This window comes from Citrobacter sp. CK180, assembly GCF_030333655.1.
GTDB classification, from domain to species: Bacteria; Pseudomonadota; Gammaproteobacteria; order Enterobacterales; family Enterobacteriaceae; genus Citrobacter_B; species Citrobacter_B koseri.
In genome coordinates this window covers 57350-115020 of the sequence record NZ_JAOWFM010000054.1, presented here as the reverse complement: position 1 = coordinate 115020, position 57671 = coordinate 57350, and the positions used below count along the sequence as shown (strand labels likewise).

Genomic DNA, 57671 nt, shown 5'->3' with positions numbered 1-57671 from the left:
GGTGCTGCGTCGCCTGAGAGACGCGCTGCTATCAGGCGATCCGATTATCTCGGTGATCCTCTCCAGCGCGGTCAACAACGACGGCAACAGAAAGGTCGGCTATACCGCCCCTTCCGTCGCAGGGCAACAGGCGGTCATCGAAGAGGCGTTAATGCTGGCGGCCATCGACGACAGGCAGGTAGGTTACATTGAAACCCACGGCACCGGCACACCGCTGGGCGACGCGATTGAAATTGAAGCGTTACGCAACGTCTATGCGCCTCGCCCGCAGGATCAGCGCTGTGCGCTCGGTTCCGTGAAAAGTAATATGGGGCATCTGGATACCGCGGCGGGCATTGCCGGACTGCTGAAAACCGTTCTGGCAGTCAGTCGCGGGCAAATTCCACCCTTACTGAATTTTCACACCCCCAACCCGGCGCTGAAACTTGAAGAGAGCCCCTTTACCATACCGGTGTCGGCACAGGCATGGCAGGACGAAATGCGCTATGCGGGCGTCTCCTCCTTTGGTATTGGCGGCACCAACTGCCATATGATCGTCGCCTCGCTGCCCGACGCGCTCAACGCGCGCCTCCCCAATACGGATAGCGGCAGAAAAAGTACCGCGCTGTTGCTCAGCGCCGCCAGCGACAGCGCGTTGCGGCGGCTGGCGACGGATTATGCCGGGGCGCTGAGAGAGAATGCGGATGCCAGCTCTCTGGCCTTCACAGCCCTGCACGCGCGCCGTCTCGATCTTCCCTTCCGCCTGGCGGCGCCATTAAACCGTGAAACCGCCGCTGCGCTCAGCGCCTGGGCCGGTGAGAAATCGGGGGCGCTGGTTTACAGCGGCCACGGCGCCAGCGGCAAGCAGGTATGGCTGTTTACCGGCCAGGGCTCGCACTGGCGCACTATGGGTCAGACAATGTACCAGCACTCAACGGCGTTTGCCGACACGCTGGATCGCTGTTTTTCCGCCTGTAGCGAAATGCTTACGCCGTCACTGCGCGAAGCGATGTTTAACCCCGATTCGGCGCAGCTGGACAATATGGCCTGGGCGCAGCCAGCGATTGTCGCGTTTGAAATCGCGATGGCGGCGCACTGGCGCGCTGAAGGACTGAAGCCAGACTTCGCCATTGGGCATTCCGTCGGTGAATTTGCCGCTGCCGTTGTCTGCGGACACTATACGATTGAACAGGTCATGCCACTGGTTTGTCGACGCGGCGCGCTAATGCAGCAGTGCGCAAGCGGCGCGATGGTAGCGGTATTTGCAGACGAAGACACGCTGATGCCGCTGGCTCGCCAGTTTGAGCTGGATCTCGCCGCCAACAACGGTACGCAACATACGGTATTTTCCGGGCCGGAAGCCCGTCTCGCGGTATTTTGCGCCACGCTCTCGCAGCATGACATTAACTATCGTCGCCTGAGCGTAACCGGTGCGGCGCACTCCGCTTTACTGGAGCCGATACTCGATCGGTTCCAGGACGCCTGCGCGGGGCTGCACGCAGAGCCGGGGCAAATACCGATTATTTCCACGCTCACCGCCGACGTCATTGATGAGTCAACGCTCAACCAGGCGGATTACTGGCGCCGACACATGCGCCAGCCGGTGCGTTTTATCCAGAGTATTCAGATAGCGCATCAGCTCGGCGCCCGCGTTTTTCTGGAGATGGGGCCCGATGCCCAGTTGGTTGCTTCCGGGCAGCGCGAATACCGCGATAACGCATACTGGATAGCCAGCGCCCGGCGTAACAAAGAGGCGGGCGATGTCCTCAATCAGGCCCTGCTCCAGCTTTACGCTGCCGGCGTCGCCCTACCGTGGGCCGACCTGCTGGCGGGCGATGGACAACGTATCGCTGCGCCATGTTATCCGTTTGATACTGAGCGTTACTGGAAAGAGCGCGTCTCCCCGGCCTGCGAGCCTGCCGACGCAGCGCTGTCTGCCGGGCTGGAGGTGGCGAGTCGCGCTGCGACAGCGCTCGATCTCCCCCGCCTGGAAGCGCTTAAACAGTGCGCCACGCGCCTGCACGCCATCTACGTCGATCAACTGGTACAACGCTGTACCGGCGATGCCATTGAAAACGGCGTGGACGCCATGACCATCATGCGCCGTGGACGTCTGCTGCCCCGCTACCAGCAGCTACTCCAGCGCCTGCTGAATAACTGCGTGGTCGACGGCGATTACCGCTGCACCGACGGGCGATACGCTCGCGCCCGCCCCATTGAACATCAACAGCGGGAATCGCTGCTGACGGAACTTGCCGGTTATTGTGAAGGTTTTCAGGCTATTCCCGACACCATCGCCCGTGCCGGCGATCGGTTATATGACATGATGAGCGGCGCGGAAGAACCAGTGGCGATTATCTTCCCGCAAAGCGCCTCCGACGGCGTGGAGGTGCTGTATCAGGAATTCAGCTTTGGCCGCTATTTCAACCAAATCGCCGCCGGGGTATTACGCGGCATTGTCCAGACGCGTCAGCCCCGCCAGTCGTTGCGTATTCTTGAAGTTGGCGGCGGAACCGGCGGCACCACCGCGTGGCTGCTGCCGGAACTCAACGGCGTTCCGGCACTGGAGTACCATTTCACCGATATCTCGGCGCTGTTCACCCGCCGCGCCCAGCAGAAATTCGCCGACTATGATTTTGTGAAGTATAGCGAGCTGGATCTCGAAAAAGAGGCGCAGTCTCAGGGTTTCCAGGCACAGTCTTACGATCTTATCGTGGCGGCGAACGTGATTCACGCCACCCGCCATATTGGCCGCACGCTCGATAATCTGCGCCCCCTGCTCAAGCCGGGCGGGCGCCTGCTGATGCGCGAAATCACCCAGCCAATGCGTCTGTTTGACTTCGTTTTCGGCCCGCTGGTTCTTCCGCTACAGGATCTCGACGCCCGCGAAGGTGAGTTATTCCTCACCACCGCTCAGTGGCAGCAACAGTGCCGCCACGCCGGATTCAGCAAAGTGGCGTGGCTACCGCAGGATGGCAGCCCGACCGCCGGGATGAGCGAACATATCATTCTCGCCACGCTGCCCGGTCAGGCGGTTAGCGCCGTAACATTCACCGCGCCATCAGAACCCGTGTTGGGGCAGGCGCTGACGGATAACGGTGATTATCTCGCCGACTGGTCTGATTGCGCAGGTCAGCCCGAACGGTTTAACGCCCGCTGGCAGGAGGCCTGGCGTCTGCTCTCACAGCGTCATGGCGACGCTCTGCCTGTGGAACCGCCCCCCGTCGCCGCCCCGGAGTGGCTGGAGGAGGTTCGCTTAAGCTGGCAAAACGAAGCCTTTTCCCGCGGTCAGATGCGCGTTGAAGCCCGTCATCCTGATGGCGAGTGGCTGCCGCTATCGCCCGCCGCGCCTCTTCCTGCGCCGCAGACGCATTATCAATGGCGCTGGACGCCCCTCAGCATCGCCAGCGTTGACCATCCGCTTACCTTCAGCTTCAGCGCCGGTACGCTTGCGCGCAGCGACGAGCTGGCGCAATACGGCATCATTCACGATCCGCACGCCTCTTCGCGACTGATGATTGTTGAGGAGAGCGAGGATACGCTGGCCTTAGCGGAGAAAGTGATAGCAGCGCTCACCGCCAGCGCAGCCGGATTGATTGTGGTTACTCGCCGCGCGTGGCGAGTCGAGGAAAATGAGGCACTCTCTGCGTCCCATCACGCGCTATGGGCCTTGCTTCGCGTCGCGGCCAACGAACAGCCGGAACGGTTGCTTGCCGCCATCGATCTCGCCGAAAACACCCCGTGGGAAACGCTGCATCAAGGGTTAAGCGCAGTCTCACAATCACAGCGCTGGCTTGCCGCGCGGGGTAACACCCTCTGGCTCCCTTCACTGGCGCCCAATACGGGATGCGCCGCCGAATTACCGGCAAACGTGTTTACCGGCGATAACCGCTGGCATCTGGTGACCGGAGCGTTTGGCGGATTAGGCCGCCTTGCCGTGAACTGGCTCAGAGAAAAAGGGGCGCGACGCATCGCCCTGCTGGCGCCGCGCGTGGATGAGTCATGGCTACGCGATGCGGAGGGCGGGCAGACGCGCGTCTGCCGTTGTGATGTGGGCGATGCCGGGCAACTGGCCACGGTTCTTGACGATCTGGCGGCCAACGGCGGCATTGCCGGAGCGATTCATGCCGCTGGCGTATTGGCTGACGCGCCCTTGCTGGAGCTTGACGACCACCAGCTGGCCACCGTTTTCGCGGTAAAAGCGCAGGCGGCAAGCCAGCTGTTGCAAACCCTGCGCAACCACGACGGACGCTATCTTATTCTCTACTCTTCCGCTGCCGCCACCCTCGGCGCGCCGGGTCAGAGCGCCCATGCGCTGGCCTGCGGCTACCTGGACGGGCTGGCCCAGCAGTTTTCCACCCTTGATGCGCCGAAAACGCTCTCTGTCGCCTGGGGCGCATGGGGAGAAAGCGGTCGGGCGGCCACGCCGGAAATGCTGGCGACGCTCGCCAGCCGTGGTATGGGCGCGTTAAGCGATGCCGAAGGCTGCTGGCACCTGGAACAGGCGGTGATGCGCGGCGCCCCGTGGCGACTGGCGATGCGCGTTTTTACCGACAAAATGCCCCCGTTACAACAGGCTCTGTTTAACATCAGCGCCACAGAAAAAGCCGCAACGCCTGTCATTCCTCCTGCTGATGACAACGCCTTTAACGGCAGCCTGAGCGATGAAACGGCGGTGATGGCATGGCTGAAAAAGCGGATTGCGGTTCAGCTAAGGCTGAGCGATCCGGCGTCACTGCGTCCAAACCAGGATCTGTTGCAACTCGGCATGGACTCGCTGCTCTTCCTTGAACTCAGTAGCGATATTCAGCACTACCTGGGCGTACGCATCAATGCGGAACGGGCGTGGCAGGATCTGTCTCCTCATGGACTCACGCAGCTTATCTGTTCTAAGCCAGAGACGACGCCTGCCGCTTCGCAGCCGGAAGTGTTGCAGCACGACGCCGACGAGCGTTATGCGCCCTTCCCTTTGACGCCCATTCAGCACGCCTACTGGCTGGGGCGAACCCACCTCATTGGCTATGGCGGCGTCGCCTGTCACGTTCTGTTTGAGTGGGATAAACGCCACGATGAGTTCGATCTCGCCATACTGGAGAACGCATGGAACCAGCTTATCGCACGCCACGACATGTTGCGCATGGTGGTTGATGCCGACGGGCAGCAGCGAGTCCTGGCGACAACGCCGGAGTATCACATCCAGCGCGACGATCTGCGCGCGCTTTCCCCGGAAGAACAGCGCATCGCGCTGGAAAAACGGCGGCATGAACTGAGCTATCGCGTTTTGCCTGCCGACCAGTGGCCTCTTTTTGAGCTGGTGGTCAGCGAAATCGACGATTGCCATTACCGCCTGCACATGAACCTCGACCTTTTGCAGTTCGATGTGCAGAGTTTTAAAGTCATGATGGACGATCTGGCGCAGGTCTGGCGCGGTGAAACGCTGGCGCCGCTCGCTATCACCTTCCGTGATTATGTAATGGCTGAACAGGCGCGCCGACAGACATCGGCATGGCACGATGCCTGGGATTACTGGCAGGAAAAACTGCCGCAATTGCCTTTAGCGCCAGAGCTGCCGGTGGTTGAAACACCCCCGGAAACGCCACACTTCACCACCTTCAAATCGACGATCGGCAAGACAGAATGGCAGGCCGTGAAACAGCGCTGGCAGCAGCAAGGCGTCACACCGTCTGCCGCGCTGCTCACGCTGTTTGCCGCCACCCTTGAGCGCTGGAGCCGCACCACGGCATTTACGCTGAACCTGACGTTCTTCAATCGCCAGCCGATCCATCCGCAAATCAACCAGTTGATTGGTGATTTTACCTCCGTCACGCTGGTTGATTTTAACTTCTCAGCGCCGGTGACGTTGCAAGAGCAGATGCAACAGACCCAACAGCGCCTCTGGCAAAACATGGCGCACAGTGAAATGAACGGTGTTGAGGTGATCCGTGAGCTGGGCCGCCTGCGCGGGTCACAACGTCAACCGCTAATGCCGGTGGTGTTTACCAGTATGCTGGGGATGACGCTGGAAGGCATGACTATCGATCAGGCGATGAGCCATCTGTTCGGCGAACCCTGCTATGTGTTCACGCAAACGCCGCAGGTCTGGCTGGATCATCAGGTCATGGAGAGCGACGGCGAGTTGATGTTTAGCTGGTACTGCATGGACAACGTGCTGGAACCCGGCGCTGCCGAGGCGATGTTTAATGACTATTGCGCCATCCTGCAAGCCGTCATCGCCGCCCCTGAAAGCCTGAAGACTCTCGCCAGCGGCATCGCCGGGCACATTCCCCGTCGACGCTGGCCGCTGAACGCGCAGGCGGACTACGACCTGCGGGATATTGAGCAGGCGACGCTCGAATACCCCGGCATCCGGCAGGCCAGAGCGGAAATAACCGAACAGGGCGCGTTGACGCTGGATATCGTAATGGCCGACGATCCGTCGCCATCAGCGGCGACGCCTGATGAGCACGAACTCACCCAACTGGCGCTGCCGTTGCCTGAGCAGGCGCAGCTTGATGAGCTGGAGGCGACCTGGCGCTGGCTGGAGGCGCGTGCGCTACAGGGGATCGCGGCTACGCTAAATCGTCACGGCCTGTTTACCACGCCGGAGATCGCCCATCGCTTTAGCGCAATAGTACAGGCGCTGTCCGCGCAAGCGTCTCACCAGCGTCTGCTGCGCCAGTGGCTACAGTGTCTGACGGAAAGAGAGTGGTTAATCCGCGAGGGTGAAAGCTGGCGCTGCCGCGTTCCGCTCAGCGAGATTCCTGAGCCTCAGGAAGCGTGCCCGCCAAGCCAATGGAGCCAGGCGCTGGCGCAGTATCTGGAAACCTGCATCGCCCGGCACGACGCCCTCTTCTCCGGGCAGTGTTCTCCGCTGGAATTGCTGTTCAACGAGCAGCATCGCGTGACTGACGCGCTGTATCGCGACAACCCCGCCAGCGCCTGTCTGAATCGCTATACCGCGCAGATTGCCGCCTTGTGCGGCGCAGAACGGATTCTGGAGGTTGGCGCCGGAACCGCAGCCACTACCGCGCCGGTGCTGAAGGCCACGCGGAACACGCGACAGTCGTACCACTTCACGGACGTCTCCGCGCAGTTCCTCAATGACGCCAGAGCCCGTTTCCATGATGAATCGCGGGTGTCTTATGCCTTGTTCGACATCAACCAGCCGCTGGATTTCACCGCCCACCCGGAGGCGGGTTACGACCTGATCGTTGCCGTCAATGTGCTCCACGACGCCAGCCATGTCGTCCAGACATTGCGCAGATTAAAACTGTTGCTGAAAGCCGGCGGACGTTTGCTGATCGTTGAAGCGACGGAGCGAAACAGCGTATTCCAACTGGCGAGCGTGGGCTTTATTGAGGGATTAAGCGGATACCGCGATTTCCGCCGCCGAGATGAGAAACCGATGCTCACCCGCTCCGCATGGCAGGAAATTCTCGTTCAGGCCGGGTTTGCAAACGAGCTGGCGTGGCCCGCGCAGGAATCGTCGCCGCTGCGCCAGCATCTGCTGGTGGCGCGTTCGCCTGGCGTAAATCGCCCGGATAAAGAAGCCGTGAGCCGCTATTTACAGCAGCGCTTTGGCACCGGTCTGCCCGTTTTACAGATCCGGCAAAGAGAAGCGTTATTTACGCCGCTGCATGCCCCGTCTGATGCGCTGATTGAGCCAGCCAAACCCACGCCAGTTGCCGGGGGGAATCCGGCGCTGGAAAAACAGGTGGCTGAACTCTGGCAATCGCTGCTGTCTCGCCCCGTGGCAAGGCATCACGACTTTTTCGAACTGGGCGGCGACAGCCTGATGGCGACAAGGATGGTCGCGCAGCTAAACCGGAGAGGGATTGCCAGGGCTAACCTTCAGGATCTGTTCAGCCATTCGACGCTGAGCGACTTCTGCGCCCATCTACAGGCGGCTACGTCAGGAGAGGACAACCCGATACCCCTTTGCCAGGGCGACGGCGACGAAACCCTGTTTGTCTTCCACGCTTCGGACGGCGATATCAGCGCCTGGCTGCCGCTCGCCAGCGCGCTGAACAGGCGTGTTTTCGGCCTGCAAGCAAAATCGCCGCAGCGCTTTGCCACGCTTGACCAGATGATCGATGAGTATGTCGGGTGCATCCGTCGCCAGCAGTCTCACGGCCCTTATGTGCTGGCGGGTTGGTCGTATGGCGCGTTTCTCGCTGCGGGCGCCGCACAGCGCCTGTACGCCAAAGGCGAGCAGGTTCGGATCGCGTTAATCGATCCCGTGTGCCGACAGGATTTCTGTTGCGAAAAACGGGCGGCCCTGCTGCGCCTGTTAGCCGAAGGACAAACGCCTCTGGCGCTGCCCGAACATTTCGACCAGCAGACGCCCGACAGCCAGCTTGCCGACTTTATCAGCCTCGCTAAAACGGCCGGTATGGTGTCGCAAAACCTGACGCTGCAAGCGGCAGAAACGTGGCTCGACAACATCGCGCATCTGCTGCGTTTACTGACTGAGCATACGCCGGGCGAAAGCGTTCCGGTCCCCTGTCTCATGGTGTATGCCGCCGGGAGACCCGCGCGCTGGACGCCAGCAGAAACCGAGTGGCAGGGCTGGATAAACAACGCCGACGACGCTGTGATTGAAGCCAGCCACTGGCAAATCATGATGGAAGCCCCCCACGTTCAGGCTTGTGCGCAACACATTACGCGCTGGCTTTGCACAACCTCAACGCAACCGGAGAACACGTTATGATGCCGTCCGCCTCCCCAAAACAACGCGTACTGATTGTGGGCGCCAAATTTGGCGAAATGTACCTGAATGCTTTTATGCAGCCCCCGGAGGGGCTGGAACTGGTCGGCCTGCTGGCGCAGGGAAGCGCCCGCTCAAGAGAGCTGGCCCATGCGTTTGGCATTCCGCTGTATACCTCGCCGGAACAGATAACCAGGATGCCGGATATCGCCTGTATTGTCGTGCGTTCGACCGTCGCCGGAGGAACCGGTACGCAGCTTGCCAGACACTTTCTGACGCACGGCGTACACGTCATTCAGGAGCATCCCCTCCACCCGGATGACATCAGTTCCTTACAAACGCTGGCGCAGGAACAGGGCTGCTGCTATTGGGTAAACACGTTTTATCCGCATACGCGCGCGGGACGCGCATGGCTTCGCGATACGCAGCAGCTGCGTCGCTGCCTGGCTAAGACGCCGCCGGTAGTCCACGCCACCACCAGCCGACAGTTGCTCTACTCCACGCTGGATTTGTTGTTGCTGGCTCTGGGCGTTGATGCCGCCGCCGTGGAGTGCGACGTGGTTGGCAGCTTTAGCGATTTTCACTGTCTGAGACTCTTCTGGCCGGAGGGAGAAGCCTGTCTGCTGCTTCAGCGCTATCTCGATCCTGACGATCCAGATATGCATAGCCTTATCATGCACCGCCTGCTGCTGGGCTGGCCGGAAGGTCATCTTTCGCTGGAGGCGAGCTACGGCCCCGTCATCTGGTCATCCAGCCTGTTTGTCGCAGACCATCAGGAGAACGCCCACAGTCTCTACCGCAGACCGGAGATCCTGCGCGATCCGCCGGGTCTGACGCGCAGCGCGGCGCCTCTGAGCTGGCGCGACTGCTGCGAAACCGTCGGGCCGGAGGGCGTCAGCTGGTTGCTACACCAGTTGCGCAGCCATCTGGCGGGCGAACATCCACCAGCGGCCTGCCAAAGCGTACATCAGATCGCGTTATCACGTTTATGGCAGCAGATTTTACGTAAGACCGGCAATGCGGAGATCAGACGCCTGACGCCGCCGCACCACGACCGGTTAGCCGGTTTCTACAACGATGATGATAAGGAGGCGCTGTGACGCAATCTGCAATGTGCATCCCGCTGTGGCCCGCCCGGAACGGCAATACTGCGCATCTGGTCATGTGCCCTTTCGCTGGCGGCAGCAGTAGCGCGTTTCGCCACTGGCAAGCTGAGCAACTGGCTGATTGCGCGCTTTCTCTGGTGACCTGGCCGGGGCGCGATCGCCTTCGCCATCTGGAACCGCTCAGAAGCATTACGCAACTGGCGGCACTGCTGGCGAACGAACTGGAAGCGTCCGTATCGCCTGACACGCCGCTTTTACTCGCCGGGCACAGCATGGGAGCGCAGGTGGCGTTTGAAACCTGCCGACTTCTGGAGCAACGGGGGCATGCGCCGCAAGGACTGATTATTTCCGGGTGCCATGCCCCGCATCTGCATTCTGAACGCCAGCTCAGCCATCGCGATGATGCCGACTTTATCGCTGAACTGATAGACATTGGCGGATGTTCTCCTGAACTGCGGGAAAACCAGGAATTAATGTCGCTGTTTCTTCCTCTTCTGCGCGCTGATTTTTACGCCACCGAGAGCTATCACTACGACTCGTCCGACGTCTGTCCGCCGCTGCGCACGCCTGCGCTGTTATTGTGCGGCAGCCACGATCGCGAAGCCTCCTGGCAGCAGGTCGATGCCTGGCGTCAGTGGCTGAGCCACGTTACAGGCCCGGTGGTGATTGACGGCGATCATTTCTATCCCATTCAACAAGCCCGGTCCTTTTTTACGCAGATTGTCCGCCATTTTCCCCACGCATTTTCTGCAATGACCGCGTTGCAAAAACAGCCCAGCACTTCAGAAAGGTGACGCATGAATTCTTCCTTTGAATCTCTGATTGAACAGTATCCCTTACCCATTGCCGAACAGTTGCGCCACTGGGCGGCCCGTTATGCCTCGCGAATTGCCGTCGTTGATGCAAAGGGGTCGTTAACCTACAGCGCGCTTGATGCACGGGTTGACGAACTTGCCGCAGGTCTGTCATCACTGGGTTTGCGTTCGGGGGAACATGTGATTGTGCAGCTTCCCAACGACAACGCGTTTGTTACCCTGCTGTTCGCCTTGTTAAGACTGGGCGTTATCCCCGTGCTGGCGATGCCCTCGCAACGTGCGCTGGATATCGACGCGCTGATTGAGCTGGCGCAACCCGTCGCTTACGTTATTCACGGGGAAAACCACGCAGAGCTGGCCCGACAGATGGCGCACAAACACGCCTGCTTGCGTCATGTTCTGGTCGCTGGAGAGACCGTGAGCGACGATTTTACGCCGCTCTTCTCCCTTCACGGTGAGCGGCAGGCGTGGCCGCAGCCTGATGTTTCCGCCACCGCGTTGTTGTTGCTCTCAGGCGGCACAACCGGCACGCCCAAACTCATCCCGCGCCGACATGCCGACTATAGCTATAACTTCAGCGCTTCTGCTGAACTGTGCGGCATCAGCCAACAGAGCGTGTATCTCGCCGTCCTCCCGGTGGCGCATAACTTTCCGCTGGCCTGCCCCGGCATTCTGGGAACGCTTGCCTGCGGCGGAAAAGTGGTGCTGACCGACAGCGCCAGCTGTGATGAGGTGATGCCTTTAATCGCGCAGGAAGGCGTGACTCACGTCGCCCTGGTTCCGGCGCTGGCGCAATTATGGGTGCAGGCCAGGGAGTGGGAAGACAGCGACCTTTCGTCGCTGCGCGTCATTCAGGCGGGCGGCGCCCGGCTCGACCCGACGCTTGCTGAGCAGGTTATCGCCACCTTTGACTGTACCCTGCAACAGGTCTTCGGTATGGCGGAAGGCCTGCTCTGTTTTACCCGGCTGGACGATCCGCATACCACCATTCTCCACAGCCAGGGGCGCCCGTTATCCCCTCGGGATGAAATCCGCATCGTTGATCAAGACGAGAACGACGTCGCGCCGGGCGAAACCGGGCAATTGTTAACGCGCGGCCCTTATACCATTTCGGGCTATTACCGCGCCCCTGCCCACAACGCGCAGGCTTTTACCGCGCAAGGGTTTTACCGCACAGGCGACAATGTCAGGCTGGATGAGGCGGGGAACCTGCACGTTGAGGGGCGCATAAAAGAGCAGATCAACCGCGCCGGAGAAAAAATAGCCGCGGCTGAAGTGGAATCGGCACTGATGCGTTTAGCGGAAGTGCAAGATTGCGCGGTGGTCGCCGCGCCGGACACGCTGCTTGGCGAGCGGATTTGCGCGTTTATCATCGCGCAGCAGGTGCCAACTGACTATCAGCAGTTGCGTCAACAACTGACCCGTATGGGGCTCAGCGCGTGGAAAATTCCTGACCAAATCGAGTATCTGGACCACTGGCCGCTCACCGCCGTCGGCAAGATAGACAAAAAACGCCTGACGGCTCTCGCCGTCGACCGTTATCGCCATTCAGCCCAATAAGCGCAAACCGACCCGAAACAGGTTGAAATAAACCCGTTTCGGGTAGCACCACTATTAGAAATAGTTATCATTTTCAATTCACCATTGTCGGTATTTTTGGCGTTTCGCCGTCTTACAGGGACTCACAACAATGAAAATGACACGGCTTTATCCTCTGGCCTTGGGGGGATTATTGCTCCCCGCCATTGCTAATGCCCAGACTTCACAGCAAGACGAAAGCACGCTGGTGGTTACCGCCAGTAAACAATCTTCCCGCTCGGCATCAGCCAACAATGTCTCGTCTACCGTTGTCAGCGCGCCGGAATTAAGCGACGCCGGCGTCACCGCCAGCGACAAACTCCCCAGAGTGTTGCCCGGGCTCAATATTGAAAATAGCGGCAACATGCTTTTTTCGACGATCTCGCTACGCGGCGTCTCTTCAGCGCAGGACTTCTATAACCCCGCCGTCACCCTGTATGTTGATGGCGTCCCTCAGCTTTCCACCAACACCATCCAGGCGCTTACCGATGTGCAAAGCGTGGAGTTGCTGCGAGGCCCACAGGGAACGTTATATGGCAAAAGTGCTCAGGGCGGGATCATCAACATCGTCACCCAGCAGCCGGACAGCACGCCGCGCGGCTATATTGAAGGCGGTGTCAGCAGCCGCGACAGTTATCGAAGTAAGTTCAACCTGAGCGGCCCCATTCAGGATGGCCTGCTGTACGGCAGCGTCACCCTGTTACGTCAGGTTGATGACGGCGACATGATTAACCCCGCGACGGGAAGCGATGACTTAGGCGGCACCCGCGCCAGCATAGGGAATGTGAAACTGCGTCTGGCGCCGGACGACCAGCCCTGGGAAATGGGCTTTGCCGCCTCACGCGAATGTACCCGCGCCACCCAGGACGCCTATGTGGGATGGAATGATATTAAGGGCCGTAAGCTCTCACTTAGCGATGGTTCACCAGACCCGTACATGCGGCGCTGCACTGACAGCCAGACCCTGAGTGGGAAATACACCACCGATGACTGGGTTTTCAACCTGATCAGCGCCTGGCAGCAGCAGCATTATTCGCGCACCTTCCCTTCCGGTTCGTTAATCGTCAATATGCCTCAGCGCTGGAATCAGGATGTGCAGGAGCTGCGCGCCGCAACCCTGGGCGATGCGCGTACCGTTGATATGGTGTTTGGGCTGTACCGGCAGAACACCCGCGAGAAGTTAAATTCAGCCTACGACATGCCGACAATGCCTTATTTAAGCAGTACCGGCTATACCACCGCTGAAACGCTGGCCGCATACAGTGACCTGACCTGGCATTTAACCGATCGTTTTGATATCGGCGGCGGCGTGCGCTTCTCGCATGATAAATCCAGTACACAATATCACGGCAGCATGCTCGGCAACCCGTTTGGCGACCAGGGTAAGAGCAATGACGATCAGGTACTCGGGCAGCTATCCGCAGGCTATATGCTGACCGACGACTGGAGAGTGTATACCCGTGTAGCCCAGGGATATAAACCTTCCGGGTACAACATCGTGCCTACTGCGGGTCTTGATGCCAAACCGTTCGTCGCCGAGAAATCCATCAACTATGAACTTGGCACCCGCTACGAAACCGCTGACGTCACGCTGCAAGCCGCGACGTTTTATACCCACACCAAAGACATGCAGCTTTACTCTGGCCCGGTCGGGATGCAGACATTAAGCAATGCGGGTAAAGCCGACGCCACTGGCGTTGAACTTGAAGCGAAATGGCGGTTTGCGCCAGGCTGGTCATGGGATATCAATGGCAACGTGATCCGTTCCGAATTCACCAATGACAGTGAGTTGTATCACGGCAACCGGGTGCCGTTCGTACCACGTTATGGCGCGGGAAGCAGCGTGAACGGCGTGATTGATACGCGCTATGGCGCACTGATGCCCCGACTGGCGGTTAATCTGGTCGGGCCGCATTATTTCGATGGCGACAACCAGTTGCGGCAAGGCACCTATGCCACCCTGGACAGCAGCCTGGGCTGGCAGGCGACTGAACGGATGAACATTTCCGTCTATGTCGATAACCTGTTCGACCGTCGTTACCGTACCTATGGCTACATGAACGGCAGCAGCGCCGTCGCGCAGGTCAATATGGGTCGCACCGTCGGTATCAATACGCGAATTGATTTCTTCTGATCCTTTAAATAAACAGGGATGCCGTGACGGCATCCCTGACGCGCTTATCCCGCCCAGGGCAGCTCCGCCCAGGTTATCAATTGCCACATCCCCCCTGCCTCTTTGTCTATGATGTACGTTTAAGAGGATGCTATGGGTGTACAGAAATCTTCGCCTGAAAAGGTAGTATTGGAAGGTGTTATCCCTGGAACATCCCGTCTATCGCCCCCTCATTTGCGATGCAAATAACAATTGATCTTTACCCATTCAAGCTAAACCTGATTACTCAGTAAAACCAGGCAATGTCTTTTCCTTGTTTCGAAAACGATTTCCTTAAATGTGCGCTTATGGTGACTAAAAACTACACTTGTACTTAAATTTAAGTGTACACTCTTTACGAAAACGTTTTCGATAAATAACGACAGGAGATGAGTATGAGCTGGAGTGGACGTGCAATACGCTCGACGATTGATAAAAGCGGTGAACTTGTGCTGTCTCTGGAGCAGGTCGAACTGACCGAACCGGGCGACGATGAGGTGATCGTCAGGATCGAGGCGACCCCGGTTAACCCCAGCGACAGCGGCATGCTGTTAGGCCCGGCGGATCTATCTGATATTCGGGAATTCGACAGCCGTGTCACGATGACTGTCCCATCAGAACGTCTGGCGGCTATCGCTGGCCGCCTGGGACAACCCATGCCTGTTGGAAACGAAGGCGCGGGTACCGTCGTGGCCGCAGGGAAAAATGCACAAGTCTTTATCGGTAAACGTGTCGGGATGTCCGGTGGTGGTATGTACGCCGATTACCGCAGGACAGATATGCACAATCTGATTGTGCTGCCCGAGGGCGTGGAAGCAGCCGATGGCGCCTCTATTTTTATTAATCCACTCACCGCACTCGGTTTTGTGGAGACGGCACTTCGGGAAGGCCATAAAGCGCTTGTTCATACCGCAGCGGCATCGAATCTTGGTCAGATGCTACAGCGCATCTGTCTGGCCGATGGTATTCCGTTAATCAATATCGTGCGCACCACTGAGCAGGAAAAGATCCTGCGCGAACTGGGTGCGACTTATGTGCTCAACAGCAAAGAGCCTGATTTTGCTGCCCGGTTGACCGATGCGATTGAAGAGACCGGCGCGACCGTTGCTTTTGATGCCATCGGCGGCGGCAAACTGGGTATTGAAATTATAAATGCTATGGAGCGCGCGGCCGCCCGCAAAACCGCAGCCTATAGCCGCTACGGTTCCACTCTCTTTAAGCAGCTGTATATCTATGGCGGGCTGGACAGTGCCCCGACAGTCCTCGATCGTGGCGGGCTCGGCTATGCCTGGAGCATATCGGGATGGCTGCTGTTTAACTATCTCAACACGGTTTCCCCGGCGGTTCTTCAGCAACTGCGCCAGCGGATCGTCGATGAACTGACGACCACCTTCGCCAGCCACTACACGCGGACCATCGGCCTGGCCGATCTGCTTGATCCTGATGTCTTACGCGCGCTTGAACGCAAAGCGACGGGCGAAAAATTCCTGATTGATCCGCGAGTGGGCTGAATGCCCACCTGCGAAAAACCCACTTTAATCAGAATAAGCCTTCTCATGAGGCATGGAGAATCCGCATGACAAATTTAGTGAAAATTATCCGGTTCCACGAAAAAGGAAGCGCAGATGTTTTACGTATCGATGAGCTCACTCTACCGGAACCAGGTCCGGGTGAAGTTCGCCTGCGGGTAAAAGCCATTGGGCTGAACCGCGCCGAGGTGATGTTCCGCGAAGGGCAATATTTCCTGGAACCTACTCTACCATCAAACATTGGTTATGAAGCCTCCGGGATTGTCGAGGCGGTTGGCTCGGGCGTGGATACAGGGCTTATCGGGAAAATCCGCTCCACAGTTCCCGCTTTCCCACTTAATCAATACGGCGTGTATGGCGAAGTCGCTATCGTGCCCGCCGAGGCGCTCGCCGCGTATCCTGAGCGCTTATCATTCGAGGAAGGAACAAGTATCTGGATGCAGTACATCACAACCTACGGTGCGCTGGTGCATAACGGCCATGTCACCAAGGGCGATTACGTCGTGCTGACAGCAGCAACCAGCTCCATTGGGATCGCGGCAATTCAGATTGTTAAAGCAGAGGGTGGGATTGTCATCGCGACCACGCGCGGCGCCGACAAACGGGATGAACTGATTGCTGCCGGGGCGGATCACATTATCGTGACTAGCGAAGAAGACGTTGCAACCCGAATTATGGAAATCACCCAAGGCGCTGGCGCGCGGATCATTTTTGATAGCGTAGCTGGTTCCGGTCTGGCCGAACTGGCGCGCGCGACGGCCAAAGATGGCCTGATCATGATTTACGGTAACCTTGCGCCGGAATCGACACCGTTCCCGATTTATGAATCCTGGGGTCAGGGAGCGCAGGGTAAACCATTCAAAATGATGGGCTATACCATGTTCTCAATTACCGGCGACCCGGTCGCGCTCAAAAACGCGGAACGCTACATTTTCGAGAAGCTGGAGAGCGGGCAGCTGAAACCGCGCATCGACCGCACCTTCCCGCTTTCCGAAATCGCCAATGCACACCGCTATATGGAAAAAGGTCAGCAAATCGGGAAAATTGTTGTCGTGATTTGAGGTTGAGCCTTCGTAAAAGGAGGTTGCGAATCAGCTTATCTGTACTTCGCTGATTTGGGCGCGTTGATTCCCAAATTATTTCCATAGACAAATAAAGCCACCTGTATCTCAGGTGGCTTTATTATTATTCGATTTCCGTTACCCGGATTAATTTTCGGTTCAGGAATTCCCCCATCCCGATTTCCGATAACTCGCGCCCGAAGCCGGAGTTTTTCACACCGCCAAACGGCAGGCCCGGAGAGTCAGCAAAACAGGAGTTGATGTAAACCATCCCGGAGTCAATATGCGACGCAATGCGCTGCGCGTTTTTCGTATCAGCATCAAAGACGTAACCGCCCAAGCCGTAAGGCGTCGCGTTTGCCAGACGAATCGCCTCTTCTTCGCTGTCGACAACATAAAAAGAGAGTACCGGTCCAAAGGCTTCCTGAGTATAGAGTGGGTTAGCCTCAGTAATATCCGTAATAATGGTCGGTTCAAGATAGAAACCCGGACGGTCGACTCTGTTGCCACCAAAAACAATGTTTGCCCCTGCCGCTTTCGCCTCTTCAATCTGTTTCAGCAGCCCCTGCAACGCACGTTCGCTTACCAGCGGGCCGAGCAGCGTCGACGCATCCTCTGGATCGCCAACGTTGATTGCCGCAAACTTCTCTTTGAGCGCCTCCAGCATGCGTTCGCCACGCTCACGGCCAATCACAATGACGCGCTTAATATTGACGCAACCCTGCCCCGAGTTCCAGGTACGCCCCATCACAACCTGCTCGACAGCATGATCCAGCGGCGCGCCAGGCATAATAATCGCCGGATCGCTACCGCCCAGCTCAAGAATGACCTTCTTCAGATTTCTCCCGGCACGTTCGCCAACGGACGTTCCCGCCCGCTCGCTGCCCGTCAGCGCGACCCCGCGCACCCGGAAGTCGTCAATCAGGCTGGCAATCTGATCGATACTGCAAAACAGGTTGGTGTACGCCCCTTCCGGCGCGCCCGCCTCCTCAAACAACCGTGCGAACGCCAGTGCACACTGCGGGACGTTTTCCGCGTGTTTGAGCATAACGACGTTACCGGCGATGAGCTGCGGCGCCGCCACGCGCACCAGCTGGTAATAAGGGAAGTTCCAGGGTTCGATCGCCAGGATAACCCCGATAGGTTCGGAGAGTAACGTCGCACCTGGCTCGCCTGGAATGGCCTGTGCCGCGAGCAAACGCTCACCGTTGGTGGCATAGTAGTCGAGAATATCCGCGACTAAATCAATTTCCATATAGCCAAAGCGCGTCACTTTACCCATTTCAAGCGTCGGGTAGGTCACATACTCATCGCGTTTCTCACGCAGGATTTTTGCCGCCTTGCCGACAATCGCAGCACGCTCAGCCACAGACCGTAAACGCCAGTCGTCGCGATAAAGCGTGTCGGCTTTTTCCAGAGCGGAAAAGACCTCAGCATCGGTCTGCAACGGGAAAGTTTTGAGTAATTCACCTGTTGCCGGGTTAATACTTTGAAAGCTCATAAAAGGCTCCTGATGATAAATGCATAAGAGAAAATATAGGGGAACGGCGAGCCTGGGCAAACCGCATCATTTTCCCCTGTCCGTTTTATATTTAACGAAAACGTTTTCGCATGGAATTAAAAATAAAGTTATCGTGTTCAGGCAACAGGGGCCTGAACGAACCGTACACAACCCGCGATCGGCGCATACCATTTAACAGCATACCGGGTATAAATTTCGGCCTGCGGGGAAAACTCTCCAGGGTTATCGAGCGTGCCGGCCTTAACCAGTAACATGCCGGGCATATTTGTCGCTTCGGTTACCACTGGCGAGCCGCATTCCCGGCAGAAGTGGCGGTGTGACGGCAGTCCGCTGTCGCCTGTATCGGTAAAGCATGCCGTTACTCCCTGCTGTTCATAATCACTTTTTTCCACCAGAAGGTTAACCGAGAATGCACTTCCGCTCGCTTTCTGACAATGGGTACAATGACAAACCACCACCGAGCGGGGCGGTGTTTTCATTCTGTAGCGGACGGCACCACACAGGCATCCTCCTTCCACCAACGTCATGTTCTTTCTCCTTTGTTAATTTTATCGAAAACGTTTTCGATAATTAAGTAGACAATACCCTGACCGCGTGTGGCCGTCAAGGCAGGGAAATTGGCAGGTTATGCTTTCTGGAAAAATTCACTACCGTGTGAGGAGCGCAGGATCAGCTCGGGCGACCACACCTCCTGTAGTGTTTCGACCGGTTTACCGCTCATGTGCGCCAGAAGTAACTGGACCATTCGCTGGCCCGCTTCCTGGGTTGGCGCGGAAAAGGTGGTTAACGGCGGATTCAGGTAAGGTCCGAGCGGGTGGTTGTCGCAACCAATAATTGCCACATCGGTACCGGGGCGCTTTCCGGTTTCCACAATGGCCTGCATCGCGCCGCTGGCAATCAAATCGTGGCCGCACATGATCGCCGTTGGCGGATTTTTCATCGCCAGCAGCTTTCTGGCACCCGCTAATCCGCCTGTTTCGGACAGCTCCCCGTCAACAATCAGAGCAGGATCAAAAGACAGATTTGCGGCATCCAGCGCCGCCATGTAGCCTGCCCGCAAGTGGTGGCTGAGCATGAGGTAGTCTGGAGTATTGAGAAGCCCGATGCGGCGGTGCCCCAGGCCGATAAAGCGCGCGGTGCCGTTGCGCCCGGCAACAGTGCGGTCAATATCAACGAACGGGAAAGGATTGCCCGTTTCACTTCGTCCGAGAGTGGCAAATGGCACGCTGCGATCCTGCAAAAACTGGATTCTGGCATCCTCTTTACGCGTTCTGCCAAACATCACCGCATCAACACGCTGTTGTTCAACCAGGCGTCTGAAGCTGTCTATCTCCGATTCAATGCTTCTTCCGGTGACAATAACCAACTGATAAGGCGTTTTTTCCAGTTCCTGGTCGATTCCGGCCATTAGATCGAGAAAAAAAGGTTGTGCAAAGTGGGCCTGAGGATACGAAAGCACAAACCCGATGGTTTCCGACGTTCCGCTGCGCAAACGCCGCCCCGCCGGATCGGGCGAGAAGCCCAGTTCAGACGCGGCGACAAGCACGCGTTGCTTCGTGGCTTTACTCACATCCTCCCGGCCATTCAGCGCCTTGGATACCGTAGAGACGGACAACCCGAGGTGCTGTGCCAGTTTTACGATATTGATCCTTTGCTTCATCCCATGCCACCAGAATTGATTGATTTATCGAAAACGATTTCGATTAAATATAACAGATTGGCTTTTTTAAAACTATCAGGATGCCCTGTCCCCACATCATTAATACCGTTCGGACATTAGCAACGTCCCCTCCAGGCACAAAGCAGTCAGTCTAAAGCGCCGTCAGGTCTGCCATAATCGTACAGCAGACCTTATACCTGAAAGCCCATTCCGAACCGCATTCTGGACGTTCTAACGCAACAGTACCTTACCCAGCAGATAAGTTGTTGCCTGTCCGCCGATGTGGACTCGATCCCCCACTCGCTGGCAGCGTAAATCCCCGCCACGTTCGGCGCCCTGGTGCGCCAGCATTTGTGTTTTTTTCAGTTTTTCAGCCCAGTACGGAATTAGCATGCTATGTGCTGAACCTGTAACGGGGTCTTCCGCTACGGCCTCTCCCGGGCAAAAGAAACGGCTGACAAAATCGTATTTCTCTTCGCCGGGTGCGGTTATGCAAACCATTTTTCCCAGAGGGAGCATGGCATTAATGTTCGGGCGTAGCGCTTCTACCTGCCGTTGGTTATCCAGCACGACCATGTAATCACGCGCCACGCGCACTTCTTTGCATTCTGTGATGCCCAACGTTTCCAGCAATAAGGACGGCGGCACGACGGGCTCGGTTTCCCAGGCTGGAAAATCAAGCGTCAACCACTCGCCGCTGCGTGCTACTGTCAATGGGCCAACAAACCGGGTATCAAAATGGATAGTCGCGCCCGGGTAATCAAGATGTTCAAAGATGACGTGCGCGGCAGCAAGTGTGGCATGCCCACACAGATTTATTTCCCCTTGAGTGGTAAACCAGCGCAACTCGAAGCCGTTTTCATTTGGGACAAAAAAAGCCGTTTCTGACTGGTTATGCTGTTTGGACATTTTCAATAATGTCTCATCAGGCAACCACTCGGTGAGCGGACACACGGCTGCGGCATTGCCGCCAAAAGTAGCCGTGCTAAAGGCATCAACCATGTAAAAATCAATTTGTTGCATAGCGCAAACCTCGAATCATTCTTTGAGCCCCCCCACTCTACCATGCCTCGACAACGCGCAATCTCGTATTTTTCATCGTTTGATGTTCGGCTTCGGCGCCATTCCGTTGCTGGCGCTGTATCCCAATACCAGACGACATTTAAACAATGTCGCAACACCCCATTGACCTTCAAGTGAACTTTAAACTTATACTTTGAAAAAGGCCAATGGGCCGGGACACCCGTCTGAAATTGTCGAAGAGGAAGTGAGATGCAAACGATTCTGGGGGCAAGCGGACAGATTGCCCGGGAACTTGCTCGCGAGTTAACGCATTCTTACAGTGCTGAACTGAGGCTTGTAAGCCGTAATCCACAGAAGGTAAATGGCAGCGATAGCCTTATGCCCGCTGATTTACTGGATGCCCGTCAGACACTGGAAGCGGTTAAAGGAAGCCGCATTGTCTATTTTGCGGCGGGTCTGCCGCCGGATGCCGACCTCTGGGAACAGCAGTTTCCGGTAATGCTGCAAAACGCGCTGAACGCGTGTCGGACAGTGGGGGCAAGTTTTGTTTATTTTGACAATACTTATATGTACCCACAGGACAGCAGATTGCAGACCGAGGAAACGCTGTTCCTGCCGTCAGGGCGCAAAGGGCGGGTTCGGGCCCTGATGGCAAACAAAGTGCTGGAGGAGATGCGCCGGGGCGACATCCCTGTGCTTATCGGGCGCGCGCCCGAGTTTTATGGGCCGGGGAAAACCCAGAGTTTTACCAATGCCTTAATTTTAGACAGACTTAAAGCAGGGAAAAAGCCACGCGTGCCATTACGTGACGACACGTTACGTACGCTCATATGGACTCCCGATGCCAGTCGGGCTTTAGCGCGCCTTGGCAACACCCCTGATGCCTTCGGTCAGACGTGGCACCTGCCCTGTTGCGATGAACGGCTCACCTATGCGCAGTTTGTTTCTCTGGCCTGTAACGTGTTCGGGAAAGAAACGTCATGGTCTGTCCTGAGCAAATTCGCCTTGTTCGCCGCCGGTATCTTTTCCAAAGGCCCACGGGAACTCCGGGAGCTCCTGCCCCGCTATCAACATGATAACCTGTTTGATTCATCAAAATTTAAGCGGCGATTCCCGGACTTTCAGATAACAACGTACCGTCAGGGACTGGAAACCCTTTACTGTGAATGGAAAGCGTCGCTCACCGTAAAGAAAGACAAATAAACAACCACGCAGGTGGTATCGCTAATCAACCCCTGACATTAAACAGGTAGAATCAGATGAAACTCATTGAGATAACAGAAGCTGGCGGCCCTGAAGTTCTGAAGGTAAGCCAGGGAAAAATGCCGGAATGTGGCGAGAACGATGTCCTGATCTCAGTTAAAGCGGCCGGCGTGAATCGCCCGGATATTATGCAGAGAGAGGGAAAATATCCCATGCCAGAGGGTGTTACGCCGGTTCCCGGGCTGGAAGTCGCGGGTATCGTACACTCAATCGGGAAAAACGTTGCTCACTTTTCAGTTGGCGATCGCGTCTGTGCGCTCACCAATGGCGGGGGATATGCAGAATTTTGCGCCGTTCCGGCAGGTCAGGTATTGCCTGTCCCACAAAATTTAAGTTTTACAGAAGCAGCAGCGCTTCCGGAAACATTCTTTACGGTATGGGCCAATCTTTTTTCGTTGGGAAAAGTGAGAAAAGAGGATGTTGTTTTGATCCACGGTGGCGCAAGCGGCATAGGGACGACCGCGCTGGCGTTGTGTAATGCCATGAATATTAAAGCGTTCAGCACCGTCGGAAGTGACGATAAAATTCCGTTCCTGCAACAATATGGGGAAATCATTAACTACAAAACCCATGATTTTGAAGAAGAAATCCGCAGCAGAACCGACGGAAAAGGCGTTGATGTTATTCTTGATATTGTCGGCGCCGCTTATTTTAACAAGAACCTTCGCCTTCTTAAAAAGGATGGTCGGCTCGTACTGATTGGATTTATGGGGGGCAGGATGGTTAAGGAATTCGATATCCAGGAACTGATCCTTAAAAGAGCGGTGGTAACCGGTTCAACGATGAGGAGCCGGGACGCTGCTGAAAAGGAAGAAATCGCCCAACAGCTCATACAAAAAGTATGGCCTTTAATCGAAGCCGGAAAGTGTAAACCCGTCATTCACCAGACAGTTAAATTTGAGGATGTCCGTCAGGCACATACATTACTGGATGCCGGAACTCATATCGGTAAAGTTATCCTTACCCTTGAATAAGCGCAAAGGGCGGGAGCATCCCCTGTCCCGCCCTGCACAATTATACAATCCTCAGCGGGCCAGCCCCTGGTAACCGGGTTATCAGATTTGCGCCCATTAACGTTGCCGGCGTGTAGGCCCCTCCTGCAATCCGGTTCATCATCAGGTGCTCAACCACCGCTAACGACCCCATAATGGTCAGGGTATAACCATTCGGTGTACGGATACGGGCAGTTTTTTTGTCGCCACGGGCGTTGATGGCCTCTCCCCACACAAAAGAGGGCGTCTGTTCACGTTTCATTTCTCCGGGACCTTTCACCGTTCGGGATATATAAGCCTTGAGGAGCTTCTGCACCCATGCCAGTCGCAGCAATGGTCTGATGTAGTTTGCTCTCCGGGCCTGGGAAATCATGCGCGTCGAACCCGGCACAAAGACCTGAATGTCTGGAATACCTGTCGTGTAATACGCCGTGGACACGTCCCCCCAGGGGATTGTCATCGCGTCCTTCTCGCCATCGCCGAAGTCAATACGGCGAACTTCATAAGCAAGCGGCACGGTAATGATCTTCCCTCCTCGCCGAATTTTTCCGCCCTGCGCCAGCCCCTCGATCGCCGTTTTCGCCGTACCCGGAGAAAAAACAGAGCGTGAATCGAATCCCAGGTTAAGGCGGATCGCATCCGGCAGGGCCTCCTTCAGGGCGGCCGCCACGCAGTCCGTAGGAATAACGTCAAACCCGACGCCGGGGCACAATACAACACCGGCATCCCGGGCACGGGTATTCAGCAGTTGTGCCGCCTCGAACACGTCTATCTCCCCTGTAATATCAAGATAATGAGTTCGGGTTTGCAGGCAGGCCTCCATCAAAGGCGCCGCAGTGGCGGAGAACGGCCCCGCACAATTTAATACCAGAGCACACCCTTCAAGCTGTCTGAGCAGTTCAGCCGGGTTATCAAGGGCGAAGGCGTGAGCCTCAAGCCCGAGATTGCGAGCCAAAGAGTCTACCGTTTCTTGCCTGCGCCCCGCCAGAACTGGCCTGAATCCTCGCCGTACGGCCTCACGGGCAATCATTTCTCCGGTGTAACCGTTCGCGCCATAGATCATCCAGCGCGGAAATTCTGGATGGGAATGTTGCTCATTCATTGCATTAACCCCTTTAATAAATAAATTGCCCGGCTTACGTCACAGCATAACCTTAAAGTTAACTTCAAGGTCAATATACCCGTCATACTTCACGTTGCATGTACATTGGTTGTGCCATAACGGTGACAGTTCAAATCTGAGCCAGGAGGCATAACGTAATGATTAAATTCACCAGCGAATGATAAAGCCAATACCATTACTTTTATTCCGCCTTATTTTTATTCGCCATTGATTGTCAGACGGCAAGATAACGATTAAAATAGTTTCTATCGCATTCACCCTTCGTTGAATCCTTCTCATTACATCTTCAGAGAAATCGTCAGTCATGATTATCAGACCAGAGCAACATTGGTTTTTTCGATTATTTGATTGGCATGGCTCGGTATTGTCAAAAATAACATTTCGGTTATTTTTAAACCTTGTCATGTCAGCTATCGCAATTATCATTTATCAATGGTATGAGCAATTGGGCATCCACTTAACCGTTGCCCCTTTTAGCCTGCTGGGGATCGCAATCGCTATCTTTCTTGGCTTTCGCAACAGCGCCAGCTACAGCCGTTTCGTTGAGGCACGGGGACTGTGGGGAACCTTACTGATTGCCGAGCGTTCCATCATCCGTCAGTTAAAAAATTTGTTGCCGAATGACGTTGAGCTACATAAAAGAATTTCAGGTTATCTGATTGCCCTTTGCTGGAGCCTGAAACATGAATTACGCAAAACCGACGCCGGATATGATATGTACCGAATTCTGCCCCGACATATTCTTACCCAGGTCATGTTCAGCCCGATGAAAACCAACCGGATATTATTATTGATCGGCGATGAAATGGCGGCACTGCGTGAACAAGGCAAGCTGAGCGATATTACATTTGGCCTCATCGATAATAAAATAGATGAAATCGCCCACGTTATTGGCGGCTGTGAACGAATTGCAAATACCCCGGTACCGTTTGCTTATACATTAATACTCCAGCGAACCGTTTATCTTTTTTGTACCCTTCTTCCTTTTGCGCTGGTTGGCGACCTGCATTACATGACGCCATTCGTGTCCGTTTTTATTTCCTATACCTTTTTATCCTGGGATTCCCTGGCGGAAGAACTTGAAGATCCCTTTGGCACATCGGCTAACGATTTACCGCTCAACGCGATTTGCAACACCATTGAACGCAATCTGAAAGAGATGACCGGGCAACAGCCCCTGCCGGAGCCGCATCAGCCCGATCGCTACTTCAATCTGACCTGAGTCCATTGCCCGCTATCCACCAATGTACGACAGGTTTTGCGTAATGCCGGTGTTCCCCTGATGTAAAAAATGCGTCTGTTTTTTATGCGTCAGCGCATCGGCAATACGCATCTTAAGGACATCCTGCTGCGTATCGTCTTGCAGCACGTCTCGTAAGTCGACCCCGCCATCACCAAAAAGACATAAATGCAGTTTGCCGATGGAAGAGACGCGCAGCCGGTTGCAACTGGCGCAGAACGTTTTTTCATAGGGCATGATCAGGCCAATTTCGCCTGCAAAGTCCGGGTGGCAAAAGACCTGTGCCGGGCCATCACTGCGCTGGCGAATCTGGCGCACCCAGCCGCGTCGCAGCAGTTCATCACGCAGCACCACGCCCGAAATATGATGGCGTTGAAACAGCTCGCTGCCCTCACCCGTTTCCATCAGTTCGATAAAGCGCAACTGAATGCGGCGAGGCTTAATCCAGGCCAGAAACGTGTCCAGTTGATGATGATTCACATCGCGCATCAGGACCGTATTCACTTTGACCTTTTCAAAACCGGCGGCAAACGCCGCATCAATACCGTTCATCACGTTCTGAAATTTATCCTGCCCGGTGATGGCATAAAACTGGCGAGCGTCCAGACTGTCCACGCTGACGTTGATGGCGGTTAATCCGGCCTCACGCCAGCGTGCGACGTCACGCGCCAGGCGATAGCCATTGGTCGTTATCGCAATCTGGCGAATCGCCGCATTTTCACGCACCGCCGCGATAATATCGATAAAGTCGCGGCGTAAGGAGGGTTCCCCGCCGGTAAGACGGACTTTTTCCGTACCCAGCGCGGAGAACGCGCGGATGACGCGGCGAACTTCATCCACCGACAAGAATGACTTGTTGCTCACGCCGCCGGGTTTGTACCCGTCCGGCAGACAGTAGGTACAACGAAAATTGCACACATCGGTAACGGACAGACGTAAATAGGTGAATTTACGCTGCCATGAGTCCATAAGCGGTTGCATAGATAACCTCGGGAGACAACGAACAGGCAGGCCACATCACGCTGATGTGGCCTGAGACAGGAAGTAAGACGTGTTGTTAGTGGGTTTTCATCCCCGCCGCCAGCATCAGCAGCTTAAACCCGGATGCGACGACGGCCAGCGCCATAACGCTTGCCGCCCAGATGATGACCATCCAGCCCACCCTTTTCCACCAGGCGCGTGGGGCGGTATCCGCAGGTTTAGCGTGCTCTGTGTCTGATAGTGAAGCCATTAATGATACCCCTCATCAGGATTAATTTTTCCGCGAAAGACGTAGTAACTCCAGCAGGTGTACATCAGAATCACCGGGATAATCAGTAGCCCGCCCACCAGCATAAAGCCCTGGCTTTGCGGCGGTGACGCGGCCTGCCAGATAGAGATCGACGGCGGAATGATATTGGGCCAGATGCTGATGCCCAGCCCGCTGAATCCCAGGAAAATCAGTCCAAGGGTCAGCATAAACGGCCCATAGCTCGCTTTGCGGTTATAGGCGGAACGCACAATTCCCCAGCAGCAAACCAGCACTAACAGCGGGACAGGCGCAAACCAGATGATCTCTGGCAGGCTGAACCAGCGTTGAGCAATCGCCGGATGCGTCAACGGCGTCCACAGGCTGATAATGACGATGATCGCCAGCAGCAGCAGCGTCAGGATAATCGCCTTCTCCGACATGCTTCGGTGCAGCGGGCCTTCCGTTTTCATGATAAGCCAGGTGCAGCCCAGTAACGCATAGGCCACCACCAGCCCCACGCCGCAGAACAGCGGGAAAGGCGCCAGCCAGTCCATCGTCGAGCCGCTGAACGCCCGTCCGGTTACCTGCAAGCCGTTAACCAGCGTTCCCACGGCGACGCCCTGGCTGAAGGTTGCCAGCACAGAACCGCCGATAAAGGCTTTATCCCAAAGCGGACGGTGTTCCGGCGTCGCTTTAAAGCGAAATTCAAACGCCACGCCCCGGAAAATCAGCCCCAGCAGCATGGCGGTTAGCGGCACACTGAGCGCATCGACAATCACCGCATAAGCTAACGGAAACGCGCCATATAACGCCGCGCCGCCCAGCACCATCCAGGTTTCATTGCCATCCCAGACGGGAGCCACGGTATTCATCATCATGTCGCGCTCTTTCTCGTTCTTATTGAACGGAAAAAGAATGCCGATCCCCAGATCAAAGCCGTCCATCACGATGTACATCAACGTTGCGAAAACAATGATGACGAACCAGATTATTGACAGGTCGATGCCCATTTTATTCTCCCCTGCGTGTGTTCATGGGTTCGCTCACCGCCGATAACGGACGCGCTGGCGTACCCCCCTGAGCGATATCATGCGCATGCTCGCGCACTGGCCCCTTTTTGATCAGCCGCACCAGGTAGAGGTAGCCCACCCCAAAGACGGACGAATAGACGAGGATGAACGCCAGCAGGCTGACGGACATGTGCATGTCGCCGTGTGCGGAAACAGCATCACGCGTGCGCTGCAAACCATAGACCACCCACGGCTGGCGGCCAATCTCGGTGGTAAACCAGCCCGCCAGAATAGCGATTAACCCCGATGGCCCCATGCAGAATACGAACCACAGGAAAGGACGACACTGATACAACCGGCCACGCCAGCGCAGCCACGCGCTCGCCACCCCGGTCAGGATCATCAGCATCCCCAGCCCCGCCATTATCCTGAACGACCAGAAAATGATGGTTGAGTTCGGGCGATCCTCTTTCGGGAACGACTTCAGCGCGGGCACTTGTTTGTCGAGGCTGTGCGTCAGAATCAGGCTTCCCAGATAAGGGATTTCAAGGCTGTACTTCGTTTTTTCCGCATCCATATCCGGCACGCCAAACAGAACCAACGGCGTGGCTTCGCCTGGCGGGTTTTCCCAGTGCCCTTCAATCGCCGCAATTTTCGCCGGCTGATGTTCCAGCGTATTGAGACCGTGCGCATCGCCAATCACCGCCTGAACCGGTGCGACAAACAGCGCCATCCACAACGCCATCGAAAACATCTTTCTGATCGCGGGCGTGTCGTTTCCTTTCAGCAAATGCCAGGCTGCCGAGGCGCCGACGAAGAACGCGCTCGCCAGAAACGCCGCCGTGGACATATGCAATAAACGGTACGGGAACGACGGGTTAAAGACGATGGCCATCCAGTCCACCGGCACGACAACGCCGTTCTCAATCGCGTAACCCTGCGGCGTTTGCATCCAGCTATTGGAAGAGAGGATCCAGAACGTTGAAAACAAGGTTCCCAGCGCAACCATACAGGTCGCGAAGAAATGCAGTCCCGGCCCGACGCGCTTCCAGCCGAACAGCATCACGCCCAGAAAGCCCGCTTCAAGGAAGAATGCCGTCAGAACTTCATACGTCAGCAACGGACCGGTGATACTTCCGGCAAATTGTGAAAAGCCGCTCCAGTTAGTCCCGAACTGGTAAGCCATGACCAGGCCTGAGACCACCCCCATCCCAAAATTGACGGCAAAGATCTTTGACCAAAAGTGATAAAGGTCGCGATACGTTTCATTTTTGGTTTTGAGCCATAGCCCTTCAAGGACGGCGAGAAAACTTGCCAGGCCAATTGTTATTGCGGGAAAAAGAATGTGAAAAGATACGGTAAAGGCAAATTGTATCCTCGCAAGGTGAAAAGCATCTATTCCAAACATAATTCCCCCCACGGAGTCGACATTGACTGATTTATTTTGTACAACGCTTTCATTTCCAGCCTTTTTCTTTGATTAATAGCGATTTTCTGAATATTTCAGAGCAGGTGAATCTAATAATTTTCGGCGTGTTTAATTAGTCTCAAACAATTATTCAAAAAGTTCAAATAGGTTAAATTTAATAAGTGATAGATAACATTTATTATGATAATGATAAAATCCTGTTATAATTTCTTTAAATCGACAGCGCAGACGCCGCATAATCCGGGCAAACCCCGCGAATTAACTGGGTTCCACCATCTGTTATATAAATTTTTATATAACGAATAATAAAAGATGTTGCTGTTATCTCCCGGGTAGAGACAACTGTTTGTATTTATTAACCATCACCATTACCCATTTTTTAAATAAGGTTAATGGCTTTTCAAATGGATATTTGTCCGGCTGGCTTTTATTTATATAACGCGCAGCCGCTAAACGTAATTGTTAAATACACTGGAATAACCCTACCTGTTATGTAGCTATTTCAGGATGCCAATGTGACCAGAATAGTCAGGAGTTCATATGAATAAGAAAAGACGTTCAGTTCCCGGAGTCAGACACTATGACGGTCCTGCTGGCGGCTGGGGCGCGTTAAAAGCAACGGCCATTGCCGTTCGTACACAAATGGACGCGCTTGAAGCACCCGTTACCCTGTTACGCACAAATCAGCCAGACGGCTTTGACTGCCCAGGATGCGCATGGCCGGATAAAGAACATAAATCAACGTTTCAGTTTTGCGAAAACGGTGCGAAGGCCGTCACGTGGGAAGCAACAAGCAAGCGTGTCACACCGGCGTTTCTGGCCAAAAATACCGTCAGCGCGCTGCTGAAGAAAACAGATTTCGAACTTGAAGGGTATGGTCGCCTGACTCATCCGCTGGCCTATCACAAAGAAAGCGACACATTTCGCCCTGTCGAATGGGAACAGGCCTTTGCCCGCATCGGCGAAGTGCTTCGCGGTCTCTCCCCTGAACAGGTGGAATTTTACACGTCCGGTCGCGCCTCCAACGAAGCGGCATATCTGTTCCAGCTTTTTGCGCGCGAATACGGCAGCAACAATTTTCCCGACTGTTCCAATATGTGCCACGAAGCCACCAGCGTAGGTCTGCCGCGCTCAATTGGCATCGGTAAAGGAACCGTATCGCTGGATGATTTTGAAAAGACGGAACTGGTGATCGCTATCGGCCATAACCCAGGGACAAACCATCCCCGTATGATGGGGACGCTGCACGAGCTTGCACGCCGCGACGTGCCGATTATCGTCTTTAACCCGCTGCGTGAAAGAGCGCTGGAACGCTTTGCCGACCCGCAGAGCATCATCGAAATGGCGACCTACAGCTCAACCGACATTGCCTCAACCTATTTCCAGGTCAGGGCTGGCGGTGATGCCGCCGCGCTGAAAGGCATTGCCAAACATGTGTTGCAGCTGGAAGCCGAGCGTGGCGATGTTCTGGATCGCGAGTTTATCGCCGCCCATACGCTGGGCTTTGACGATTTTGCCGCAGATATTGCCGCAACCTCCTGGGAATCCATTGAGCGCGAATCAGGTTTAAACCGTGAGCAACTGGAAAAAGTCGCGGAAGCCTACGCCAGGTCCAACGCCACCATCATCACCTACGGCATGGGCATTACCCAGCATAACAAAGGGACGGCGAACGTGCGTCTGATTGCCGACCTGCTGTTAATGCGCGGCAATATTGGCAAACCCGGCGCAGGTATTTGCCCGCTTCGCGGACACTCCAACGTTCAGGGGAACCGCACCGTCGGCATTACCGAGAAACCGGCGCCAGAATTCCTCGAACGGTTGAGCGACGTTTTCGGGTTTGTTCCCCCGTCGAAACACGGACACGACGCCGTACAGGCGACGCAGGCCATGATCGACGGGCGCGCCAGGGCGCTGATCTGCCTGGGCGGTAACTTTGCCGTGGCAATGCCCGATCACGAACAGGGGTTCCCGGCTATGAACGGGCTGGACTTGAGCGTCCACATCGGCACCAAACTGAACCGAACGCATCTGCTGGTCGGGAAAGAGACGTTCATCTTCCCCTGCCTCGGACGCACCGAACTGGATATTCAGCGCACCGGCAGACAATCCATCACCGTAGAAGATTCTATGTCGATGGTGCATGCCTCCTCCGGCAAACTGAAACCGGCGTCGCCGTTATTGCGTTCGGAACCAGCCATTATTGCCGGAATGGCGAAAGCCACGCTGAAAAACAGCAAAATCGGCTGGATGGAGCTGGTTGCTGATTACGATCTCATCCGCGAACTGATTGAACAAACCATTCCCGGTTTCGACAATTACAACGATCGTATCCGGGTGCCTGGCGGTTTCCGTATGCCGCTGCCGCCGACCGAACGCGTCTGGCCGACATCGACGGGCAAAGCTATGTTCTCCGTATTCCACGGCGTTAACGAGAACGTGACCGGCGAAGGTGAAAATACGCTGCGTCTGATTACCCTGCGAAGTCACGATCAGTACAACACCACCATTTACGCGATGGACGATCGTTATCGCGGCGTATTTGGCCGTCGTGACATTATCTTTATGAACGAAGGCGATATGGAGCAGTTAGGGCTTGAACATGGCGATCGCGTCGATATCCGAACGGCCCTGCCTGACAGCGATCTCTGCCTGGAAGATATCACCGTCGTGGCCTACAGCATTGCGGCAGGTTCTGTCGGCGCCTATTATCCTGAGGCCAATGTTCTGGTTCCGCTCAATTATATTGATAAAGAGAGCGGTACGCCTTCTTATAAATCCGTACCGGTAAATATCACCTTGCGTTCAAAAGAAATTCGCGCGCTGTAAAATTCGCCCCTTATTCATGGCGTTCTGCTGAATAAGGGGATTTATTTTTCAGCCACTGACGCGCAGCAACGGTATTGCCACGCCGCAATTCGATTACAAAATTTATACATTTATGCAATAATGTGAGCCCATGTCGTAGCGCAAACGGCTGCCGGAGCCTCTTCTTTGCCCCCAACAGACCGTCTGCCGAAGAGATGAATGATGGACATAAAACAACTCAAATATTTAATCGCGCTGGATCAGACCCGTCACTTTGGTAAGGCCGCATCGCAGTGTAATATCACGCAACCCACCCTCTCCATGCGCATTCGCAATCTGGAGGAGGAACTTGGTCTGGTGCTTATCGTTCGCGGGCAACGCTTTGAAGGCTTTACCCCGGAAGGCGAACGTATTCTGGCATGGGCAAAATCCCTGCTGGCCGCGCACGATGGCTTACAGGCCGAGGCCGCGCTCTGCAAAGGACAGGTTGTCGGCGTGCTCCGTCTGGGTATGGTGCCGCTCGCCAGCGTCGATCCTATGCTGTTTATTCGCGAATTAACCCCCAAATACCCGGAACTGCAATTTAGTCTCTATTCCATGACCTCGGAGCAAATTGCCGAAGGCGTAAACAGCAACCAGCTGGAGCTGGGAATATGTTATCTGAATAACATTGATGTCAGTCCGTTTGATGTTATCCCGTTAGCGAAAACCCGGATGGGTCTGCTGCACGACACGCGCCATTTCAAAATAGAAAATGAGAGCCTCTCCTGGAACGATCTCATTAATTTCCCGCTGGGTTTTCTGACCAAAGGTATGCATTACAGAGAGCACATGGATATGAGTTTTAAATCAGCCGGAATCTCGCCTAAGCATATTTTCGAAAGCGATTCGACATTCCAGATTATTCAGGCCGTACAGCGTGGCATATGTTGCGCCATTATGCCGCTCAATAATGGGCTGGAGAATTTAAACAGTAATTTCCATATTACGCCGGTCGTCAATTCCAACATTGAAGCCCCTGTCGGCCTGATCATGCGTAAGCAAGCGCCGGTTTCCTCGCTCGCGCTGCGCTGCTTTACGGACGCGCGCGACATCTACGCCGCCCACAACCCACAGCATTCGTAATACCCGCAATCCGCGCCTTTGCGTGGATTGCTTACACAAGCCATCCATCGTCATCATTGCAGGATTCGCACATGCCGTTTCTGTGCCGGTTTTTTTCCTTTACGGCATTTAAAAACAGTAATAATTCACGATCGGTTCTTAAGCGGAATTTCGTCATTAACGCGTTTCGATGCGCCAGCACCGTTTTCTGACCGATCGCCATTTTGTAGGCAATCTGCTTTGACGTCATCCCCGCATAAAGAAAGGCAGCGAGCTGGTTTTGTTGCCCGGTAAACGTCTTATGCGGGCAATGCCCGCAGTGGTGTACGGCATGGGGCGTTTTTGCCTGCTGTAAAGAAAACCAATGCTGCTTAATCACTTTACTGATCTTACTGACGTTCGCATTGAGCGGAATAAACACGATGTTTTCTATACAGGAGGGAATTTCTCCTCGCGCGGGAATATGTTTTTTATCCACCAGGCCAATCATCAGGCGTGGCGCACGAAATCGCATTTCAGCATGACAAATATACTGTTCACCGGGGTGCAGCATCAGAATTAAGATATCGGCACAGGCGGCGTTTGCGTAGTCATAGTCGTTAAAGGTGAGCGTGGTCCGATTCAGGTTCGGTGGAAATATTTCGCACAATAACGCGCGCAATCCGTATTGATAAAAACGATCCTGACATCTGATGACAATATTCATGTATACGCGGCTCCGGGTAATAATTACTGATAGCTCAATGAAACCGTCACAACCGAATCAATGGTTCCCGGTGAGACCTGCCCTTGTTCACTGTAGAGCCGGGCGCGTAAATTCCAGGTGTAACGCTGTGCGACAATTTCACTGGTCAGAACCTGACCGTCGCCCAGCGGTCGACCGTCCGCCGCCTGCAACTGTATCGCGACAGGGGTAGCGGTACCCAGATTGCGATACATATCATCGCGATGCATGTCATCAGCGTTGCCGTTAAACTGAATCATCACGCCGGTTGTGCCTTCCGGGCAATGTTCAATGCTGAAATCAAAACTGACCCACGGCGTCGTTGACCCTGCGGTATACATTGATGAAGCCGTTACCGGACTCCCTGCCGTTAAATCAACGGTTTTAGTGATGCTGTCGCTGCTCACCTGACACGGCGCGGCTTTCACATTCCCTTTGATGTTTAATGCGATCGGATCGCCCTGACCCCATACCTGACCAGTAAGCAGCATCAGGGCCAGCAGCCAGCGTTTTCTTCCAGGCATACTTTTTCCTTGGGTTATTGGTAGGTAATATTCAACGTGGCGGTGGCATTCGCGCTGCCCGGCTTCACCTGGCTTTTCGTCTGGTAATAACGCGCCACCAGCGGAAATGTCTCCTGCCCGCCTGCGGATTTTTTCAATACGATGCGGTTATTCAGTTGCAGCGGCACATCGTTATAAACTATCTGGACTCCCACGCCGCCTGCCGTTTCGGGGCTACCCTGCCCGGTCAGCGCCAGAACGCTGGTGTCAGCCGGCGCGTCAGGGTTTTGCGTTCCCGCCAGTTCAACATTGATATTCGCCCCCGGATCGCAGTTCAGCCCCAGATTTTGCGTATCGCTGTGCGACAGCACGGCTCCGGGCTGGCCGCTGAACTCGGCGGCATTAATATCACCGAGCTGAAAATTAAGAATCTGGCTGGAAAACGAACATGCGAGCGCCGTCACCTGGGTATCGGCGCCCATTGAAATCTGCATAAAATAATGATCCGGCGTACCAAACCATCCCTGTGCAACCACTCCCGGCGTCAAATATCCCGATTGGATCGTTGCTGTTTTAATCAGCATCACGTCATAGTTACCGAGGTTATAGATATAGCTGGCGCCATTTGACGGCAGCACAAAATCCCCTGCGGGAATGGATAGCCTGATTCCCACCCCCTTCAGATTGGTGTTGTAAACATGATTTATCGGCGAAGGCGTCGCTGACAGGTAATTGATCGCATAAGCGCCGTTGCAATAGACGGCACCGCCAGGCGCCGTGACCAACAGTTTGGCATACCCGGAGACCCTGGCGCGGGCGATTTCTGCCCCTACCGGCGCATCTCGCTGCACGACAATATTCCCCATTGAGACGGTATTAAATAATGTCGTATTCACGGTACAGTCATCGGCAACGCTGAACCCTGAAAAAAGCATCAGTAAACTGAATAAGAGATAAGTTCGTTTCATTGTCAGATTCTCACGAGAGGTCAGCCCACTTAGCGGCAAAGAGAGCCGGTCACGCTAACGCCGCTGTAGTTCTCTGCTGCGGTTAATGAATAATTTGCCGTGCAGCGCTGCTCGCCGTCACGTCCCCAGACCACATTCAGCGTCCCTTCCGGCGGCATGCCGCTTAAATAGACCTGCCCCTCGTCACCAACAATAAATTGTTGTTCTTGCGCGCCTTTTAATGTCACCATCGCCCCAAATGGCACCGTCGAACCGTGGGGTCTGGTCAACGTCAACAGCACGCGCAGCCCAACATTAGCGACATAGTCCGCCCTCACGACCGCGCCACGGGTTGGCACAACGGTTTTGTTGGTGAGCGCCAGTTCAACATCGTCCGCAACGGATGCCGTATCCAGGCCGATATCATTTTTGCGATACGGTGAAACATTGGCGGAAACGGTGTAGCCACGAAAATCAGTTCGTACGCCGCTCTGATTTTTAATCCCGACCCCCGATGCGCCAGGCGCGCCAATCAGCACGTTGGTTTCCCCCAGAGGCTGAGAGAACGTTACGCCATCGGCATATGCCAGCACGCCCCCTGCGAGAGCGTAATTCACGCGCTGCGAGTGGCGATCGTAACGATACCCCCCGCTAACATCGGCGTAAGTACCCTTATAATCCGCGCTCAGACTACCGGTATACCCCACGTCATCCGTGCCGTAACCTTGCTGAATATTCCAGTTCAGCGCGTTACCAGCCAGCGCCGTTCCACTCAGCCCTGCGCTATGAGTCGCGCCCTTCCCGCTGCTGGCATTCATGCCATAACTGGCCCAGGTATTGCTCATAAAGCGATCCAGCGGAATGCTGATATTCAGCGCCAGCTGTTGGTCTTTATCATAACGATCGCCGCTGCCGTTTTTACTCAGCGTCCAGGCGACGCTATAGCTCACGCCGTTCCAGGCATTGTGATACCCCACGCTCCACGACTGCATCGGTTTTCCGGTATGCCAGTAGTCCTCCTGTACCGCGCTTAACGCCAACGATCCGCCGCCTGCGCCCAGGGACTGGTTGACGTTGGCTTCCATACGGTTACGTCGTTTCGTTATCTGCCCGGAACTACCGCCATACGTATCGAAAGTGTCCTGCATACCGTAGTAACCGCGCGTTGAATATCGGTAACCCGCAATCGAAAAGTTTGTTCCTGTCGCGACGCTATTTTTGCTATAGCGCACACGCCAGGATTGCCCCTGAGTCTTGCTGCCATCAGCGGGTTGCGCCCATGACTGGATTACGTCGGCAGAAAGCGCGCCAATCGTTCCCAGATTTTTACCGACGCCGGACGCTATCGCCCGATAGTTACGGGAAGTCTGGACGCCGCCATAAAGCGTGAAACCGCCCGGCAAACCATAAATCGCGGTTCCCTGGCCGAAATCAGTTTGTTCCACACGACTGTCGCTGGAGCGATAGCGCCCGCCGGTTAACGCATATTTGAACCGGCCTTCACGCTGTAACACCGGTAATGATGCGAACGGGACGGTGAAGTGCTGCTCACTGCCATCCGCCTCTTTAACCGTGACCTCCAGATCGCCGGCGCCTCCCGTGGGGAACATGTCGGTAATATCAAACGCGCCAGGGGCCACGTAACTTTGGTAGATTTGGTAGCCATTTTGCCGGATGACGATCTGCGCATTGGTGCGAGCAATACCGCGCACCACGGGCGCATACCCCTTCAGCGAATCGGGCAGCATGTCGTCATCTGACGCAAGCTGACCGCCACGAAACGGTATACTGTCAAAAACATCCGCAGGAGAGGCGCTGTCTCCTAGCACCAGTTGCGCTTTCAGCGGGACGATATTGCGCTGGACATAGGTATAAATCGAATCCCAGTCCTCATCGCCCTGACCGCTGCGCCGCCAGGTGGTGTAATTGCGCAAACGCCACGGGCCGATATTTATTCCGGGGCGCAAATTAGCGTACTGGCTATTACTGTTATCACCGCTCAGACTGTAGTTAAGCATCGCGGCGGTAATGCCCTCATCCCAGAGTTCCGGCGCGACATCCCCCCGCGCTCTGGCAGATAACGCCGCCTGCGGAATACTTAACAACAGCTTTTGCGTCGAAAACTGGAACTCACTTGAAGCCTGTGGAATAGCGGACAGATCGGCGCAATCCCCTTTGCCCTGCACACCCGGATACTGCGCGATGTTAACGCCATAGCGTTGCAACATTTCCCCCGACAGGCAGGGCTCAAGCGCATCCTCACCAGAAGGCGTTGGTGTTTTATTGAATGCGATATCCTGCGTGTCCAGAAACTGCCCGTTGAGGATAATATCGACATGGTAAGTGCCCTGCGCCTGCCCCCCCATTTCAAAACCAGAAAGATCGATATTCTCGCTACCGGATGATATATGCTCCAGTAGCGCCGGATTAAAGTAATCCCGACCCAGAACCTCATTCAGCACGCTGAATATTCCCAGGGAGATAAACAATACAAGCCTGGCCGGATACGGATTAATTATATATTTGGCTATCATCATTAACGTAATTCCGACCCGTCGCTACTTAAACAGAACCGCTGTACTCCTCGCTGATTCCACCGTAATCATTAATAATCCTGAATTTCACGCTTCCGCCATTTCCGCCCGAAGGCAGTGCAAAACGGGCGGTACTCCCCGGCGCCACAAACGTTACATTGTCAACTTTCTTACCGGATACGGTAATTTCATTGAAATTAACGTAATAAGGCGTGGGGTTATTTACCTGAATAAATGCCCCGCTCCGGCTCCAGCTTAACTTTCCGAGCTGCGCTTCAGGCGTTGACTTGCTTAGCAACGCAGGCCGATAAATCAGTTTTATTCGTGTTTTAACCGCAATCTGTAACGTATTATCTTTACGTTGGGCCGACGGTATCGATTTAATATTCAGCCAAAACAGGGACTCTTTATCCTCAGGCAGATTTCCCGCCCGAATAATACGCATTACGTTTTGCTGCCCGTTATCAAGCCGGTAAAGCGGCGGTGTAATAATAAAAGGAGCTTTGCCCTTACCGTCATTTTGCGTTTCGATCCACGACTGAATTAAATACGGAATATTATCGGGATTACTGACGCTTAATGACGCTTCTTTTTTACCGCCATCGTAAATAACCCGTGTTCCGCCAATGGAAACGCCAGCATTCACACTGGAAACGCCGGTAACAAACAGCGCCAACGCGGTGGCGCAAACACGTAATACTCTCATGGTAAACCTCTGAGAGGGCCGGTTATCGACCCCCCAAACAACATATGCTCGTCAGTTATAGTTAACGGTGAAGTTCGCTACGGCGTTCACGACGCCCGGCACAACAGGCACGCTGGTGGCGACATAGGCGGCGTAGAAATCCAGTTGGTTGTCAACCATATCTAACAGTGAATAGGAATAGCCATTGATCTGATTAAGGCCTAAAGGCGCTCTGTCTGCCGTCATCAGTCGAATGGCCACCCCGCTTGCCGAACCGGGATCTGCGGAAAGCGCTAACAGATCGGTATTACCCGAATGATTAACGCCATCAAATTTCACCCGCGCGGACGTGACGGAAGAGGGGCAGTTAATCAGACGCAAGGTAAATTTGGTCGTTGACGCTTCATCCCCTGCGTTGGTAAACGCTGTTTTATAGACACTTCCCATATCAACGGTCATCGTATTATTGGCGCCAATATCTACGGTACAGGCGGTATCAAGAACCTGCCCCACAAATTTGACCGTGCCGTCATACGCTATCGCATGTGATATTGACAAAATGGCCGCAGCGGAAAGCGCCATTGCTATCATATTTTTTTTCATCATCGCTATCCTTAACACCTGTTTATTTATCGCGTTACGACATAATGTCCATACATTTTCTGCTCTGGAAATGGGCTGCCGGGAAACGCTTATTTTTGGCTATCATCGTAAAGACAAGGAGATAAATAACATGCGATTTCCCCTTCAGCATTCCGGGCCGCATCACGTCAGCGGTTTGAATCCTGAATCAGGGCGCGATGTCAATTAAGTTCTCCTTAATTTAAATTTTCATATAAATGCACATATTTGCTCAAGTGATTTTTTGGTGTAATTTTACACCTTGTTCTGGATTCACTTATTTTTAGTCTGTCACCATAATTATTAGCTCAAGCAAAACGTTACGCTATTACAGAGACTATTATATGGGAGGACAGATCATGCCTGAAACCAAAATAGCTATTGAATCAAGTATGTATAAGGCTCTGCCTCTGAAGCCAATTGAACATGTAGAAAAACTGATTGCGCACCTGAAGCCACACGCAAACACACGAGAAACAAAATGCAGACAAATTATTAACAACGAAAATAATAGACCACATCAATGTTATTTATTGCTGAAGGGAACTATTGGGGTTTTCAGAGCTCGGGACGGCTTCATGCTTAACTCAGAAGTCGCCCCCTTTATTTTTGGCCTCAGCAATCAACTGGTTGATGCTGAATATTTGCTGATGCGCAGTGAGGAGTGCTCTGAGATCGCCTTTATTCCGCTGGAGAAAGTTAACGACGTTATAGCAAATGAGAATCTTTGGGAAAGTCTGGCGAAGGTGCTTATCTACACCGCCGGTCGGGTGTACGACCACTGTACGCGCATTTCAGCGCCGACATCCTATGATATTATTCGCGCTCAGCTGTATGAATTAATGCGTGAGTCTAATGAATTCAGACAAAATATAACTGCCGCAAATTATATTCAGTCAAGAACATTCCTGTCACGCAGCAGCGTGATGAAGATACTGGCCGATTTAAAAAAAGGCGGCTACATCGTGACCGATCGCGGTGTTCTGAAGCAAATTCAGCAGAATATTCCCCTGAAATACTAGCTATGTTCAACACGCATTAACGCAGAGCCACTAAAATAGAATGACAACGACAGTGACCGGATAACACCTACCATGCCCCTGGATTCTTCCTTTAATCAACTGAAGCAGCCTTCGCCCTACGCAATTGCGCTGCTCAACGCACTCACGTCAGAACAGGATTTCAAACGGTATCCTCGCGGAAGTCGCTTTGTCTTCGTCCAGGGGGGCGAGCACCAGTGCCTGTTTTTCCGCACGGGCGTCGTAAGCATTGAGAACATCGAAAATAGTCTGTTGCTGGGGATAGCTTCTGCCCCGGTCTCCCTGGGGTTCACCAGCGCCCTGTCGGATAAACTGCTGATTCGCGCGCTCGAAGAGTGCGAAGCGGCGACAATTCCCCTCGATGACGTGATGGAAACCATTGAGCGCAAGCACCTGTGGGAGATCATGGCAAAGCATATGATCATCGTCACCAATAAATTGTTTATCCAGAATGAAATGGCGACAGCGCCGACCGCTTACGACCTGTTGTGCTACCAGTTGCAGGCGCTAAGCCAGGAGCCGGAAAGCATCCGTTCTCAGATGGCGGCCTACCAGTATATTCTTGAACGTACCCGCCTTTCGCGCAGCAGCGTGATGAAGATGCTGTCAGCGCTAAAAAAAGGCGGCTATATCGAACTGGAACAGGGCAAATTAATCGCAATTAATCACCTCCCTTCTCGTTTCTAACCCCCCGTTTTTTACGCTTAAAGCGGCGGCATTCGTTGGTCGGGATCGCAATTCTGACGATTACCTCGCCTTTACGTTCCATTATGAAACATGATTAAGCATAAATGTTCCGTTGATGAAACATGTTATGGCCGAATTTTCTTTTCCGCTCACTGTTGCACAATAAGGTTATCGGCAGTGAGTGGTAGCCGTGTCATGGTACACAACCGATACCCCTACAGCAGAAGATGCGGAGCAAAATAATGAAAAAGCTGATTAACCGTGTAGAAGAGGTACTGAACGAACAACTCGCTGGTCTGGCAAAAGCGTACCCGACGCTGACGCTGCATCAGGACCCGGTCTACGTTACCCGGTCAGATGCGCCAGTGGCAGGAAAAGTGGCGCTGCTTTCCGGCGGCGGCAGCGGGCATGAACCCATGCACTGCGGCTATATTGGGCCAGGCATGCTCTCCGGCGCCTGCCCGGGCGAAATTTTTACCTCGCCGACGCCAGACAAAATGTTTGAGTGCGCCATGCACATTGACGGCGGCGAAGGCGTCTTACTGATCATTAAGAATTACACCGGCGACATCCTGAATTTTGAAACCGCCACGGAGCTGCTGCACGACAGCGGCGTAAAAGTCACCACCGTCGTGGTGGATGATGATGTAGCGGTCAAAGACAGCCTTTATACCGCCGGTCGTCGCGGCGTCGCCAATACGGTATTAATTGAAAAACTGGTGGGCGCGGCCGCAGAACGCGGTGACACGCTGGAAGCCTGCGCGGAGCTTGGCCGTAAGCTGAATAATCAGGGGCATTCAATCGGCATCGCGCTCAATGCCTGTACCGTGCCTGCGGCGGGCAAACCGTCCTTCACATTGCAGGATAACGAAATGGAGTTTGGCGTGGGAATTCACGGCGAACCCGGCATTGACCGTCGCCCCTTCTCTTCTCTCGATCAAACTGTCGATGAAATGTTTGACACGCTGCTGGAAAACGGCGCATACAGCCGCACGCTGCGTCACTGGGATCATCATCAGGGAAGCTGGCAGGAAGATAAGCAGAGCAAACAGCCGTTGCAGCGTGGCGATCGCGTCATTGCGCTGGTCAACAACCTCGGCGCTACGCCGCTGTCTGAACTGTTCGGCGTCTATAACCGGCTTGAAAGCCGCTGTCAGGAAACCGGCATTACCATTGAACGCAACCTGATCGGCTCTTACTGCACCTCCCTGGATATGACCGGCTTTTCCATCACCCTGTTAAAAGTGGACGATGAAACGCTCGCGCTCTGGGACGCGCCGGTTCACACGCCTGCGCTCAACTGGGGCAAATAAGGAGATTATGTATGTCACTCAACAGAACACACATTGTTAACTGGCTCTACCGCTGCGGTGAGATTTTCACCAAAGAGAGTGATTATCTGACGGGTCTGGACAGAGAGATTGGCGACGCCGACCACGGGCTGAATATGCATCGCGGCTTCAGTAAAGTCGTCGAAAAATTACCCGCGATTGCGGATAAAGACATCGGCTTCATCCTGAAGAACACAGGGATGGTGCTGCTCTCCAGCGTCGGCGGCGCCAGTGGCCCGCTGTTCGGCACGTTCTTCATTCGCGCCGCCCAGGTGACACAGGCGCACCAGAGCCTGACGCTCGACGAGCTGTACCAGATGATGCGGGAAGGCGCGGAAGGCGTGACCAGCCGAGGTAAAGCGGAGCCTGGCGATAAAACCATGTGTGACGTCTGGGGGCCAGTTGTGGAGTCGCTGCGCCAGTCATGCGAACAGCACCTGTCGGTACAGGCGGCGCTGGATGCCGCCAGCGCCCAGGCCGAAGCGGCGGCGCAGAGCACCATCACCATGCAGGCCCGCAAAGGGCGCGCCAGCTATCTTGGCGAGCGCAGCATCGGCCATCAGGACCCGGGCGCAACCTCCGTGATGTTCATGATGCAAATGCTGGCGGCAGCGGCAAAAGAGTAAGGATAACGCGATGGTAAACCTGGTCATTGTTTCGCACAGCGCCCTGCTGGGTGAAGGCGTCGGGCAGTTAGCCCGGCAGATGTTAATCGGCGATGGTTGTAAACTCGCGATTGCAGCCGGTATCGACGACCCACAAAATCCGATTGGCACCGATCCGCTCAAGGTGATGGAAGCCATCGAATCCGTGGCTGATGCGGACCATATCCTGGTCATGATGGATATGGGCAGCGCATTATTGAGCGCCGAAACCGCCCTGGATTTGCTCGACCCGGCGATTGCGACGAAAGTCCGCTTATGCGCGGCGCCGCTGGTAGAAGGCACGCTGGCGGCGACGGTCAGCGCGGCAATGGGCGCCGGTATTGATAAAGTCATCAATGACGCCATGAGCGCGCTGGACGCCAAGCGTGAACAACTGGGTTTACCGTCACCCACTCAAACCGGGGGCGTCGCCACAAAACCAGCATTTCAGGATAACGACGCCCACTCCATTTCTGTTGTGGTGAAAAATCCAAACGGGCTGCATGTTCGTCCGGCATCGCGGCTGGTCTCCACGTTGTCGGGGTTTCGGGCCGACATGCTGCTGGAGAAAAATGGCAAATGCGTGACGCCGGACAGCCTGAATCAGATAGCGTTATTACAGGTGCGCTGCAACGATACTCTGCGCCTGATCGCCAAAGGAGAACAGGCCGACGAGGCGCTGGCGGCGTTCAAACAGCTGGCGGCGGAAAACTTTGGCGAGTCCGTGGAGGAGACGCCTGCCAGCAGCACGGCGCGTCAGCTCCCCGCGCAGGTCTCCGGCGTGGTGTTCTGCTATTCCCCCGCTGCACCGGACGTCGCAAATCCGACGACCGTCAATTTGCCGGAAGAGCAGCAGCGCCTGCAAACGGCGATTCGTCAGACGCTGGACGATCTCAACGCGCTGACCACGCTGGCGGAAGAGAAATACTCCGCCGACCTGGCGGCGATTTTTTCCGGGCATCACACGCTGCTGGATGACCCCGAGCTGTACGAGATGGCATGTGAAGTGATGCGTGATAAACCGTGTCGGGCGGAAACGGCGTGGCGCAGCGTGCTGGACGATCTCCGCGATCAGTACCGACAGCTCGACGACGCCTATTTGCAGGCCCGCTATATCGATATCGACGATATTCTCCATCGGACGCTGAGGCACCTGAGCGGAATAAACGCGCGCTTGCCGGTATTCACGCGCCCGACTATCGTGGCGGCGGAAAATATCTTCCCGTCCACCGTGTTGCAGTTCGACCCACAGACGGTTAAAGGGATCTGCCTGAGCGCAGGCAGCAATGAATCACATTCGGCAATCATCGCCCGTGAAATGGGGATCGGCTGGCTTTGTCAGCAAGGGGAAGCGGTATATGCCCTGAGCACCGGCGAGTCGATTACGCTGGATCTCGCGGCACAGCGCATTCTCTTTTCTGACTGACCGCTCTCCCATCGCGCGTCCTCTTCTGAGGGCGCGCTGTCGCATCACCGCGCTCATCCCCACGCTTCAACCGGCGATAACGGGAAATGTTTACCAGTTCCCAAAATAGCGGTTCGATCACGCGCACATGACAATCCTGGACTAAGGTTTTGTCATGGTTCATGCCGCTGACTGCGGCACGCCGTTAAGGAGAATATTGATGATAACACCTGCGCTTCGCCATTCCGGCACGCTCTCTTTCGCCATAAAACTGACCGTTGCAGGCACCCTGCTGACATTCGCGTCGCTCTCGGCGCACGCTGAGGAACAGCCAGTCAGTCCCCCGCAGCCCCCGGATATTCTGCTGGGGCCGCTGTTTAATGACGTGCAGAGCGCCAAACTGTTCCCCGATCAGAAAACGTTCGCCGATGCCGTGCCTAACAGCGATCCGCTGATGATCCTCGCGGATTACCGGATGCAACGAAACCAGTCAGGCTTCGATTTGCGTCACTTTGTTGATGTGAACTTTACGCTGCCCAAAGAAGGGGAAAAATACGTTCCGCCGGAAGGACAGTCGCTGCGTGAACATATTGACGGCCTGTGGCCCGTGTTGACCCGCACAACGGAGAGCGCCGGAAAATGGGATTCGTTATTGCCGCTGCCGGAACCGTATGTGGTGCCTGGCGGACGTTTCCGGGAAGTCTATTATTGGGATAGCTATTTTACCATGCTGGGACTTGCCGAAAGCGATCACTGGGATAAGGTCGCCGATATGGTGGCGAATTTCGGCTATGAACTGGACTCCTGGGGGCATATCCCCAACGGCAACCGTACCTACTATCTGAGCCGCTCGCAGCCGCCTTTCTTCGCATTTATGGTGGAATTGCTGGCGCAGCATGAGGGTGACGACGCCCTGAAAAAATACCTGCCGCAGTTGCAAAAAGAGTATGCCTACTGGATGGAGGGCGTGGAGAATCTCCAGCCCGGCGAGCAGAATAAGCGCGTGGTGAAACTGGATGACGGCACCGTCCTGAACCGCTACTGGGATGACCGGGACACGCCGCGACCGGAGTCGTGGATGGAAGATATCACCACCGCGAAGAGCAACCCGAACCGCCCGGCAACCGAGATTTATCGCGACCTGCGATCTGCCGCCGCATCGGGCTGGGATTTCAGCTCGCGCTGGATGGACGATCCGAATCAGCTGAGCACCATTCGCACCACCAGCATCGTCCCTGTCGATCTCAACGCCCTGCTGTATAAACTGGAGAAAATGCTGGCGCGCGCCAGCAAAGCGGCAGGCGATGACGCCAACGCGAACCAGTATGAAGCGCTCGCCAGCGCCCGTCAGAAAGGCATTGAAACGCACCTGTGGAACAATCAGGAAGGCTGGTATGCCGACTACGATCTGAAGAGCAAAAAGGTGCGTAACCAACTGACGGCGGCCACGCTGTTCCCGCTGTATGTCAACGCGGCGGCGAAAGATCGCGCCAGCAAAGTGGCTGCCGCGACCCAGGCGCACCTGTTGCAGCCTGGCGGACTGTCCACCACCTCGGTGAAAAGCGGGCAGCAATGGGACGCCCCCAATGGCTGGGCGCCGTTACAGTGGGTGGCGACCGAAGGGTTGCAGAATTACGGGCAGGACAACATCGCGATGGATGTCACCTGGCGCTTCCTCACTAACGTTCAGCATACCTACGACCGCGAACAAAAGCTGGTTGAGAAATATGACGTCAGCAGTACGGGAACCGGCGGCGGCGGTGGAGAATATCCTCTTCAGGATGGTTTCGGCTGGACCAACGGCGTGACGTTAAAAATGCTCGACCTGATCTGTCCAAAAGAGAAACCGTGCGACAGCGTACCGGCCACTCGCCCCGCAGCGCCAGGCGCTTCCCAGCCTGCGCCGCAAAAACAGGTTGAAACCACGCCGTAATGTGACCCGACCATCATGCTGACAAAAATCCGCGCGCCGTCGCGGATTTTTCTTCCTGGCAATGCCGCGCGTTCATCTCTGCCCCTCATAGCTCTTAAGGGTTAGACCCCCTTTTCATCGGTGAGAATTTGATACTGAACAAGTTTTTTAACGTTATATATGTAAACATATAGCGATTTTTTAACCATTTCAGGATGAAAACAATGCCGCTCACAAGACGGAGATTCGCTCAGGCAATGGCCTCTGCGCTGCTGTTTCGCCACCTCCCTGGCATTGCGCAGACACCGCTGACGTTTGCTATTGGCCGCCCGCCGGAAGGCAATATTATTCGCCGCGTGGTGAGCGCCGGTGCGCCCGCCGATGTGTTACTGCTGGCCGTCGCGCCGGAAAAGCTGGTGGGTTTCTCCTCTTTTGATTTCTCGCGACAGGCGGCGATTCCCTTCCCCGAGTCCATTCGGGCGTTGCCCAAACTGGGCAGGCTGGCGGGGCGCGCCAGCACGTTGTCTCTGGAAGGGCTGCTGGCCCTGCATCCCGATCTGGTAGTGGATTGCGGCAACGCCGATGAAACCTGGCTTTCGCAGGCGCGCCAAGTCAGCGCTCAGACCCGGATTCCGTGGCTGCTGATTAACGGTGAACTGCGGCAAACGCCGGAACAACTGCAAGCCGCAGGACAAGCGCTGGGAATGGAGGCGCGTACTGCCGCTCAGGCGGCGCTGGCTCAGCGCTTCATTGCGCAAGCGCTCGCGTTTTCCCACACGCCTGCTGCCGGTATTCGTTTTTATGCGGCGCGGGGCGCCCGAGGTCTGGAGACGGGATTACAGGGATCGCTGCATACGGAAGCGGCAGAGTTGCTGGGATTACACAACGTAGCGCGAATCCCCGGACGAAGCGGACTGGCCCAGGTCTCTATGGAAAACTTACTCACCTGGCAGCCCGACATCATTCTGGTACAGGATGCCGCCACGGCGCACTACCTGCGTCACGACCCCGTCTGGCAAGGCGTTAAGGCGGTTGCGGACAAGCGCATTCTTTTCCTGAGCGGCCTGCCGTTTGGCTGGCTGGATGCGCCGCCGGGCATTAACCGTTTACTCGGGCTGCGCCGGTTGCATGCCTGGCTGGACCCGAACGTTAATCAACATTTTAAAGACGATATGGTGCGTTATGCGCGCCTGTTCTGGCATACGTCGCTGACTGACGAACAGTATCAACAGTGGGCGATCATCTGATGAGAACGACCACCCTTTCTGTCCTGATGCTGGGGATTGCCCTTCTCTGTATTGCCTTTGCCAGCGTATCGGGCGCTTATCACCTCGATGCCCGGCAGGTGCTGGCGATGATCTTCAGCCATGACACGGTGCCGACACAGGATCAAATCGTGTTCTGGCAGATCCGCCTCCCCCGTATTCTCGCCGCGCTGCTGCTGGGCGCTGCGCTGGCGGGCGCGGGCACGACGTATCAGGGGATGTTTCGCAACCCGCTGGTCTCCCCGGATATTCTCGGCGTTGCCGCCGGAGCGGGGTTAGGCGCATGTACGGCGATTTTGCTGGGCCTGCCGATTTTGTTTATCCAGCTCTACGCGTTCGGCGGCGGTCTGCTGGTGGTTGCTGGCGTCTGGCTGATTACCCGTCGGGTGACGCGTCACGACCCCGTATTAACCCTTGTGCTGGTGGGTATCGCGCTCGGTACGCTGTGCGGAGCGGGAATTTCCCTGATAAAAACGCTGGCCGATCCCTATACCCAGTTGCCCTCCATCACCTTCTGGTTACTCGGCGGACTCTCTACCATCACGCTGCATGATCTTTGCTTCTCGGCGCCGCTGATTCTGTTCGGCGCCATCCCTTTGCTGCTACTGCGCTGGCGTATGAATTTACTGACGCTTTCAGATGATGAAGCCCGTTCCCTGGGCATCAACGTTACCCGCCTTCGGCTCGCGCTGATTGTCTGCGCGACGCTCATCACCGCCAGCACGGTGGCGATTGCCGGGATTATCGGCTGGATAGGCTTAGTCGTGCCGCATATCGGCAGGTTGCTCACCGGCAATAACCACCAGCAGTTGCTTCCTGTCTCAATGGGCGCCGGCGCCATTTTACTGCTGCTGACCGACACGCTCGCGCGCGCAATCAGCAGTACGGAGATTCCGCTGGGGATCCTCACCGCATTTATCGGCGCCCCTTTCTTTTTGCTGCTTCTGCTGCGCGGAGGACGCCAATGACACGACTGACGGTTCACCACGCCAACCTGGGATACGCCCGACGCCCGGTTTTGCGCGACGTCTCTTTTACCGTACCGGCGGGAGAAATTTGCTGTTTACTCGGCGCAAACGGCAGCGGCAAGACCACGCTGATGCGCACCATTCTTGGCGTTCTCCCCTTGATCAGCGGCGACATCCTGCTTGATAGCGTGGCGGTGCAGCGTTTTTCTGACCGGGAGCGCGCCAGCGCCATTGCCTGGGTGCCACAGGCGCACGACGGCGCGTTCGCCTTCACCGCTCTGGATATGGTGATGATGGGGCTGACGCCGAAAATGGCGGCATTCGCCGTTCCCGGCGCCAGGGAGCGAGAGATTGCCCACCATCAGCTCGCCGCGCTTGAAATCGTCCATCTGGCGCACCGACGCTGGAACACCCTGAGCGGCGGAGAGCGTCAACTGGTGCTGATCGCCCGCGCCCTGGCGCAACGCCCTCGCCTGCTACTGCTGGATGAACCCGCCTCCAGCCTCGACTTTGGTCACCAGATCCGCCTGCTCGACACACTGGTGACACTGAAAAAAACGGGGATGGCGCTACTGATGTCAACCCATCATCCGCTCCATGCCAGGGCGATAGCCGACAGCGTCGTGCGCGTGGAGTCCGACGGCCAGGTATCGCAAGGCGCGCCAGAGCGCCAGCTCGCTGCCGACAATCTGGCCGCGCTTAATCGGGTCTCGCCCACACAAATCCACCGCCATCTTTTTGGCGATCAGCAATAAGGGACAGCCATGCTCATTGATGACATTGATTTTGCAGACCTCTACCGCCAGCAGCTATTGCAGGCGAAACGAACGGAAAAAACGCCCGACCATTGGGATAAACGGGCAGAGAAAATGGCAGAAAACTGCGCGTCACCGACGGACACCTACCTGCAACAGCTGACGGAAAAAATGGATTTGCAGGGCGTGAACTCGCTGTTTGATATGGGCTGCGGCCCGGGCACCGTCTCGCTGGCGTTAGCGGGAAAAATACCGCATATCTGCGGCGTGGATTACAGCCCCGGAATGCTGCGCGTTGCCGCCCGTCGCGCGACAGAGCAACGGGCAACCCATGTTCACTGGGTGCAACGCGCCTGGGAAGATGACTGGAGCGATCTCCCGCGCTGCGATATCGCCGTTGCCTCCCGCTCAACGCTCGTTGCGGATATGCGCCAGGCGATGACAAAACTCAACAACCAGGCGCAGCTGCGCGTCTATACCACGCACCTGGTCAGTTCCTCTTTTGTTTCCCCCACTATCCAGCGCGCGTTGGGTCGCGAGGTTATCGAGCTGCCTAACTATATTTATGCCCTCAATGTCCTGTACCAGATGGGGATCTGCGCCCATGTCGATTTTATCCGTGGGCAGAACTGCCAGCAGGACAACAGCACCTGGGAACGCTTTGCTGAAAACGCTCGCTGGAGCATGGGCGACATCAGCGATGAAGAGCGTGAACGTCTGTACCGCTGGTATCAACAGCAGGATGCCAGCGCCCTTGCCCCGGCCAGCCGGGACTGGGCGCTGATCTGGTGGGACAGCATTCCACAAAAGGCGCTGAAATGATCTACTTCTCACACGCACAAACGGACGCATTGCTGCTGGAGGATATTCAGGGAGGCGACCTGACCACACGCGCTCTGGGCATCGGCAATCTGCCAGGCCGCATGACCTTCCGCCATCGACAGGGCGGCTGCGTGAGCGGCATTGCCGTGGCCAGACAAATGTTGCAGTCGCTGGGGCTGACCGTCCTGGAGCAGATGAGCGACGGCGAGCGCGCCGCAGCCGGTCAACGATTGATCAGCGTCAGCGGGAATGCGGCGGCGCTGCACCAGGGCTGGAAGGCCGTACAAAACGTACTGGAGTGGAGCTGCGGCGTTTCACACTATCTCGACAGCATGCTTCACATCCTGCATAGCCGTTACCCCGACGGGCAAATAGCCTGCACGCGTAAAGCCATTCCCGGCACCCGGCTGTTAGCCGCACAGGCGGTGCTCGCCGCAGGCGGAATCATTCACCGCGCCGGGTGCGCGGAAACCGTGCTGCTGTTTGCAAATCACCGCCGTTTTCTCGCCCCCGGTAACGACTGGGCCGGGGCCATTTCGCAGTTGCGCCGTCATGCCCCGGAAAAAAAGATCGTCGTCGAAGCAGACACCCCAGAGGAAGCCCTTGAAGCGCTCCGCGCAGGCCCCGACGTTTTGCAACTCGACAAATTTACCCCACATCAGGCGGCGGAGGTGGCCCGGGCGGCGCCTTCGCTGGCCCCCCATTGCACGCTGGCGCTGACTGGCGGCATCAACCTCGCCACTCTGGCGAGTTATCTCGACTGTGGTATCAGGCTCTTTATTACATCCGCACCGTACTACGCACCACCGATGGATATCAACGTCATCCTGAACCCGGACGAAAGTGACATATAACATTGATAAATGGAATAAAAACAATGAAATTCACTCAGAGTTGTCTTTACACGGCATTATCGGTAGCTTTTGCGCATAATGCGTTTGCTGGGCAAGAAAGCGACACCATAACCGTCTGGTCGAGCCCCGCCTCTGCGGCGACCACCACGGTGCTTGGTCAACAAACCATGCAGGATCTGGATAAGCAGAATGTGGCGCAGGCATTAAGCGTCATCCCCGGCGTGGCGTTGCAAAAATCAGGCAACCGCAACGAACAGCAGGTCAAAGTTCGCGGTTTTGACAGCCGCCAGGTTCCGATCTTTTTCGACGGCGTGCCGGTTTACATCCCTTACGACGGCAACCTCGACTTAGGGCGCTTCCTCACCTCGGACATTGCCTCCGTTGAGGTGTCCAAAGGCTACTCATCGCTGTTGCAAGGCCCTAACCAGATGGGTGGCGCGATCAACATCACCACCAAAAAACCGACAAAACCTCTCGAAGGGAGCATCGGTTATCGCCAGGGATGGAGCCGGAGCAAAGATAACGCCCACGATATGCACGCCTCGTTTGGCGCCAGTAATGAGCTGGGTTATCTGCAAGTCAGCGGTAGCCAGTTGAAGCAGGATTTCCTGGGTCTGCCGCACGGGGTGGACAACGCCATTGCAGGCAGCAACGGGAAGATGATCAACTCGTCGGCAGATGATAAACGGGGCATTGTTAAGCTGGGCTTCACGCCGCGCGAAAATGACGAGTACACCCTGACCTATATCAACCAGGACGGTGAAAAGGACAACCCGCCATACGCAGGCACCAGCAGCCAGAAGTCGCGCTACTGGCAGTGGCCGCAATACGATAAAGAGAGTTATTACTATCAGGGCACCACGCATCTGGGCGATCGCTTCACGCTGAAAAGCCGGCTTTATCGCGACACCTTTGAAAACACGCTGATGATGTACAACTCCCTTGCCGACCTGAAAAACAAGAAAGGCAGCTATAGCCACTATTCTGATTACAGCGATGGCGCAGGGTTACAACTCGCCGCCGAAATGCGTGAAAACGATCTGCTCTCGTTCGCCGTTAACTGGAAAGATGACGTCCACCGTGAAAAAGGCGCGCCGCATGCGGCATACGATCGCTATGAAGATCGCACCTGGTCGTTAGCCAGCGAATACCAGTGGGCCGCCGCCGATAATGTGGATGTCGTGGCCGGTATTAGCTATGACTGGCGTGACAGTCTGGAAGGGATGAAGCACGAAAAAGATGGCAGCGTAACCCACTACGACGACAACAACCAGTCGGCGTTTAACTGGCAGGTCATGACCAAATACCACTTCGCAAACGAGGACACGCTGGCGCTCTCTTACTCTGACCGGACGCGTTTCCCGACGCTCAAAGAGCGGTATACCACGTCGAAACCGGCGTATAACCAGGTGGCTATCGTCAACCCGCAGTTAAAACCCGAACGCGCCCGCAGCGTGGATCTGACCTGGAACGGTTCGCTGACCCGCGACTGGGGATTCGAGGTCAGCGTGTACTATAACCGTGTGACCGACGCAATCCTGTCGCACAATATTGATGCCGATACGATCCAGAACCGCAATAGCGGCCGGGTGGATTACACCGGTCTGGATGCCGGAATCAAAGGCAATGTGTCTGAAATGCTGGATGTCGGGCTGAGCTATGGGCTGATCCACGCGGACGTCAAGCGTGATGAAATCGGTGAAATCACCGATTTGCCAACGCAGACGCTCACCGCATGGATGACGCTCAAGCCGTGGGAACCGCTGAGTATTACGCTGTCAGAAGAGGCGCGTTCCTCCAGCTACAGCAATTCAGACGGTTCACAGAAAGCGGGCGGATTTGCCATTACCCATATCCGCGCGGATTATGCGGTGGGCTACGGTTTTAGCGTCAACGCGTCCGTGAACAACCTGTTCGATACGAAGTATGCCTACAGCGAAGGGTTTATCGAGGAAGGCCGTAATTTCTGGGCCGGGGTGGAATATAAGTTCTGATTGTTCCGCCGAATGAAAACGAACCCGGCCTGCGCAATTGCAGGCCGGGTTGCTATCAGAAGCTGTAGCTGGCGCCAACCTGAACGGTGCGGTCGCGACCAATCCAGCAGTTGTTGTCGTCGTAACAGCTAAACGTCTCTTTGTTGGTAATATTCTGCGCGCTGGCCTTCAGCGTCACCCCGCTCAACGATGGGATCGCCTCTCCCAGACGGTAAGAGACGGCCATATCATACTGCGTCGTGCCGCCGAGTTTGCCTTTGTCGTTAGCTGGCGAGATCTCCATCGGCCCGGTATAACGGACGCCCGCGCCAACGTTCAGCCCGCGCAGCGGCGTATTATCAAAGGTGTAATCGCCCCACAGGTTAAACGCGTTTTCCGGCACCTGAGTCGGACGTTTGCCTTCATACGTTTCATCTTCCGTGTTGATCGCATGGGTATAGGCATAGTTGGCGATCAGCGTGACGTTATCCGCCGGACGGCTGACAATCGACAGTTCGGCCCCTTTTGACTCAATCTCGCCGGTCTGACGGTAATCCCAGGTTGGCGTGGCGGAAAGCACATTTTTCTGGCGGATATTAAACACCGATGCGGTAAAGGTGGTCGCGTATTCCGCCAGCAGGTATTTCACCCCGCCCTCAACCTGCTTGCTGGTGGTCGGCTTCACCTCTTTCGAGGTCAGAGTCCCTTGCGGCGAGATCGGCTTAAAGCCTTCGGAATAGCTGATAAATGGAGAGATCCCATTTTCAAACGCATATAACGCACCGAAACGTTTGGTGACGCGATCCTGTGAAATCCAGGTTTTATCGCCGTTTTGCAGATAGTCGGTCGTGGCGGAACGATAGTCATCGTAACGCACGCTCGCCAGCAGGTTCAGGCCGCCAAACGCAATCTGATCCTGAAGATAATAACCATTCTGCTGATAAGAGAGACGGTTATTCTGCGCAGTACTCAGCCCTAAATCGTCGGTATGAATCTGACGATAGTTCGGGTGGCGCATGTCGATCCCCGGCGTGCTGCTGGCATAGCGGTAGAAGTAATGGCTGTCGAGCTTCTGGTAATCGAAGCCTGCCAGCAGATGGTGCTGCCAGTCGCCTGACACTACCGTTTTCGTAACCTGGTTGTCGATGTTAAAACTTTTCAGGTCTTCATCGGTCGTGTAGGCAAACCGGTTCAACTCCCAGACCGGATTCCCCGTATTTCCGGTGGAGTAGACGCTACGCTGGTGGGTATCCACATCAAAGTAGCGCGCTTTCTGATTGAAGCCCCAGCCGCTGTCAAACTGGTGTTCAAAGCTGTAACCCAGCATCCATTGACGCTGCTTAAAGCCGCTCCACTCATCTCCGGCAAAATCACGACGCCCCGCATACTCTGAGCGCAGATAAGAAATGGGCAGCGGGTTGGAAGGCGACAGCGACGGTGTATTCTGCGCCAGCGCATCAATCGTCAGACGCGTTTTGTTGTCCGGTTGCCAGGTAACGGACGGGGCAACCAGATAGTTTTCATAGCGGGAGGTATGTGGTTGATCATCCCCTTCCGTCGCTTTGCCGAGTAAACGGTAGTTCCAGTCGCTGTCGCTGATTTGCCCGGTTGAATCCAGATAACCCTCTTTCAGATTACGGGTGCCGGTGTTGAAGCCCACTTCCGTTTTCTGTTCCGCCTGCGGTTTTTTACTCTGGATGTTTACCAGTCCACCCGGCGATCCATTGCCGTACAGCACCGAGGCCGGGCCTTTCAGAATATCCACGCTTTCAATCAGCAGCGGATCAATACGCGCTTTGGTATTCCCGGTCACGTTGTACGGCAGTTGCAGGCCGTTGTAATACTCCTGATCCACCGTAAAACCGCGAATCTTATATTCACTCATATAGGAGGTATTACCGCGAACTTCCGTTGACACGCCCGGCGCGTAGCGCAGAATTTCATTCACCGAGTTGGCGTGGCGTTGCTCAATCTCCTGCCTGTCGATGGTGTTGATCACCTGCGGCGTTTTGCTTTCCGGCACGGCGGATTTGGTGGCGCTGTTGGTCCAGGCCGGAAGAAGGCTCTCCTGCCCGGCGGCGGTGACCACAATGGTCGACTCTTTTGCCTCTTCAGCATAAGACGGGAAAGTCAGGGCTAAGGTGATACATCCAGAGAGCGCGCGTAATGTGAAACGATGAGTTGTTTTCATGAGCAAATTATTATATGTGAAATGGAATGACAATTATTCTCATTTTTATTCACAAATCAAGCCGGCTTTCGCCGTTAATCCGGCCAGGCGTTGCTCAGGAATACAGATTGTTCTGACGTCTGTTGAATCCCCGTAAACGTGCCGGGAAGACGCCTCCCCTGACACGTTCACGACTGATAATGCGCCAGAGCGATAATGGGCATCAAGTGAACGGAAAACACGCCTGGGTAGCGTGTCGCCGATTTACGCCCTCATCCCCACATCCGCTCTGTTCATTTAATTGCGCCGCAGAAGGCGAAAAACGCCGAGCACAACAATCGCCCCGACGACGGCCACCAGGAAACTGTGAAGATTGAACCCGCTGATGCTGCCGCCGATACCAAACATGGTTGCCAGCCAGCCGCCGACAACCGCACCAACGATACCGAGAATACAGGTCAGTATAAAACCACCGCCATCGCGACCCGGCATAATCAGCTTAGCGATAACACCTGCAATCAGACCAAAAATAATCCAGGCAATAATTCCCATATTCAGGCCCTCTTTCCAGTGAAAGCATGCGCAAGACGTTCTTGCGCCAGTCCCTTAAGTATAGGCAAATCAACCGGCCATGCTTTTCATCCTGCAACGTTATGCGCTGGCGTTGATAAAAATTTCACCCATTTGTCTTAAGTTCCGTCATGCCATGCCGATAACCAAACGATAATCTGTCAGGCATCCAGGAGTCATTACGCGTGAGTCACTACAGTGAGCAGTTCCTGAAGCAAAACCCGTTGGCGGTATTAGGCGTACTCAAAGATTTAAACAAGAGCCAGGTGCCACTACGCATCTCCTGGGCCGGGGGGCAGTTCATCAGTAAGATTCTGGACGTTAACGCGGAAAAACTGGTGATGGATTTCGGCAGCCAGGACTATGAAAACATCGCCGTTCAGCGCGCCAGACAGATAACCATTACCGCAGAAACGCAGGGCGCGAAAGTGGAGTTCACGCTGGATCAGCTCACCCGTGGCGAATACCAGCAGCTTCCGGCATTTATTACCGCGCTGCCGCCCGAGCTGTGGTTCGTTCAGCGCCGGGAGTATTTCCGTATTTCCGCGCCTTTGCATCCCCCCTACTACTGCCAGGCGAAAATGCCGGACGACAACACGCTACGTTTTCGCTTGTTCGATCTCTCGCTGGGCGGCATGGGCGCATTGCTGGAAGCGACAAAACCCGCCGGATTAACCGAAGGCATGCGCTTTTCGCAACTTGAGCTGAACATGGGGCAATGGGGCGTTTTCCACTTTGACGCCCAGCTTATTTCCATCAGCGAACGCAGAGTGATTGACGGTAAAAATGAAACGATTACCACTCCCCGTCTGAGCTTTCGTTTTCTCAACGTCAGCCCGGCGGTGGAGCGGGAATTACAGCGGATTATTTTCTCTCTTGAACGGGAAGCGCGGGAAAAATCCAATAAGGTGCGTGAATAACCCCCGTGCGGGTTACATCGCATCCAGCGCTTGCTGGAGTTTCCAGATATAACGCGGCGCCTGTGGCGCAGGATGATTTTTGGCAACGTGCTCGAAAAACTCATCCGCGTTCAGATCGTTGATTTTCTCAATCGCTTTTTTGCGATCGGAAGAGAACGTACGCAGCAGCGCGCCCGCGCCATTGGCATAAGAGACCACCAGCGCGTACTGCATCACCTGCGGATCGTTAATACCGGCCAGCGACCCGTGTTCCAGAATACTCAGGTACGCCGTCCCCATCGAGATATTCCGCTCCGGGTTTTTCAGTTCGCTGGTCGACGGTTCGCCGCTCCAGCCCATATGACGATAAACATCGCGCCCGGACGTCGAGGCCTTCAGCTGCATTAACCCAACCGCCCCGGATTTACTGACCACCGTCGGATTACCGCCCGATTCAATCGCGATGATCGCGGTAATCAGACGCGGGCTGACGCCCCAGGCCTCCCCGGCTTTTTCACTTATCGGCATCCACTGCATTGCCCGTTTAACCGGGACTTCGGCGTTCCAGGGCGGATTCTTGTAATCCTGCTTTGAACTACAGCCCGCCAGCAATACAACCAAAAAAGCAAACCATCTCAATTTCACGTCATCTATCCTTATAGCCGGAATTCGCCGCTGCGAGTGACAACGACATGCTCAATCGGCATGATATACATTTGGTTTTAGATGTCAGCAAGGAATTGCCATGTCCCTGTTTCACTTAATCGCCCCATCGGGTTACTGCATCAATCAGCAAGCGGCCTTACGCGGCGTACAACGGCTGATCGAATCCGGCCACCAGGTGGATAACGCCGCCGTCATTGGCCGCCGTGACCAGCGTTTTGCCGGTTCAGACGCCGAGCGTCTGGCGGATGTTAACGGCCTCGCCCGCCTGACGACGCCCGATACCATTGTGATGCCGGTTCGCGGCGGTTACGGCGCCAGTCGTCTGCTGGAGAGCATTGACTGGCAGGCGCTCATCGCACGGCAA

The 57671-nt window shown here is 55.4% G+C and carries 44 protein-coding genes (2 of these 44 running past the window's edge); 26 read left to right on the top strand and 18 right to left on the bottom strand.

The features are described from left to right. From irp1 to OGV50_RS17290, 7 genes are all read left to right on the top strand, one after another. Nucleotides 1-8689, top strand: the 3' portion of a protein-coding gene (irp1, locus tag OGV50_RS17320; RefSeq protein ID WP_286488657.1) for a yersiniabactin polyketide synthase HMWP1. 803 nt of this gene lie to the left of the window's left edge; only the last 8689 of its 9492 coding nucleotides appear in the window; its start codon lies beyond the left edge, outside the window; the stop codon is at nucleotides 8687-8689. Further along, nucleotides 8686-9786: a yersiniabactin biosynthesis oxidoreductase YbtU gene (gene ybtU / locus OGV50_RS17315; protein WP_032440153.1), complete on the top strand. Its 1101-nt coding sequence runs from the start codon at nucleotides 8686-8688 to the stop codon at nucleotides 9784-9786. The genes irp1 and ybtU overlap by 4 nt, the downstream gene beginning before the upstream one ends. After that, complete coding sequence (gene ybtT, locus OGV50_RS17310) at nucleotides 9783-10586, top strand: yersiniabactin biosynthesis thioesterase YbtT (protein WP_032440154.1); 804 nt, start codon at nucleotides 9783-9785, stop codon at nucleotides 10584-10586. Before ybtU ends, ybtT begins: the two co-directional genes overlap by 4 nt. A gap of 3 nt (nucleotides 10587-10589) precedes the next feature. After that, the gene (gene ybtE / locus OGV50_RS17305; RefSeq protein ID WP_286488656.1) at nucleotides 10590-12167 is read left to right on the top strand and encodes a yersiniabactin biosynthesis salycil-AMP ligase YbtE; all 1578 of its coding nucleotides are present in this window, start codon (nucleotides 10590-10592) and stop codon (nucleotides 12165-12167) included. A gap of 130 nt (nucleotides 12168-12297) precedes the next feature. Continuing rightward, nucleotides 12298-14319 carry a siderophore yersiniabactin receptor FyuA gene (gene fyuA / locus OGV50_RS17300; protein ID WP_071258495.1) on the top strand — a complete coding sequence of 674 codons (2022 nt, stop codon included), beginning with the start codon at nucleotides 12298-12300 and terminating at the stop codon, nucleotides 14317-14319. Between the two features lie 413 nt (nucleotides 14320-14732). Continuing rightward, nucleotides 14733-15848, top strand: a complete 1116-nt coding sequence (locus OGV50_RS17295) for a zinc-binding dehydrogenase (protein WP_286488655.1) — start codon at nucleotides 14733-14735, stop codon at nucleotides 15846-15848. Nucleotides 15849-15913: 65 nt separating this feature from the next. Further along, a complete protein-coding gene (locus OGV50_RS17290; protein WP_286488654.1) occupies nucleotides 15914-16927 on the top strand; it encodes a zinc-dependent alcohol dehydrogenase family protein in 1014 nt (337 codons plus the stop codon). A gap of 124 nt (nucleotides 16928-17051) precedes the next feature. Here OGV50_RS17290 and OGV50_RS17285 read toward each other — a convergent pair whose 3' ends face one another. From OGV50_RS17285 to OGV50_RS17270, 4 genes are all read right to left on the bottom strand, one after another. Then, nucleotides 17052-18428: an NAD-dependent succinate-semialdehyde dehydrogenase gene (locus OGV50_RS17285; protein WP_049008987.1), complete on the bottom strand. Its 1377-nt coding sequence runs from the start codon at nucleotides 18426-18428 to the stop codon at nucleotides 17052-17054. 137 nt (nucleotides 18429-18565) lie between these two features. Beyond that, complete coding sequence (locus OGV50_RS17280) at nucleotides 18566-18976, bottom strand: GFA family protein (RefSeq protein WP_049008989.1); 411 nt, start codon at nucleotides 18974-18976, stop codon at nucleotides 18566-18568. Nucleotides 18977-19074: 98 nt separating this feature from the next. Further along, the gene (locus OGV50_RS17275; protein WP_286488653.1) at nucleotides 19075-20109 is read right to left on the bottom strand and encodes a LacI family DNA-binding transcriptional regulator; all 1035 of its coding nucleotides are present in this window, start codon (nucleotides 20107-20109) and stop codon (nucleotides 19075-19077) included. Between the two features lie 231 nt (nucleotides 20110-20340). Then, nucleotides 20341-21132 carry a PhzF family phenazine biosynthesis protein gene (locus OGV50_RS17270; RefSeq protein WP_047463348.1) on the bottom strand — a complete coding sequence of 264 codons (792 nt, stop codon included), beginning with the start codon at nucleotides 21130-21132 and terminating at the stop codon, nucleotides 20341-20343. Nucleotides 21133-21381: 249 nt separating this feature from the next. Here OGV50_RS17270 and OGV50_RS17265 point away from each other — a divergent pair, with 249 nt between their 5' ends. Both OGV50_RS17265 and OGV50_RS17260 read left to right on the top strand, forming a co-directional pair. Next, nucleotides 21382-22335, top strand: a complete 954-nt coding sequence (locus OGV50_RS17265; protein WP_286488652.1) for an NAD-dependent epimerase/dehydratase family protein — start codon at nucleotides 21382-21384, stop codon at nucleotides 22333-22335. A 56-nt stretch (nucleotides 22336-22391) separates the two neighbouring features. Then, nucleotides 22392-23369: an NAD(P)H-quinone oxidoreductase gene (locus OGV50_RS17260; protein WP_104868580.1), complete on the top strand. Its 978-nt coding sequence runs from the start codon at nucleotides 22392-22394 to the stop codon at nucleotides 23367-23369. 40 nt (nucleotides 23370-23409) lie between these two features. Here OGV50_RS17260 and OGV50_RS17255 read toward each other — a convergent pair whose 3' ends face one another. Then, a complete protein-coding gene (locus OGV50_RS17255; RefSeq protein WP_104868579.1) occupies nucleotides 23410-24489 on the bottom strand; it encodes a saccharopine dehydrogenase family protein in 1080 nt (359 codons plus the stop codon). Nucleotides 24490-24814: 325 nt separating this feature from the next. Between OGV50_RS17255 and OGV50_RS17250 the strand changes: the two genes are divergently transcribed. Beyond that, the gene (locus OGV50_RS17250; protein ID WP_024130281.1) at nucleotides 24815-25732 is read left to right on the top strand and encodes a bestrophin family protein; all 918 of its coding nucleotides are present in this window, start codon (nucleotides 24815-24817) and stop codon (nucleotides 25730-25732) included. A gap of 12 nt (nucleotides 25733-25744) precedes the next feature. Here OGV50_RS17250 and moaA read toward each other — a convergent pair whose 3' ends face one another. From moaA to OGV50_RS17230, 4 genes are all read right to left on the bottom strand, one after another. Further along, nucleotides 25745-26731: a GTP 3',8-cyclase MoaA gene (moaA, locus tag OGV50_RS17245; protein WP_286488651.1), complete on the bottom strand. Its 987-nt coding sequence runs from the start codon at nucleotides 26729-26731 to the stop codon at nucleotides 25745-25747. 76 nt (nucleotides 26732-26807) lie between these two features. After that, entirely contained in the window at nucleotides 26808-26981 is a 174-nt protein-coding gene (locus OGV50_RS17240) for a DUF2474 domain-containing protein (RefSeq protein ID WP_072271878.1), read from the bottom strand. Then, on the bottom strand, nucleotides 26981-27991 hold the full coding sequence (gene cydB / locus OGV50_RS17235; protein ID WP_047463333.1) for a cytochrome d ubiquinol oxidase subunit II: 1011 nt from the start codon (nucleotides 27989-27991) through the stop codon (nucleotides 26981-26983). The genes OGV50_RS17240 and cydB overlap by 1 nt, the downstream gene beginning before the upstream one ends. A 1-nt stretch (nucleotide 27992) precedes the next feature. After that, a complete protein-coding gene (locus OGV50_RS17230) occupies nucleotides 27993-29399 on the bottom strand; it encodes a cytochrome ubiquinol oxidase subunit I (protein ID WP_047463330.1) in 1407 nt (468 codons plus the stop codon). A 561-nt stretch (nucleotides 29400-29960) separates the two neighbouring features. Here OGV50_RS17230 and OGV50_RS17225 point away from each other — a divergent pair. Next, on the top strand, nucleotides 29961-32249 hold the full coding sequence (locus tag OGV50_RS17225; RefSeq protein ID WP_214143237.1) for an FdhF/YdeP family oxidoreductase: 2289 nt from the start codon (nucleotides 29961-29963) through the stop codon (nucleotides 32247-32249). A 201-nt stretch (nucleotides 32250-32450) separates the two neighbouring features. Continuing rightward, nucleotides 32451-33353: a LysR family transcriptional regulator gene (locus OGV50_RS17220; RefSeq protein ID WP_024130280.1), complete on the top strand. Its 903-nt coding sequence runs from the start codon at nucleotides 32451-32453 to the stop codon at nucleotides 33351-33353. Between the two features lie 31 nt (nucleotides 33354-33384). Here the strand turns inward: OGV50_RS17220 and OGV50_RS17215 are convergent, their stop codons facing one another. Genes OGV50_RS17215 through OGV50_RS17190 form a run of 6 tightly spaced genes read right to left on the bottom strand, consistent with a single transcriptional unit; the run spans nucleotide 33385 to nucleotide 39328 of the window. Continuing rightward, a complete protein-coding gene (locus tag OGV50_RS17215; protein ID WP_286463838.1) occupies nucleotides 33385-34038 on the bottom strand; it encodes a helix-turn-helix transcriptional regulator in 654 nt (217 codons plus the stop codon). A 23-nt stretch (nucleotides 34039-34061) separates the two neighbouring features. Continuing rightward, nucleotides 34062-34580 carry a fimbrial protein gene (locus OGV50_RS17210; protein ID WP_049008900.1) on the bottom strand — a complete coding sequence of 173 codons (519 nt, stop codon included), beginning with the start codon at nucleotides 34578-34580 and terminating at the stop codon, nucleotides 34062-34064. 14 nt (nucleotides 34581-34594) lie between these two features. After that, a complete protein-coding gene (locus tag OGV50_RS17205) occupies nucleotides 34595-35527 on the bottom strand; it encodes a fimbrial protein (protein ID WP_230010916.1) in 933 nt (310 codons plus the stop codon). Nucleotides 35528-35556: 29 nt separating this feature from the next. Beyond that, nucleotides 35557-38043, bottom strand: a complete 2487-nt coding sequence (locus OGV50_RS17200; protein WP_286488650.1) for a fimbria/pilus outer membrane usher protein — start codon at nucleotides 38041-38043, stop codon at nucleotides 35557-35559. 25 nt (nucleotides 38044-38068) lie between these two features. Continuing rightward, nucleotides 38069-38746: a fimbrial biogenesis chaperone gene (locus OGV50_RS17195; protein ID WP_058669258.1), complete on the bottom strand. Its 678-nt coding sequence runs from the start codon at nucleotides 38744-38746 to the stop codon at nucleotides 38069-38071. A 51-nt stretch (nucleotides 38747-38797) separates the two neighbouring features. Continuing rightward, the gene (locus OGV50_RS17190) at nucleotides 38798-39328 is read right to left on the bottom strand and encodes a fimbrial protein (RefSeq protein ID WP_024130278.1); all 531 of its coding nucleotides are present in this window, start codon (nucleotides 39326-39328) and stop codon (nucleotides 38798-38800) included. Between the two features lie 377 nt (nucleotides 39329-39705). Between OGV50_RS17190 and OGV50_RS17185 the strand changes: the two genes are divergently transcribed. From OGV50_RS17185 to OGV50_RS17130, 12 genes are all read left to right on the top strand, one after another. Continuing rightward, nucleotides 39706-40368: a winged helix-turn-helix transcriptional regulator gene (locus OGV50_RS17185; RefSeq protein ID WP_024130277.1), complete on the top strand. Its 663-nt coding sequence runs from the start codon at nucleotides 39706-39708 to the stop codon at nucleotides 40366-40368. Between the two features lie 72 nt (nucleotides 40369-40440). Further along, entirely contained in the window at nucleotides 40441-41073 is a 633-nt protein-coding gene (locus OGV50_RS17180) for a winged helix-turn-helix transcriptional regulator (RefSeq protein WP_012132105.1), read from the top strand. 242 nt (nucleotides 41074-41315) lie between these two features. Next, complete coding sequence (dhaK, locus tag OGV50_RS17175; RefSeq protein WP_047463312.1) at nucleotides 41316-42386, top strand: dihydroxyacetone kinase subunit DhaK; 1071 nt, start codon at nucleotides 41316-41318, stop codon at nucleotides 42384-42386. Nucleotides 42387-42397: 11 nt separating this feature from the next. Then, entirely contained in the window at nucleotides 42398-43030 is a 633-nt protein-coding gene (dhaL, locus tag OGV50_RS17170; RefSeq protein ID WP_012132103.1) for a dihydroxyacetone kinase subunit DhaL, read from the top strand. A 10-nt stretch (nucleotides 43031-43040) separates the two neighbouring features. Next, a complete protein-coding gene (gene dhaM, locus OGV50_RS17165; RefSeq protein ID WP_200090689.1) occupies nucleotides 43041-44474 on the top strand; it encodes a dihydroxyacetone kinase phosphoryl donor subunit DhaM in 1434 nt (477 codons plus the stop codon). A gap of 199 nt (nucleotides 44475-44673) precedes the next feature. Next, nucleotides 44674-46386 (top strand): alpha,alpha-trehalase, encoded by a 1713-nt coding sequence (locus tag OGV50_RS17160; RefSeq protein WP_110494158.1) that lies wholly within the window; start codon nucleotides 44674-44676, stop codon nucleotides 46384-46386. Between the two features lie 203 nt (nucleotides 46387-46589). Beyond that, the gene (locus OGV50_RS17155) at nucleotides 46590-47612 is read left to right on the top strand and encodes an ABC transporter substrate-binding protein (RefSeq protein ID WP_110494157.1); all 1023 of its coding nucleotides are present in this window, start codon (nucleotides 46590-46592) and stop codon (nucleotides 47610-47612) included. A gap of 26 nt (nucleotides 47613-47638) precedes the next feature. Beyond that, nucleotides 47639-48598, top strand: coding sequence for a FecCD family ABC transporter permease (locus OGV50_RS17150; RefSeq protein ID WP_370906253.1), 960 nt, complete (start codon nucleotides 47639-47641; stop codon nucleotides 48596-48598). Continuing rightward, complete coding sequence (locus OGV50_RS17145) at nucleotides 48595-49353, top strand: ABC transporter ATP-binding protein (protein WP_286488648.1); 759 nt, start codon at nucleotides 48595-48597, stop codon at nucleotides 49351-49353. The genes OGV50_RS17150 and OGV50_RS17145 overlap by 4 nt, the downstream gene beginning before the upstream one ends. Nucleotides 49354-49362: 9 nt before the next feature. Beyond that, nucleotides 49363-50175 (top strand): class I SAM-dependent methyltransferase, encoded by an 813-nt coding sequence (locus OGV50_RS17140; protein ID WP_200090692.1) that lies wholly within the window; start codon nucleotides 49363-49365, stop codon nucleotides 50173-50175. Next, nucleotides 50172-51029: a ModD protein gene (gene modD / locus OGV50_RS17135; RefSeq protein WP_200090693.1), complete on the top strand. Its 858-nt coding sequence runs from the start codon at nucleotides 50172-50174 to the stop codon at nucleotides 51027-51029. The genes OGV50_RS17140 and modD overlap by 4 nt, the downstream gene beginning before the upstream one ends. A 23-nt stretch (nucleotides 51030-51052) precedes the next feature. Next, entirely contained in the window at nucleotides 51053-53023 is a 1971-nt protein-coding gene (locus tag OGV50_RS17130) for a TonB-dependent receptor plug domain-containing protein (protein WP_200090694.1), read from the top strand. Between the two features lie 55 nt (nucleotides 53024-53078). Here the strand turns inward: OGV50_RS17130 and OGV50_RS17125 are convergent, their stop codons facing one another. Both OGV50_RS17125 and OGV50_RS17120 read right to left on the bottom strand, forming a co-directional pair. After that, the gene (locus OGV50_RS17125; protein ID WP_058669264.1) at nucleotides 53079-55193 is read right to left on the bottom strand and encodes a TonB-dependent siderophore receptor; all 2115 of its coding nucleotides are present in this window, start codon (nucleotides 55191-55193) and stop codon (nucleotides 53079-53081) included. A 276-nt stretch (nucleotides 55194-55469) separates the two neighbouring features. Beyond that, complete coding sequence (locus OGV50_RS17120) at nucleotides 55470-55724, bottom strand: GlsB/YeaQ/YmgE family stress response membrane protein (RefSeq protein WP_012132092.1); 255 nt, start codon at nucleotides 55722-55724, stop codon at nucleotides 55470-55472. Nucleotides 55725-55927: 203 nt separating this feature from the next. Between OGV50_RS17120 and ycgR the strand changes: the two genes are divergently transcribed. After that, nucleotides 55928-56662 (top strand): flagellar brake protein YcgR, encoded by a 735-nt coding sequence (gene ycgR / locus OGV50_RS17115; RefSeq protein ID WP_049009576.1) that lies wholly within the window; start codon nucleotides 55928-55930, stop codon nucleotides 56660-56662. 12 nt (nucleotides 56663-56674) lie between these two features. Here ycgR and emtA read toward each other — a convergent pair whose 3' ends face one another. Continuing rightward, nucleotides 56675-57286, bottom strand: a complete 612-nt coding sequence (gene emtA, locus OGV50_RS17110) for a membrane-bound lytic murein transglycosylase EmtA (protein ID WP_286488647.1) — start codon at nucleotides 57284-57286, stop codon at nucleotides 56675-56677. A gap of 100 nt (nucleotides 57287-57386) precedes the next feature. Between emtA and ldcA the strand changes: the two genes are divergently transcribed. Next, nucleotides 57387-57671, top strand: the 5' portion of a protein-coding gene (gene ldcA / locus OGV50_RS17105; RefSeq protein WP_200090695.1) for a muramoyltetrapeptide carboxypeptidase. 630 nt of this gene lie beyond the right edge of the window; only the first 285 of its 915 coding nucleotides appear in the window; the start codon lies at nucleotides 57387-57389; the stop codon falls past the right edge of the window.

Excerpts from the sequence above, each read along its gene's own strand:
- moaA (WP_286488651.1), bottom strand. The coding sequence starts at position 26,731 with ATGCAACCGCTTATGGACTCATGGCAGCGTAAATTCACCTATTTACGT.
- OGV50_RS17145 (WP_286488648.1), top strand. The coding sequence starts at position 48,595 with ATGACACGACTGACGGTTCACCACGCCAACCTGGGATACGCCCGACGC.
- dhaK (WP_047463312.1), top strand. The coding sequence starts at position 41,316 with ATGAAAAAGCTGATTAACCGTGTAGAAGAGGTACTGAACGAACAACTC.
- ybtU (WP_032440153.1), top strand. The coding sequence starts at position 8,686 with ATGATGCCGTCCGCCTCCCCAAAACAACGCGTACTGATTGTGGGCGCC.
- OGV50_RS17285 (WP_049008987.1), bottom strand. The coding sequence starts at position 18,428 with ATGAGCTTTCAAAGTATTAACCCGGCAACAGGTGAATTACTCAAAACT.
- OGV50_RS17200 (WP_286488650.1), bottom strand. The coding sequence starts at position 38,043 with ATGATGATAGCCAAATATATAATTAATCCGTATCCGGCCAGGCTTGTA.
- OGV50_RS17215 (WP_286463838.1), bottom strand. The coding sequence starts at position 34,038 with ATGAATATTGTCATCAGATGTCAGGATCGTTTTTATCAATACGGATTG.
- dhaM (WP_200090689.1), top strand. The coding sequence starts at position 43,041 with ATGGTAAACCTGGTCATTGTTTCGCACAGCGCCCTGCTGGGTGAAGGC.
- OGV50_RS17220 (WP_024130280.1), top strand. The coding sequence starts at position 32,451 with ATGGACATAAAACAACTCAAATATTTAATCGCGCTGGATCAGACCCGT.
- OGV50_RS17140 (WP_200090692.1), top strand. The coding sequence starts at position 49,363 with ATGCTCATTGATGACATTGATTTTGCAGACCTCTACCGCCAGCAGCTA.
- OGV50_RS17260 (WP_104868580.1), top strand. The coding sequence starts at position 22,392 with ATGAAACTCATTGAGATAACAGAAGCTGGCGGCCCTGAAGTTCTGAAG.
- OGV50_RS17275 (WP_286488653.1), bottom strand. The coding sequence starts at position 20,109 with ATGAAGCAAAGGATCAATATCGTAAAACTGGCACAGCACCTCGGGTTG.
- OGV50_RS17180 (WP_012132105.1), top strand. The coding sequence starts at position 40,441 with ATGCCCCTGGATTCTTCCTTTAATCAACTGAAGCAGCCTTCGCCCTAC.
- OGV50_RS17185 (WP_024130277.1), top strand. The coding sequence starts at position 39,706 with ATGCCTGAAACCAAAATAGCTATTGAATCAAGTATGTATAAGGCTCTG.
- OGV50_RS17125 (WP_058669264.1), bottom strand. The coding sequence starts at position 55,193 with ATGAAAACAACTCATCGTTTCACATTACGCGCGCTCTCTGGATGTATC.
- OGV50_RS17240 (WP_072271878.1), bottom strand. The coding sequence starts at position 26,981 with ATGGCTTCACTATCAGACACAGAGCACGCTAAACCTGCGGATACCGCC.
- OGV50_RS17265 (WP_286488652.1), top strand. The coding sequence starts at position 21,382 with ATGCAAACGATTCTGGGGGCAAGCGGACAGATTGCCCGGGAACTTGCT.
- OGV50_RS17225 (WP_214143237.1), top strand. The coding sequence starts at position 29,961 with ATGAATAAGAAAAGACGTTCAGTTCCCGGAGTCAGACACTATGACGGT.
- OGV50_RS17210 (WP_049008900.1), bottom strand. The coding sequence starts at position 34,580 with ATGCCTGGAAGAAAACGCTGGCTGCTGGCCCTGATGCTGCTTACTGGT.
- OGV50_RS17130 (WP_200090694.1), top strand. The coding sequence starts at position 51,053 with ATGAAATTCACTCAGAGTTGTCTTTACACGGCATTATCGGTAGCTTTT.
- ybtE (WP_286488656.1), top strand. The coding sequence starts at position 10,590 with ATGAATTCTTCCTTTGAATCTCTGATTGAACAGTATCCCTTACCCATT.
- modD (WP_200090693.1), top strand. The coding sequence starts at position 50,172 with ATGATCTACTTCTCACACGCACAAACGGACGCATTGCTGCTGGAGGAT.
- OGV50_RS17120 (WP_012132092.1), bottom strand. The coding sequence starts at position 55,724 with ATGGGAATTATTGCCTGGATTATTTTTGGTCTGATTGCAGGTGTTATC.
- OGV50_RS17250 (WP_024130281.1), top strand. The coding sequence starts at position 24,815 with ATGATTATCAGACCAGAGCAACATTGGTTTTTTCGATTATTTGATTGG.
- OGV50_RS17290 (WP_286488654.1), top strand. The coding sequence starts at position 15,914 with ATGACAAATTTAGTGAAAATTATCCGGTTCCACGAAAAAGGAAGCGCA.
- OGV50_RS17205 (WP_230010916.1), bottom strand. The coding sequence starts at position 35,527 with ATGAAACGAACTTATCTCTTATTCAGTTTACTGATGCTTTTTTCAGGG.
- OGV50_RS17155 (WP_110494157.1), top strand. The coding sequence starts at position 46,590 with ATGCCGCTCACAAGACGGAGATTCGCTCAGGCAATGGCCTCTGCGCTG.
- dhaL (WP_012132103.1), top strand. The coding sequence starts at position 42,398 with ATGTCACTCAACAGAACACACATTGTTAACTGGCTCTACCGCTGCGGT.
- OGV50_RS17230 (WP_047463330.1), bottom strand. The coding sequence starts at position 29,399 with ATGTTTGGAATAGATGCTTTTCACCTTGCGAGGATACAATTTGCCTTT.
- OGV50_RS17280 (WP_049008989.1), bottom strand. The coding sequence starts at position 18,976 with ATGACGTTGGTGGAAGGAGGATGCCTGTGTGGTGCCGTCCGCTACAGA.
- fyuA (WP_071258495.1), top strand. The coding sequence starts at position 12,298 with ATGAAAATGACACGGCTTTATCCTCTGGCCTTGGGGGGATTATTGCTC.
- OGV50_RS17270 (WP_047463348.1), bottom strand. The coding sequence starts at position 21,132 with ATGCAACAAATTGATTTTTACATGGTTGATGCCTTTAGCACGGCTACT.
- OGV50_RS17190 (WP_024130278.1), bottom strand. The coding sequence starts at position 39,328 with ATGAAAAAAAATATGATAGCAATGGCGCTTTCCGCTGCGGCCATTTTG.
- OGV50_RS17150 (WP_370906253.1), top strand. The coding sequence starts at position 47,639 with ATGCTGGGGATTGCCCTTCTCTGTATTGCCTTTGCCAGCGTATCGGGC.
- OGV50_RS17160 (WP_110494158.1), top strand. The coding sequence starts at position 44,674 with ATGATAACACCTGCGCTTCGCCATTCCGGCACGCTCTCTTTCGCCATA.
- OGV50_RS17295 (WP_286488655.1), top strand. The coding sequence starts at position 14,733 with ATGAGCTGGAGTGGACGTGCAATACGCTCGACGATTGATAAAAGCGGT.
- OGV50_RS17195 (WP_058669258.1), bottom strand. The coding sequence starts at position 38,746 with ATGAGAGTATTACGTGTTTGCGCCACCGCGTTGGCGCTGTTTGTTACC.
- cydB (WP_047463333.1), bottom strand. The coding sequence starts at position 27,991 with ATGGGCATCGACCTGTCAATAATCTGGTTCGTCATCATTGTTTTCGCA.
- OGV50_RS17255 (WP_104868579.1), bottom strand. The coding sequence starts at position 24,489 with ATGAATGAGCAACATTCCCATCCAGAATTTCCGCGCTGGATGATCTAT.